This is a genomic window from Mycobacteroides franklinii, from assembly GCF_002013895.1.
GTDB classification, from domain to species: Bacteria; Actinomycetota; Actinomycetes; order Mycobacteriales; family Mycobacteriaceae; genus Mycobacterium; species Mycobacterium franklinii.
Map to the genome: position 1 here is coordinate 1 of NZ_MAFQ01000022.1, position 57,671 is coordinate 57,671.

Consider the following 57,671-nt stretch of genomic DNA (forward strand, 5'->3'; position numbering starts at 1 on the left):
CGGCATTCCTCTCAGGAAATCTCAGCAGGTTGCGCTGAGAACAATGCGCAGCAGATGTTTCAGAGAGAGCGCGCGTGTGTTTCGCGTCTGTTACCGGTTGTTCTCTACCCGAGCAGGGCATCTACGAAGGCGGGCGGCTCAAACGGGGCAAGATCATCGGGCCCCTCCCCCAAGCCAACCAGCTTGACCGGCACCCCGAGCTCACGCTGTACGTGAAAGACGATGCCGCCCTTGGCTGTTCCATCAAGTTTGGTGAGCGCCACCCCGGTGATGTCCACTACCTCAGCGAACACCCGTGCCTGCGCCAAACCGTTCTGCCCGATGGTGGAGTCCAGCACGAGCAGCACCTCGTCAACATCGGCGCGGCGTTCCACGACACGCTTGATCTTGCTCAGTTCGTCCATGAGGCCGGTCTTGGTGTGCAGTCGTCCGGCGGTATCGATGACCACCACATCGGCGCCCTCGCGGATTCCGGCGTCGACGGCATCAAAGGCGACCGAGGCGGGATCGGCACCCTCGGCACCCCGCACCACCTGGGCGCCCACGCGCCGCCCCCAGGCCTGCAGCTGATCGGCCGCGGCGGCGCGGAAGGTGTCCGCAGCCCCCAGCACCACCCGGCGTCCATCGGCGACTAGCACGCGGGCCAGTTTGCCGACGGTGGTGGTCTTGCCGGTGCCGTTGACCCCGACGACAAGCAACACCGACGGTTTGTCGTTGTGCGGCAGCGCCTTGATCGACCGGTCGAGTTCGGGTTGCAGCTCATCGATCAGTACCTCACGCAGCAACGCCCGGGCCTGTGCCTCGGTGCGCACGCTGCGAGCCGCCATCTCGCTACGCAGTCTGTCCACAATCGAGGTGGTGACGGCAGTGCCGAGGTCGGCGATCAGCAGAGTGTCCTCGACCTCCTCCCACGATTCCTCGTCAAGGTCACCGGCTCCCAACAGCCCGAGCAGGCCACGTCCCACCGCGTTCTGCGAACTGGCCAGTCGTCCCCGCAACCGATCGAGTCGTCCGGCCACGGGTGCGATCTCATCGAGCACCGGTGCGGGCGCGGCCTCGGGCTGGGGTTCAGGTTCTGGAGCTGGCTCGGGCTCGGCTTCCGATTCCGGTTCTGCGTCGGGGGCCGCAACCAGTTCGGACACCTCAACGGGCACGGGCTCGGGTTCAGGTTCCGGGGCGGGTTCGGGCAGCTGGACGTTGGAGATGGTGCGCCGCGGCGCGTCCCGCGGGATCTCCGCGTCATCCCCCACGGTGGGCAGCGGAGCCGCTTGCCCGCCCCCCTCGCTGAAGCTGATGGTGGAGCCAGCGGTGTATCCACCGGAACGGTCGGCCGGTGTGGCGCCCTCGGTGATCCCCGTGTTTGTGTCGGAACGTGTCAGGCTGATACGACGGGAGCGGTAACGCACCAGTCCGAAGACCAACGCGGCAACAACCACTACGGCAACGATCGCGACGGCGATCCACACTTCAAGAGGCACCAGGGCATTGTTACAGGAACGCAAGAAGCGCCACATTGACGCCTGCCTGAGCGATCCAGTTCAGTACGTCACCCGAACCACCGGCCTGGAGCGACTCGACCTTCCGTATATGGCCTTGCCCAACTCCAGTCTCGCCGGTGTTGACCTGTCCACCGAGTTTCTGGGCAAGCAGCTGGCAGCACCCGTTCTCATCGGAGCCATGACGGGCGGGGCGAAGCTTTCGGCCACCATCAACCGCAACCTGGCGGCCGCTGCTCAAGAGCTCGGCATCGGCATGATGCTCGGTTCTCAGCGAGTGATGTTGGTCGATCCGGGGAGCGCCGATACCTTCGCGGTACGCGGGCTAGCGCCCGACATCCTGCTGATCGGCAATATCGGGCTCGCACAACTCGGCAACATTGCCCCCGCTGCTCAGCTCAACACGCTGGTGCAGCGAGTGGGCGCCGATGCCCTGGCAGTACACACCAACCCGCTGCAGGAGGCGGTACAGCCCGACGGTGACACCGATTTCACCGGGCAGGTACACCGCCTCGCCGAGTTGACCCATGCGGTCGAATTTCCGGTGCTGCTCAAGGAGGTCGGCCACGGAATCAGTGGCGCCGCCGCGCGCCGTCTTGGCGGATGCCGGCTGGCCGCGATCGATGTCGCCGGTGCGGGCGGCACGTCATGGGCCCGGGTCGAACAGTTCGTCCGGTTCGGCGCGATCACCTCGCCCGAGCTTGCCGAATGGGGCATCCCGACGGCGGAGGCCCTTGTCGAGGTGCATGCCGAGCTGCCGCATATGCCTCTCATCGGTTCGGGCGGCATCCGCACCGGCATGGACGCCGCGAAGGCGATCGCGCTGGGCGCCAGCGTGGTCTCGGTCGCGCTCCCTCTTTTGGCACCGGCGGTGCAATCGCCGCAGGCGGTGATCGCCTGGATTGAGCAGTTCCTCGACGAGCTGCGCATCGCCATGCACTGCGCCGATGTCAACACCGTCGCTGGTCTGCGGCGAATTTCACTACGTCCCCGTTCAAGCCCCCGCTAAACAGGCGAAACCCTCATACACTGCGGGAGTCACATCTCGTCCCAGGAGGTTCTTGGCATGAATATCCAATTCGGGGGACGTAAGAAGTTTCGGGCCGTGTCCAGGCTTGTCCTGGCACTTCTGACTGCTGCCGTACTTTCGGCAGGGATCGTCCGGGCACCGGCTGCGCACGCCGATGACCTGCTCGATTTTGCCGGTACCACCGTCTCGGGCGCCCCCTTCAATGGCGCCAGCCTCAAGGGCAAGCCCGTGGTGCTGTGGTTCTGGGCGGCATACTGCCCGTTCTGCAACGGCGAGGGCCCGCATGTGAGTGCGGTGTCGGCGGCCAATCCCCGGGTCACCTTCGTGGGCATCTCCGGCCGCGGATCAGTCGGAGAAATGGAGGGATTCATCTCGCGCTACAACCTCCACTTCACCAACCTCAATGACGCCGACGGTTCGTTGTGGCGGCAGTTCGGTGTGGCCTGGCAGCCCGCATACCTGTTCATCAACTCCAACGGCACCTCGGACTTTGTGAACAACCCCACATCGTCAATGTCCGAGCAGGAGCTCAGCGACCGGGTGAAGGCACTCACCTGACATCTCTGGCCTTCGCAGCGGGGCTGATCGCCGCGCTCAACCCGTGCGGTTTCGCCTTGCTACCGGTCTACCTCGCGCTCGTGGTGCGTGGACCCGGTGCCGAAATCGGTAAGTCGCAAGCACTGGCCCGCGCGGTCATCGCCACCGTGGTGATGGCCGCAGGGTTCGTTGCGGTATTCACCATCTTCGGACTGCTGACCGTGTCGGTGGCCTCCGTCGTGCAGCGTTACTTACCTTTCGTGACAGTGGTTTTCGGTATAGGTCTGGTAATCCTTGGCCTGTGGCTGCTGGCCGGCCGCGACATCATCGCGCTCATGCCCAAGGTGCTGGATGCGAACGCGCCCACTACCCGGCTGGGTTCGATGTTCGGCTACGGCGTGGGGTACGCGGTGGCCTCGCTGTCCTGCACCATCGGCCCCTTCCTCGCGGTCACCAGCACGACCTTCGAAAGTGGCTCCTTGTTCGACGGTGTGATGGTCTATCTGGCCTATGCCTCCGGCATCACCCTCGTGGTGGGAACACTGGCCGTGTCCACCGCATTGGCCAGCACGGTGTTGCTGACCGCGATGCGCCGCGCGCTGCCCTATCTCAACCGGATCAGCGGGGCGATTCTCCTCGTCGTCGGCGCCTACGTCGGCTATTACGGCAGTTACGAGGTCAGGCTGTTTCATGCCAACGGCAACCCCGATGATCCGATCGTCAACGCGGCCGGGAAGATTCAGCGCACCATCGCTGGCTGGGTCTATCTGCACGGCGCCTGGCCGTGGTTACTCGTGCTTGGACTGGTGGCCGTCGGCGCGGCCATCTGGTGGCGCAATACCGCGAGGGAATAGCGCGGCGGGCGTAGCATCATATGCATGACTAGCAATGAGACCGTCGCATCCGAAACGACCAAGGCCTGCGACAACCCGAACTGCACCTGCACCGACTGTCAGTGCGGCTCCAGCTGTAGCTGCGGCGCCGACAAGTAGCAGCCCTCCAGGGGAATACCAGCGGCGGACAAGTGCGTTCGCCGTAAGGTGACCACACCAGAGTTCGCCCCGTTCGGATTCTTCACTCACTACGACACGGTTGACGCGGAGCTGCTGCGCGCCGTCGAGGGCCTTGGTTTTGATACCGCGTGGCTGGGTGGCTCACCCCCTGCGGATCTGCCGTGGGTCGATCCACTGCTCGCCGCAACGGAGCGGATCCGAATCGTGACGGCGATCGTGAACATCTGGTCGGCGCCCGCACGGGAAGCGGGCCAGTCGTGGCGGCGCATCCACGCCGCACATCCCGGGCGCTTCATTCTCGGCATCGGCGCCGGGCATCCGGAGGTCGACAACGGTGTGGTCTACAAGCCGTACTCCGGGCTCGTCGAGTATCTCGACGTGCTCGACGAGGTCGGGGTTCCGCGAGAAGGCCGCGGCCTTGCCGCACTGGCGGAGAAGTCGCTCAAACTGGCGGCCGAGCGCTCGGCGCTGGCGCACCCCTATCTCACACCGCCGTCGCACACTCGTTGGGCCCGCGAGCTTCTCGGACCGGAGGCGATCATCGTCCCGGAGCAGAAGGTGGTCCTCACCACCGATCCCGACGAGGCACGGGCGATCGGCCGTCAGGCGCTGGACCTGTATCTCGGTCTGACCAACTACCTCACGATGCTGGAGCGGTTCGCCGGCACCAAGGAAGACCTGGTCAAGCCCGGCAGCGACAAGCTACTGGACGCACTTATCGCGTACGGGACGCCGGAACAGATCGCGGCGCGGCTACAGGAACATCGGGAGGCAGGCGCCACCCAGGTAGCCATCCAGGTATTGGGCGATCCCGCCAAACGTGCCGAGTCGCTAAGTGTTTTGGCTCGCGAGCTGGGTCTCTAGGCCACGCATACGCTGCGAGACCACCTGCGTGATGCCGTCATCACGCATGCTGACGCCGTACAGCGCGTCGGCAACCTCCATCGTCGGCTTCTGGTGCGTGATGACGATGAGCTGCGACTTCTCCCGCAGCTGCTCGAACAACCCGATCAGACGCTGCAGGTTGACGTCGTCGAGCGCGGCTTCGACCTCGTCCATCACGTAGAAGGGTGAAGGCCGCGCACGGAAGATAGCCACCAGCATGGCGACAGCCGTCAGCGACTTCTCCCCACCGGACAGCAGCGACAGACGCTTGACCTTCTTACCCGGCGGACGCGCTTCCACCTCGATGCCGGTGGTGAGCATGTCATTGGGGTTGGTCAACACCAGCCGTCCCTCACCACCGGGGAACAGTGACGAGAACACTCCCTTGAACTCACGCTCCACGTCGGCGTAGGCCTCGGTGAACACCTGCAGGATGCGTTCGTCCACGTCGGCGACGACATCGAGCAGATCCTTGCGGGCGCCCTTGACGTCCTCGAGCTGGGTGGACAGGAAGTTGTACCGCTCCTCCAGCGCCGCGAACTCTTCCAGGGCAAGGGGATTCACCTTGCCGAGCTCGCGCAGATCCTTCTCGGCGCGCTTGGCACGGCGTTCCTGAGTGTCCCGATCGAAGGGCATCGGCTGGGGTGCGCTTACCTGCTCCCCGCGCTCACGAGCCTGCTCGTATTCGTCGATCTCCTGCTGCGTGGGCGGCAACTGGACATGCGGACCGTACTCCGCGATGAGATCGTCTGCGGCCATACCGAATTGCTCGAGCACCTGCTCGGAGAGTTGCTCGATGCGCAGGGCCGCCTGAGCTTTGGCGACCTCGTCGCGATGCAGCGCGTCGGTGAGACGAGTCTGTGCCTGGGAAAGTTCGCGGACCTGGTCGCGCACGGCACCGATGGCCGATGTGTGCTGTGCACGGGTGGCACTGAGTTGGTCACGACGCGTGGAGGCGGCGGCGACCACCCGCTCGAGACGGACCGCGACCATACGTCCCGATTCCGCGACGGCAGCGGCGACGGCGGCTGCCCGCATCCGTGCGGCGGCCGCCCGCGCGGCCCTGGCTCGTGCTTCACGCTCGGCCGTAGCAGCACGCCGCAACGAATCAGCCTTACCCCGAACGGAATTCACTCGTTCTTCGGAGGTCCGCACTGCCAGGCGTGCCTCGATCTCGACGGAACGTGCCTCTTCCAGTTCGATGGCCATGTCGTCGCGATCGATGGGCTCGTCGTCAAACAGGTTGGGCGCCTCTTCGGCATTGCGCAGCCGCGACTCAACCTCGGCCAGCTCTTCCATCGTCTTGGAGCGGCCAAGTTCTAGCTGATCACGTTGTAGGGTAAGCTTTTTCACCTCCTCGGCGGCCGCCCGGGCGTCTTGACCGACGCGGCCCAGCTGCTCGTACACCGCCGAGATGGCCGCATCGGATTCGTTGAGGGCGGCCAGCGCCTGCTCGGCGGTGTCCTGACGCGCGGTCTGCTCGGCGAGTGCCCCTGCCAACGCGGCAGAAATCTCACCCACCTGAGTCTCGGTGGCCCGCAGGTCTTCTCCCGCAGCCTCGATGGCGGCCTGGACTTCCAGGGTGCTCTGTTTCTTGTCTGAGCCTCCGGCAACCCAACCGGCACCTACCCGGTCACCGTCGATGGTCACGGCCCGCAGCAGCGGGTTGGCCAACACCACGTCAATGGCGGCACCGAGTTCGTCGACAACGACCACCGAGGACAACATCGCAGCCACGGCCGCGAATAACCGCTCGGGCACCTCCACCAGGTCAATGGCCCAGTGCGCGCCGGACGGGAGGGTGAACGCGGGGTGCGCGTGGGTATGCGCGGGCCAGTCCCCGAAGACGATCGCCGCCCGACCGCCATCCGACGACTTAAGGGCCTTCACCGCTTCATGCGCCGCGGAAGGGTTCTCCGCGGCCACCGCGTCGGCGGCCGGCCCCATCGCGGTGGCGATGGCACCCTGGTAACCAGACCGCACCTTGACCAGCTGCGCAATCGATCCGAAAATCCCGGAGCCGCTGCGATTCTCGGTAAGCCAGGCAGATCCGTCCTTACGTTCCAAACCGATCGCCAGAGCGTCGATGCGCGCCTTGAGCGAGGCAATCTGTCGTTCGGCCTGGCGCTCGGCCGACAGCAGCTCAGCGACGCGCTCGTTGGCGATCGACAATGCCGAGACCGAGCGCTCGTGATGCTCGTCCAGCCCCACCTCACCCTGGTCGAGCTCGGCCACACGCGCCTTGACGGTGTCGAACTCGGTCTGGGCGGCCTCACCGCGCAGCGTCGCCTCCCCGATCGCCTCGGTAAGCCGCTGTGCCTGACCATCGATGGATTCCAGTCGGGTGCGCATGGTGTCAACCTGGCCGGTGAGCCGGGCCAGACCCTCACGGCGATCCGCCTCGGCGGCAACGGCGGCCATATGTTGGCGCTGCGCCGCGGCAACGGCGGATTCCCTGGCCGACAGCATGGCCTTCGCCTCGGTCAGCTGCTCGGTCACCGTTTCCAGCTGCGCGATCAGCAGGCGTTCCTGCTCGGCGACGCGCTCGGCCTGCGCCTCCAGCTCCTCGGGGTCAGGTCCGGTCGGCGTGGCTGCCACCTCGTCGAGGTGACTGGCCCGCTCTCCGGCGATCCGGACGGTGGCGCTGACACGTTCGGCCAGCGCCGAGAGCCGGAACCAGGTCTGCTGGGCCAGCTCGGCCTGCGGCATCAACTCGTTCAGTGCCGTCTCATGCTCGTCGAGCAGTGCGGTCGCCACATCGAGCTTGTCGGTGATCTCGGCGTGTTCCTTGCGCAGTGTCGTCTCGGCATCGTTGGTTCCGTCGAAATCGGCGCGGCGGGCCACCAGGTCATCGGCGGCCAGGCGCAATCGCGCATCGCGCAGATCCGCCTGCACGGTGGCAGCGCGGCGCGCGACTTCCGCCTGGCGGCCAAGGGGTTTGAGCTGGCGTCGAAGTTCGGTAGTGAGGTCCGTCAATCGGGCGAGATTGGCCGCCATCGACTCCAGCTTGCGGACGGCTTTTTCCTTGCGCTTGCGGTGCTTGAGCACACCGGCCGCCTCTTCGACGAAAGCGCGTCGATCCTCCGGGCGAGATTCCAGGATCTGAGAGAGCCGCCCCTGGCCGACGATCACGTGCATTTCCCTGCCGATGCCCGAGTCGGACAGCAGCTCCTGCACATCCATCAGCCGACAGGTCTGACCGTTGATCTCATACTCACCGGCGCCGTCCCGGAACATGCGACGGGTAATCGAAACCTCGGAGTATTCGATCGGCAGCGCGTGATCGGAGTTGTCGATCGTCAGCGTCACCTCAGCGCGCCCCAGCGGGGCGCGGGTGGATGTACCCGCGAAGATGACGTCTTCCATCTTGCCGCCACGTAGCGCCTTGGCGCCTTGCTCACCCATCACCCAGGTCAGGGCGTCCACGACATTGGACTTACCCGATCCATTGGGGCCGACCACGCAGGTAATACCGGGTTCCAGGCGCAGAGTCGTCGGCGAAGCAAAGGACTTGAAGCCCTTCAGCGTCAGACTCTTGAGGTGCACAGCGGGCCAGAATACCTGCCGATGAGTCCCTCGGGCGCCGAGAAACGGCCTGAGTGCGGCTATCGCTCGCTAAACCCGGAGATGGGCTCGCCGGGCTCGTGCCAGCTATCCACCACAACATCCACGCGACCTGGCGTTTCACCACTGTTCAACCTGGCAAGCAGCTGTTCACATACAGCCTTGTCGCCCTGCGCGACCACATGCACCCGGCCATCGCGCGCGTTCGCGGCATATCCGGTCAGACCGAGTTCAAGGGCCCGGGACCGCACCCACCAGCGGAACCCGACCCCCTGGACATGGCCATGCACCCAGGCAGACAAGCGGACACTAGCCACCAGCCTGTTGGCCTTCGCGCGAGCGCTCATCCACCTGTCGGTCTTCGCGCGAGCGCTCATCCACCTGCCGGTCTTCGCGCGAGCGCTCATCCACCTGCCGGTCTTCGCGCGAGCGCTCATCCACGGTGAAATTCACCTCGGCTCCGGCCTTCAGCGTGCGTCCGACGGTGCACACCTGGTCGATCGCCCGTTCCACGACGGTCAATACCCGCTCGCGTTCGGCAGGGGTAAGCGCGCTCAGATCGATGACCATCTTCTCGTCGAGTACCGGGTAGCGTTCCGCCTCCCGATCGGCGGGGCCGCTGACGTCGATGCGCACCTGATAATCGTCGCCGAGGCGGCGCGCAAGAGGCTGGTCGCTGGACATTCCACTGCAGGCCGCGAGGGCGATCTTGAGCAGCTCACCGGGGGTGAAGACCCCGTCGACCGTCTCCGACCCGATCAGCACTTCCGCGCCTCGGGAGCTGTATCCCGTGTAGCGCCGATTGCCCGTACGCTCTACCCATAATGACGTCACGCCCGCAATGCTATGTAATCGCCGCAGTCACGGCCGCGGCGACTTTCTGTGCTTCATTTTTCTGCGTTTCATCTTTCTGGGCGCCAACTGCCGCGGCCGAGCCGGTAGTGACGCTAGAGTCGCTATTGCTGCGTCCGTACAGCGAGGTACGGGCGCAGTTGTTGTCTGGTTCGTGGGCTCCCCGCATCGAAGAGCTGGTGTACATCCCGCCGGGAGATCCCAAGATCGTGCCGACATCGGCGATGCGTCAGACCTTCACGGTGGTCGATACCTGCTTCACCAAGCGGATCACGCCGATGGGGATCTATCTTCTTCTCGCATCACCGGAAAATGTGGAGAAGGTCGGCGCCGACAATTTTCGGGCCACCTACGGGCAACTGGTGCCCAAATACCGCCCGGGTTGCGATCCCGACGTCCAACAGATCGACCTCGGCCGCCCGCCGTTCTGACGGGCTATTCCTGGAAGCGGTACCCCATCCCCGCCTCGGTGAGCAGATGCTTCGGATGAGCCGGATCTATCTCTAGTTTACGGCGCAGCTGCGCGAGATACACACGCAGATAATGAGTTTCGGAGCTGTACGCCGGTCCCCATACCTCGTGCAGTAGCTCCTTCTGGCCCACCAGCTTTCCACGATTGCGCACCAGTACCGCCAGCATCGACCATTCAGTAGGCGTCAGGTGCACTTCTCTGCCGTCACGGATCACCTTGTGTGAGGACAGATCCACATCGAAGGTCTCGGTATGGACTACCGGTTCGGCACTGTCTGGTGTGCCACGCCGCACCGCGGCGCGCAGTCGGGCCAGGAACTCGTCCATGCCAAAGGGTTTGGTCACGTAGTCGTCGGCGCCCGCGTCTAGCGCCTCCACCTTGTCGGCAGAATCGGTACGCGCCGACAACACGATCACGGGCACGTCCGTCCAACCGCGCAGCCCGGCCAGGACCTCGGTGCCGTCCATATCGGGGAGCCCGAGGTCCAGGATCACCACCTCCGGCTGCGTCTCGGCGGCCGCGCGCAGCGCACCCGCACCCGAAGAGGCCGTCACCACGTCGTAGCCCCGTGCCGACAGGTTGATCCGCAAGGCGCGCAGGATCTGCGGCTCGTCGTCCACCACCAGTACCCGTGTCACCGGAGCACCCCGGCGAGGGAAGAACCAGCACTGGGTAGATCGACGATCATGGTCAGACCACCGCCGGCCGTGTCGGTCGCGTTCACCGTGCCCTCCATTGCTTCCACAAAACCTTTGACCACCGAAAGACCAAGTCCCACACCAACAGTGTTGTCGCGGTCGCCGAGTCGCTGGAAGGCATCAAAGGCCGCACCGCGTTTGGACGCCTCCAGGCCCTTCCCGTGATCCGCGACGATCACCAGTGTGCGGTCGTCCACCTCCTCGTGGCTGACCCGCACCTCTCCCTGTGAGTATCGCAGTGCATTGTCGACAAGGTTGGCCAACACACGTTCGAGCAGGCCCGGATCTGCCTGAACCACCGCACCACCCAACTCCAGATGCACCCTTTTGCGGTCGTTCTCGGTGGCACCCAGCAGAGCACGTTGCGCGATCTCATCGACGTACACCGGCACCGCGCGAGGTTTGACGACCCCCGCCGCCAGCCTCGACGAGTCCAGCAAGTTGCCCACCAAGGCGGTGAGCTGGTCGGTCGATTCCTCCACGGTGGCAAGCAGTTCGGCGGTATCGTCCGGCGAGAACTCGATATCGGGGCTGCGCAGGCTCGACACCGCGGCCTTGACCGCGGCCAAGGGTGTGCGCAGATCATGGCTGACTGCCGAAAGCAATGCGCGCCGCAGCCGGTCGGCCTCGGCAAGGGCCGAAGCCTGCGACGCCTCCTCCGCCAGCCGTGCCGACCGCACCAGACCGACCGCGGTCCCGGCGACCACCTGCAGCACCCGCGCATCGCTGGACGGCACCGGTGGCCCGTTGAGCGCCAGCGCGTACGCACCGTCGTCGACCCGGAACACCGAGTCGGCCTCCGATTCACGGGTCGGCGGATCCTCCCCCACGCTGGCGATGGCCGGCCCCTGCGCGCACAGCAGACTGACCGCCGTCTGGTTGTACGTGGCCCGTACTCGTTCCAGCAATGCCGACAGATCCGAATTCACCAGGACGCCGCCCGCGAAGAGTGCCAACAGTTCTGCCTCGCGGGAGGCGCGCCGGGCCTGCCGGGCCCGGGTGGCAGCGGCATCCACCAGGGCCGCGACCGCGACCGCGGCCACCATCATCATCAAGATGGTCAGTGCGTTGTCGGTCTCGCCGATCGTGAAGCTGTACCGCGGTGCGACGAACAGAAAGTTGAGCAGCAAGCCGGAGATGACCGCCGAGACCAGCGCCGTCGAAACGCCGCCGAGCAGTGAAACCGCCAACACCGCAATGAGAAACAGCGCGCTCTTGCTGCCCACCCCGAGCGCGGTGTCGAAGAAATGGATGAACAACGCCGTAGCCGGTGGCACCAGAATCGCCGCCAGCCAGTTGATGATGAGCCGCTTGCGTCCCTCCTGGGGCACCGACCAGCCGCGTATCCGTCCCGAGGTGTGTCCGTGCGTCACCATGTGTACGTCGATCGCCCCGGAATCCCTGATGACGGCCGCCGCCACACCCTCCTCAAGGATCCGTGCCCACCGCGATCGCCGCGAGGTGCCGAGCACCAGCTGCGTCGCGTTGACACCGCGGGCGAAGTCGAGAAGGGTCTGCGGCACGTCGTCGCCGGTGACGGCCTGCACCGAAGCCCCAATGTCGTTGGCCAATCGGCGGACCCGCGTCATGACCGCGGTGGACGCTCCGACCAGACCGTCACCACGTACCACGTGGACAACCAGTAGTTCGGCACTTGACTTGGCCGCGATCCGGCTTGCCCGGCGCACCAGCGTCTCCGATTCGGGTCCGCCGGTGACCGCCACGACCACGCGCTCACGCGCCTCCCAGGTCTTGGTGATCCTGTTGTCGGAGCGATACTTGGCCAGCGCGGCGTCCACCTGGTCAGCAAGCCACAACAGCGCCAGCTCACGCAGCGCGGTGAGGTTGCCGGTCCGGAAGTAATTGCTCAGCGCCGAGCCCACCTTCTCGGCCGCGTAGACATTTCCGTGAACCATTCTGCGCCGCAATGCCTCCGGCGTGATGTCGACAAGCTCGACCTGTTCGGCACGGCGCACCACGGCATCGGGCACGGTTTCGCGCTGCACGATCCCGGTGATCTGCTCGACGACGTCGTTCAGGCTTTCCAAATGCTGCACATTGATGGTGGTCAGCACGTCGATACCGGCGTCCAGGATCTCGTCGATATCTTGCCAACGCTTGGGATTTCGGCTGCCTGGCACGTTGGTGTGCGCCATCTCGTCGATCAGCACCAGAGCCGGCTTGCGCGCGAGCACCGCGTCCACGTCGAGCTCGTACATGACAGTTCCGCGGTAGACCATCTCCTTGGGCGGGATCAGGTCCAGCCCGTCGAGCAGCTCAGCGGTCTTGCTGCGACCGTGGGTCTCCACGACCGCAGCGACCACGTCGGTTCCGCGCCCGGCCCGGCGATGTGCCTCGTTGAGCATGGCAAAGGTCTTGCCTACCCCGGGTGCAGCCCCCAGGTAGATACGCAAGGTCCCCCGCATGCAGTCTCCTTCACGAGCAGTTAGGGGCCGTCAGACCCAGGGCTGCGTTCAACATCGGCACGTTGACGCGCGGCACTCCCAGGATGCCCCATTGACGCGACGCAGTGTGGTCATTGACGAGCTGTGTCACCTTCTCCCGGCTCAGCCCATTCGCGGCGGCCACCCGTGGAATCTGCAGCGCCGCGTACTCGGGACTGATATCGGGGTCAAGACCAGAGCCCGAGCCCGTCAGCGCGTCGACCGGGACGCGCGCGGGATTGACCTTCTCGCGCTTGGCAATCGCGTCGCGCCGATCGTCGACAAAGGACTTCAGCAGATCGCTGTTGGGTCCCTGGTTGGTCGGAGAGCCCGCGGCGGGATCACCCACGGCGAAGGGATCCTTGTCGGACACCGATCCCACGAGCCGGGCGTGGAAGAACGGGTCGGATCCGCCGTCGCCCACCTTGGGATCAACGCCGATGATGCCGGACCCGATGACACAGCCCTTCTTATCCGTGATCGGTGATCCCTCGGCGGACGCCGAGTCGATACGGGACACCAACCACACCGCTGCCGGATAGCCAATGCCCAGAACCACTGTCAGCGCCAGCAGCACCGCCAAACCGGCGACACACTGCCGTAGCCACGCAATCGTGATCTTGCCCATCACACACTCACCCAATTCCCGGGATAAATCGAATCACCAAGTCGATCAGCCAAATTCCGATAAACGGCACGATGACGCCACCCAAGCCGTAAACGAGCAGGTTTCGGCGCAGCAGCTCGCCCGCACCCACCGGTCGGTACTGGACACCCTTGAGCGCCAAGGGAACCAGCGCGATGATGATGAGCGCGTTGAAGATCACGGCGGACAGGATCGCCGATGTCGGCGTGGCCAGCCGCATGATGTTCAGTGCGTCGAGCTGCGGATAGATACCCGTGAACATGGCCGGAAGGATCGCGAAATACTTCGCCAGGTCATTGGCCAGCGAGAACGTCGTCAAGGCCCCACGCGTGATCAGCAGCTGCTTGCCGATGGCCACCACATCGATGAGCTTGGTGGGATCGGAATCCAGATCCACCATGTTGCCGGCTTCTTTGGCCGCGGAGGTCCCGGTGTTCATCGCAACGCCCACGTCCGCCTGCGCCAACGCGGGTGCGTCGTTCGTTCCATCACCGGTCATGGCGACCAATCGACCGGCCTTCTGCTCATTGCGCAAGAGCTCCAGCTTGTCCTCCGGTGTCGCCTCGGCGACAAAGTCGTCAACCCCGGCCTCGGCGGCGATCTGCTTGGCGGTCAAGGGGTTGTCGCCGGTGATCATGATGGTCTTGATACCCATGGCGCGCAGCTGCTCGAACCGCTCGGCCATGCCGGGCTTGACCACATCGGACAGACGGATGACTCCGAGGAGGCGGGCACCGGCGGCGTCCTTCTCTGCCACCACCAACGGGGTACCCCCCTCGCTGGCGATCTGATTGGCCTCCTTGCGGACCGCGACCACCGCCGGATCATCGGCATCTGTCCCGATGGCACCGACGGAATCGCTTGCCACCCAGTTGAACACGGCGTCGGTGGCACCCTTGCGAATCTGCCGTCCGTCGATCGTGTCGATACCGCTCATCCTGGTGGCCGCGGTGAATGCCACGAACTCACCGTGGGCATCCTCACCGGCTCCCGCGAGCTCGACGATGCTGCGTCCCTCGGGTGTCTCGTCCGCGAGGCTCGATGCCCGCGCCGCCGCCGCGATGGTGGCCTGGTCGACGCCGGGGGCCGGCACAAACGCCGTCGCCTGCCGGTTGCCGAAGGTGATGGTGCCGGTCTTGTCCATCAGCAGCGTGTCGATATCACCGGCCGCTTCCACCGCTCGCCCGGACTTGGCGAGCACGTTCTTCTGCACCAGCCGGTCCATGCCCGCTATACCGATCGCCGACATCAGCGCGCCGATGGTGGTCGGGATGAGGCACACCAACAATGCGATCAGGTTGATCGGATCTTGTTGCTTTCCGCCGTAGTTGCCCATTGGCCCCAACGCGACGACCGCCAACAAAAAGATGATGGTCAACGATGCCAGCAGGATGTTGAGCGCGATCTCATTCGGCGTCTTTTGACGTGACGCACCCTCGACAAGCGCGATCATCCGGTCCACAAACGATTCACCGGGAGCGGCCGTGATCTGGACGACGATGCGATCCGATAGCACCGTGGTGCCGCCCGTCACCGCACAGCGGTCACCGCCGGACTCGCGGACTACCGGCGCCGACTCACCCGTGATGGCCGACTCATCCACGGTGGCAATGCCTTCCACGACATCGCCGTCACCGGGGATCACCTGGTTGGCTTCCACGACCACGCGGTCGCCTGGCCGCAGGCTACTGCCGGCCACTTCTTCCTCATGTTCGTTGCCGTTGCCATCGCCAACCAGCTTGCGGGCCATCGTGTCTCGTTTGACCTCGCGCAGGCTTGCCGCCTGGGCCTTGCCCCGGCCCTCGGCGACCGCTTCGGCCAGGTTGGCGAACACCACGGTGAACCACAGCCATGCGGTGACCGACCACGAGAAGACCGAGGAGTGCAAGATCGCCAACACCGTGGTGGCGATCGAACCTACCCAGACCACAAACATGACGGGATTGCGGGCCATATGCCGCGGATCGATCTTGCGCACCGCCAGCGGCAATGCCTTGATCAGCTGCGCCGGGTCGAAGACACCCGATGCGACAACTGTTTTCTTGGCTGACATCTACAGCACCGCCTCGGCGATCGGTCCCAGCGCCAGCGCCGGGAAGAAGGTCAACGCGGCCACCAAAAGAACTGTGCCGGCGTGCAGCCCGGCGAACATGGGGCCATGGGTATGCAGGGTCCCGGCCGAGACCGGGGTCTTTTTCTGGGTGGCCAGCGATCCGGCCAGCGCCAGCGTGAAGATGATCGGCAGGAACCGGCCGAGCACCATCGCCACTCCGAGCGATGACTGGAACCAGTGGCTGGTCACGGTGAGTCCGCCGAACGCACTGCCGTTGTTGTTGGCGGCGGACGCGTAGGCATACAGCACCTCGGCGAACCCGTGGATTGACTGCGGACTGCCCGGATCTCCGCTGTTTCCTTGGTATCCCGGCGTCGTCGAGAGCGCGATGGCGATACCGCTGCCGATGAGCACCAGGGCGGGCATGACGAGTACGGACAGAGCGGCCATCGTCATCTCGCGGCGGCCGATCTTCTTGCCCAGGAACTCCGGGGTACGGCCCACCAGCAGACCGCCGACGAATACGGCGATGATGGCCAGGATCAAGATGCCGTACAGGCCTGTGCCGACACCACCCGGCGCGATCTCGCCGAACAGCATGTTCAGGATAAGCGCACCGCCGCCCGCCGCCGAGAAGCTGTCGTGCGCCGCATTCACTGCGCCCGTTGAGGTTCCGGTCGTGCTCACGGCGAACAGCGTGCTGGCCGGAATACCGAACCGGACCTCCTTGCCCTCCATCATGGCTCCCGCCGCCTGCGCGGCAATACCGCGCGGGCTCGACTCGGCCCACGTCACGAAGGCCAGTAAGCCCGCCCATAGGAACACCATCACCGACAGAATGGTGATGCCCTGCCGCTGATCTCCGACCATCGTCGAGTACGTGCGCGTGAGCGAGACCGGGATGATCAAAATCGCCAGGATCTCCACGATGTTCGACAACGGCGTGGGGTTCTCGAATGGATGCGCCGAGTTGGCCCCCAGAATGCCACCGCCATTGGTGCCGACTTCCTTGATGGCCTCCTGCGAGGCCACCGGGGCCAGGGCCACGTGCTGGCTGGCCCCATCGAGCGCGGTGGCATCGAAGTGGGTGTGTATCGACTGGATGACGCCCTGCGACAACAAAACAAGTGCGACAAGGAAGGAAAGCGGCAGCAGGATGCGCAGACTGCCGCGGACCAGGTCCACCCAGAAGTTGCCCAGCTCGCCGGAAGTACTGACACGCACGATGCCGCGGATGAAGGCGATCGCGACGGCCAAACCCACGCCCGCGGATAGGAAGTTCTGCACCGCCAGACCGACCATCTGAGTCAGGTTGCTCATGGTGGTCTCGGGCACATAGGACTGCCAGTTGGTGTTCGTCACAAACGAGGTAGCGGTATTGAACGCCACCGCGGGGCTTACCCCGTCCAGCTCACCGGAGAGCGGCAATACTCCCTGTGCGCGTTGCAGTACATATAGGAAAAGCACGCTCACGAAGGAGAACCCGAGCAATGACAAGGTGTAGCCGACCCAGGTCTGCTCGGTCTCCGAGCTCACCCGGCCGACGCGGTAGATGACCCGCTCGACGAACGAATGCTTGATGACCGTGAACACGCGCGCCATGTAGTCCCCCAGCGGGACGTATGCGATCGCGAGCACGATAAGAACGAAGCCGATCTGAAGACCGGCTGCCACAGCTGGATTCACCGTTAGAACCTTTCCGGGTCGAGCAGCGCGACAACCAGATAGACCACCAGGAGTGCCGACAAGACGATCAGCACGATGTTTGTCACAGTGCCGGTCATCGGGACTGCAACCCCCGCACGGTGGCAACGCACGCGGCGAACAGCACCACTGTCAGGACGAGGTACCAGAAATCAGTCACGGCCAAGATCATGGTCCCCACCAGGGGCCCTACCTGCGTTCTTTACGACCCTTTGACACACCCATATGGGGCCCTTGACGCGCTATTAACGGGGTTCAACCAGCCGTTGACAGCTCGGGCAGAAGTACGACGAGCGGTTCATGAAGGCTTCCCGGCGCATGGCTCGTCCGCATCGCCGGCACGGCTCGCCCTCGCGCCCGTATGCCTCCAATGAACGCTCGAAGTACCCGGATTCGCCGTTTACGTTGACGTACAAATCGTCGAATGAGGTGCCGCCCTGCTCGAGCGCCAGGCGCATGACACCGGCCGCGCTATCGAGGACCTCCGTCAGTTTGGCGCGGCTCATGCCATCACTCAGGCGCCGTCCGTGTACCCGCGCCTGCCAGAGAGCCTCGTCGGCATAGATGTTCCCTACACCCGACACCAGCGTCTGATCGAGCAGTGCGCGCTTGATCTCGGTGTGCTTACCGCGCAGCCGGGTGACTACGGCCGCCATGTCGAACCGTTCGTCGAGCGGGTCGCGTGCGATATGCGCGACCGGTTCGGGAAGCTCGCTTCCGTCTACGGTGACGACGTCGGTCGCCATCCAACCACCGAAAGTGCGCTGGTCGACAAAGCTCAGCACCGATCCGTCATCGAGCGTTGCGGCAATACGCAGATGCTGAGGCCTGGAGATCGGTCCGATGAGCATCTGGCCGCTCATCCCGAGGTGCACCACCAGAGCCTGCGCGCCAGTCGGTCCTTCCAGGGTCAGCCAGAGATACTTGCCCCGCCGGCCAGTTCCGCTGATCTGTTGTCCGGCAAGCAGTCCCGTCAGTTCGGGGGCCCCGCCGGGCTGCCTGCGCACGGCACGATCATGGCGCACCGAGGTCGATACGATGGTCTTGCCGACGAGGTGATGGTGCAGTCCACGACGAACCACCTCCACCTCGGGAAGCTCAGGCACCCCGTGCACCCTCGGCGCTTCGCCCGAGGGACTCGTCGGCACTGATGGTGTTCCACGCCTCCGAGGCGGCCTTTTGCTCGGCCTCCTTCTTGGACCGGCCGACGCCCACACCGTGCGCGGTGTCGTTGACCATCACGGTGGCGGTGAATTCCTTGTCATGGTCCGGACCCGTGGAGGTCACGACATACGACGGTGCGCCCCAACCTTTTTCCGCGGTCAGTTCCTGCAGGCTGGTCTTCCAGTCCAGACCGGCACCGAGCTTCGGCGCGGTCTCCAGCAGTTCCCCGAACAGCCTCAACACCACTTCGCGAGCGATCTCCAGCCCGTGCTCCAGATAGACCGCACCGAGAATCGACTCCATGCCGTCGGCAAGAATGCTGGATTTGTCGCGGCCACCGGTGTTCTCCTCGCCCTTGCCCAGCAGCAGGTGCGCACCCAGCCCGTCGCCGGTCAGTCCGCGCGCCACCCCGGCAAGTGCCTGGGTGTTGACGATGCTGGCACGCAGCTTGGCCAAATCGCCTTCAGACCGGTCCGGGTGGGTGTGGTAGAGCGTCTCGGTAATCGTCAGCCCCAGCACGGCGTCGCCGAGGAACTCCAGCCTCTCGTTGGTGGGCAGGCCACCATTTTCGTAGGCATAACTGCGGTGCGTGAGAGCCAGGGTGAGCAGGTCGTCGCCCAGCTTCACACCAATCGCAGCACGCAGATCCTCATACCGATGATCTGGGCCAGGGTTCACTGGTCGTCACCGAAGTTGGCGAGCTTGGCCCACCGCGGGTCAATGTTGTCATGGTGATGATCAGGTTCGGCTGTGGCCAAAGCGATTCCGCATTCGGGGCAGAGCCCTGGGCACTCGGGTCTGCACACCGGGGCCAGCTCCAAGTCGGGCACGATGGCATCGACGATGGTCTGCTCGAGGTCGACGAGCCCGTCGACAACCCGATGGACCTCGTCCTCTTCCGTGGTCGCCTCTGTCTGGCTGTCCGGGTACGCGAAGAGTTCGGTGAGGTACGCGTCCGCATGCCCGGCGATCGGCTCCAGGCAGCGTGAGCATTCGCCGGCGAGATCGCCGGCGATGGTACCGGTGACCAGAACGCCCTCGGAGACCGCTTCTACCCGCAGATCCATATCCACGTCCGCGCCCTCGGGAATGGCGATCAGGTCGTTGCCGATGCGAATCGGGCTCGCAACGGTGCGCTCGACTTCCTGCATCGACCCAGGACGGCGCCCAAGCCCAAGGGCCAGGACATCAAGAACGAAGGGGCCCGGCATGAAACTTATGTTAACGCTCTTCCCCCAAGCAGCTCATCGCAAGTTAACGCTGCACGTAGTCGTGGGTACCAGCGCCGGTACGCAGCTGGTGGCGCCCACGGCCCACCGAACGCAGCGTGCCGTTGAGGTAGTCCTCGAACTCGGCCAGCTTGTTGTCGACGTAGATGTCGCATTCACCACGCAGCCGATCGGCCTCGGCGTGCGCCGCGTCGATCAGCCGGGTGGACTCGGCATGGGCAGCCTGGACGACCTCGGTCTGAGCGACCAGGCGCTGCTGCTCCTTGATGCCTTCCTGCACAGCCTTGTCGTAGGACGCGTTACCGGAATCCACCAGGCGATCCGCCTCTGCCTTCGCGCGCGCAACGGTGCTCTCCTGCTCACGCTTGGCGTTGGCGACCGTGCGTGCGGCCTCTTCCCTCGCCTCGCCGACGGTCTGCTCCGCGTGGTTGCGCGCCTCGGCCACCATGCGGTCGGCCTGCGACTTGGCGTCGGCCAGCAGCCGATCAGCCTCGTTGCGGGCATGGCTGAGCGTCTGCTCGGCCTCGGCGTTGGAGCTGCCGATCACCGTCTCGTGATGCTCTTTAGCCTCACGGAGCAGTGAATCGCGGGCATCGAGGACATCCTGAGCGTCATCGAGCTCACCAGGAATTGCATCCTTGATGTCGTCGATCAGTTCGAGGACATCGCCGCGGGGCACGACGCATCCGGCGGTCATCGGAACGCCGCGCGCTTCTTCCACAATGGCGCCCAGTTCGTCGAGCGCTTCAAATACTCGGTACACGGCTACACCCTTCACGCGAGTTTCCACTGTTACCAGTGTGCCTGGTGTGACTGCTGTGACCGTGCTAGCTGACCGGTGTGTCGGCTATTTCTGCGCGGCCTGTTTTCTATTGTGCCTGGCCACGCAGTTTCCCGAGAAGTCGTTGGTGAACGGACGGAGGCAGCAACGCCGAGACATCTCCCCCGTACGTCGCCACCTCCTTGGCGAGCGACGACGAGACGAACGAATATGCCGGTGCCGTAGCGACGAAAAACGTGTCGACCCCGGCAATGTGCTTGTTCATCTGAGCCATCTGGAGCTCGTACTCGAAGTCGGTGCCGGTGCGCAGCCCCTTGACGATGGCATTCAGGCCCCGTTGTCTGACGAAATCAACCAACAGACCCTGCCCCGACTCGACCCGTAGGTTGGGCAGGTCGGCCGTGGACTCGCGGATCATCTCGATGCGCTCATCGATGGTGAACATGCCCGCTTTGTTCGGGTTGATCAGCACGGCGACGATCACCTCGTCGAACTGTGCCGCGGCTCGTTCGAACACATCCAAGTGCCCCAGGGTCACCGGATCGAACGAGCCGGGGCACACCGCTCCCGTCATACGGCCGATTTGGTGGCCGAGCGAATGCCGATACCGCTACCGATCTGCAGCACGCCGATCACGATGAGCCAGATGCCGACCACGAGCGCCAGCGTGAAGATCGAGCTGATCGGATAAACGATGAGCACGATGCCGGCGATCGTCGAGATGACCCCACTGAAGATCTGCCAGCCCCGGCCAGGCAGCTCCTTGTCGCCGACGGCGGTGATGGTGCCGGCAATGCCCTGCGCGATCCAGCCGACACCAATCCAGATGGCCAGCAGCAGAAGCGAATTCAGCTCGCTCTTGAAGCACAGCACACCAAGAACGAAGGAGACCACACCGGTAAGAAACAGCAATACCCGCATCCCGGCCGATGACACCGGCAGCGTGAAGGCGAACACAATCTGCGCAACACCGGATATCAACAGATACGCGCCGAAAGCGTATGCGGCGACGAGCACGGTGATTTGAGGCCATATCAGCACCACGGCGCCAACGATTACCGCCAAAACTCCTGATACCAACGCTGTTTTCCAGAGATGCTTGACGAGGTCCTGCCCGACATTTGTAGTCATGGCCCTAAGGGTATTTCTTCCGGAACACAGATGCGGACTTATAGGGCGTAATTCGCACAGTGCGTTACGCGGTCAAGATGATTCTGTTATCTCCTGGCCGGGCAGGTGAACTCAAGTTCGAAGGTCGCGGGCGTGCTCAGCCCAGCCGTTGCGGTGCCGGAAATCTTGTAGGACTGCCCGGACTTGGTCACCGTCGGCTCGGCCGCACCATGACCCGAGTTGTACATCACCGGGTGACCATCGATGACGCCCAGGGTGAGACTCTGCAGCGTTGGGTTATCGCCCGCTGCCAGCGTGGCGGCAATCGCATCACTATCGCTACCGATGTTCACGAATGTCATATCGGCCGCGGTGACACACTCGACCCGATTCTCGACCGGTCTCACCACCCCGTCGACCACAACGCGGGGACCTGCCGCCGGAGCATCGCTCACCGAACTCGATACCAGACCACTTGTGGGAGCGTCGCGGTGCACGCCCCCACCCGACGAGCAGCCGACCAGACAAGCACCGGCTAACACCGCACTACCCACCACCGCTGCACTGCCGTAACGCATTTGCGCTCTCCCTCCAGCCCCGCACCACTGATCGAGTTCAGACTAATCGGGCCAGAGCCCTAGTCCCACCAGAAACTCCAGGTTCGTGCGCCGGTGATTGCCCGGGCATAGGCGCTGAGCGTGCCCGCGCCCTGATCGATGTTGTCAGGGCAAAACCCGTAGTGCTCGTAGCCCACCGGCACCGAGAGGTCGGCTCCCGGCGGGCGCGTCACCTCCACCTCGATGGCATCGAAATCCACCGTCGTCAGCACCGCCCCGAACCGGTCTTCCCAGGAACGGAGCACGGCCGACAGCTCGGCCTCGGCGAGGTCGTAGTTCACGCCGTGTGTCCAGCCCAGGCCGTTCAGCGCGTCGGCCGGACGTGTCACGGGTACCAGAATCAGCAGCGAGCCCTGCCCCAGGTGATCTGCCGTCACCGGGAGTGCCCGCTGCGGCGGCTGTGTGCGTTGTTCCAGCCCGATGGGCGCGACCGGCACATCGACGGTCGTCGGACTTGCCGATGAAACCTGTTTGGCAAGAAACGATTTGGCGTCGACGGCACCGACATCGCCAGGGTCGCTGAGGTACCGCAGATCGTCGGGATCCGACCACGGCCGGCGCAAATCTCCGCTCAATCCACGGGAGGCCAAGGGCCACAATCCGGTTCGATCGAACCGGGCTGCAAGCCGCAACCAGAGCGACTGGATGTCGACCACCGCGGCATTGCTCACCCAGGCCAACGGACGGCCCGTCGAACTCACGATCAGGTGTCCCTCGGGCAGCTTGATGCCGTCGACGCTCCACTTCGCGGCAGCCTGCGCGCTGGGCAGCTCACCCGCGCGATCGGCCCGCACCGGCACGAGCAGTTCGGCGTAGGCGGGCAGATCATGAGCGGGCTCGGGATTTCCGGCGATGGGGTGCTTACCCCAATAGGCCTGCCCGAACAGATAGGTCAGCCCGAGAACCAGGACGGCAATCATCACGCTCAGCGATGTCCACCCTTTTGTCCCCACCCGGGCAGATTAGCTGAGTGGCTACCCGCCCGGCTGATCGGCGGCCGGGTCCTGGCCGTCCGGCGGCGGTGCCGACGGGCATTTGCTGGTACCGACGGGGTGCTGATTTTGCATGGAGGCCAGTGTGCTGTCGGGGATTACGCCCGAGAACCTATCGGTGACGGTCTTCAGCAGGGAACCGGATCCGCATATCTCGTTGACCGGCGATACCGGGCTGGTTGGCGAGAGCACAGGGCCGTCGGCCGCCAACGGACCGCCCGGCGCCGTCAGGGCCCCGTTGGCCGATAGTGGGCCGGTGGGTGACAACAACGGGCCCTCCGCCGACAGCGGACCACCCGGAGCTCCCAAGCCGGCGACCGGCGCCGGAAGTCCGGCCGAGAGCGCGTCGCTGGCCACCGATGGCCCCACCGCCGTCTTCGCACCTCCCGGCAACAGGCTCGCCACGGGTGACGGTGGCGGCGGCGGGGCCGGCGCATCGCCGTCGTCGGCCAGCGCGACACCGGCGGCGGAGATCGACACCACACCGGAAGCCAGCGCCACCACTACCGCTTTACACCACATAGCCAGCCAGTCTAGGTGCCATTCAGCCAACGTGCTGGCCGAACCACACGGTCAGGCGCTGCCAGGCATCAGCCGCCGCGGTTGCGTTGTAGCGCGGGCCGCCATCGTTGAAGAAGGCGTGGTCGGCCCCCGGTTCGACGACGATCTCATGCACCAGCCCGGCCCGCTGCAAGGCCTCGGCGGCCTGGTCTTTCGACGCGGTGACGCGCTTGTCGAGCTCGCCGTAGAAGGCAAGGACCGCAGCCTTGGATCGTGAAAAGTCGGGATTGTCCGGAAGCGGGCCGTAGAACGGGGCGGCCGCGCCAAGCCTGGGCTCCCCCGAGGCCAGGAGTTGCCACACCAGGCCGCCGCCGAAGCAGAAACCGACCACGCCTGCGGGCTTGTCGGGGACCCGCCGCAGAATCTCGTCCACACCGGACTTCAGGTCGGCAACGAAACGTTCCGATGTGATCTTGCCCAGCGCCCCGGTCGCCTCGGCCGGATCCTTGAACGTCGATGTGCCGCCCTCTTCCGACAACAGGTCGATGGCCAATGACGAATACCCCACGCCGGCAAGCCGCCCCGCGACGGAACGAACCCAATCGGTGAGGCCCTTGTTCTCGTGAATCACCAGCACCGTGCCTCGGGGCTGGGCAGCCGAAGCCCAGGCGCCCTGCACGGTGCCATTGGGACCGTGCCAGGTGATCGGTTCCGTCGAAACCATCTTGTCTATCCCCGGCGGTGGTGACGTGGAGGCCGACGTCGGCGGCGTGGCCGTGGGCGTGCTGTCGGTGCCGCAGGCCGCGATGAGCGCGCTGGCCGCGGCGGCGCCGACGCCCAGCAGCGCGAGCCGCCGAAAGGCCTCCCGCCTGGTCAACAGTCCCTCGACGTGGTCCGTGGCGATTTCTTCGGCGATGTACCGCTGCAGCGGGGTCATGACGAGAAGTCTGCGCCCGACAAGTAAACGGTGGCTGTGGATTGCCTGGACAGTTACAGAGATCCCAGCTCGAGCCGCGTACCGCCGTACTTCCGGGAAATCACTACCCAGCCCTCCGGCCACTGCGCCTCGGGACCCGACGCATCACGCTCGATCACCACGAGGGCATCATCCGTGACCCAATGATCCGTCAGCCGCGACAACAGAGCCGAAACCTCCTCAGCGGAAACCGAATACGGCGGGTCCGCCAAGACGAGGTCGTACGCACGGTTGGGTGATGTCGAGAGGAAAGCCGCCACCGGAGACTGCCGCAGGTCGGCACCCGGCAGCCCTACTGTCGCGATGTTGGCCGAGATCACCTGGCACGCGGCGGCACTGGACTCGACCAACGTCACGTGCTGCGCACCGCGTGATAGCGCCTCCAGCCCCAGCGCGCCGGAACCGGCGAACAGATCGAGGGCTGCGATCCCCTCGAAGTCCAGGCGCGCCTCGAGCATGCTGAACAACGCTTCCCGCACCCGATCCGTGGTGGGCCGGGTTCCTTTCGGTGGCACCGCGATCCGGCGTCCTCCCGCGGCGCCTGCGATGATGCGGGTCAGCTGATCACCACCAGCAGATCTCCGCCCTCAACCTGAGCCGTCTCGGTCAACGCCACCCGTGCGACGGTGCCCGCCTTGGGCGAGGTGATGGAGGCCTCCATCTTCATGGCTTCGATGGTTCCGATCGTCTCCCCGGCCGAAACCTCTTGGCCGGAAACCACGTTGAGCGTCACCACACCGGCGAAGGGCGCGGGCACATGATCGGCATTCGCCCGGTCGGCCTTCTCCGCGCTGGCCACCGCGCTCTCGATGCTCCTGTCACGTACCTGTACCGGACGCAGCTGCCCATTGAGGATGCACATCACCGTGCGCATCCCGTGCTCGTCGGCGTCGGAGATCGCCTCCAGCCCAATGAGTAGCTCGACGCCCTTCTCCAGCTTGACGCGGTGCTCCTCGCCATAACGCAGACCGTAGAAGAACTGGTTCGCCGAAAGCCGTGAGGTATCGCCGTACTGCTCCCGGTGCGCCAGGAATTCCTTGGTGGGCCCCGGGAACAGCAGCCGGTTCAAGGCCGCACGCCGGGTCGCGCTGTCGCCGTCGAGCGCCGCCTCATCCTCAGCGGTGAGCGCGACCTCGGCACGAGCCGGTCCACGCCCTTCCAGGGCACGGGTACGGAACGGCTCAGGCCAGCCACCCGGCGGATCGCCGAGTTCGCCGCGCAGGAATCCGATGACCGACTCGGGGATATCGAAGCGTCCCGGATCGGAGGCGAACTCGTCGGCGCTCACACCGGTGCCCACCAACGCCAGTGCCAGATCGCCCACCACCTTCGACGACGGCGTCACCTTGACCAAACGACCCAGCATCCGGTCGGCGGCGGCGTACCGCGCCTCGATCTCTTCGAACTGGTCCCCCAGGCCCAGCGCGATGGCCTGCTGGCGCAGGTTCGACAGCTGCCCACCCGGAATCTCGTGCGTGTACACCCGGCCGGTCGGCGAGGGAAGCCCAGACTCGAACGGGGCGTACACCTTTCGCAGCGCCTCCCAGTACGGCTCCAGATCGCATACGGCGGTCAGCGACACCCCGGTGTCGTATTCGCTATGCGCGGCCGCTGCCACGATCGCGGACAACGAGGGCTGGCTGGTGGTTCCCGCCATGGGTGCCGCGGCACCGTCCACCGCGTCGGCGCCGGCCTGCCACGCAGCCAGATATGTGGCCAACTGCCCACCCGCGGTGTCATGCGTGTGAACGTGCACCGGCAGGTCGAACCGCGAGCGCAGCGCCGTCACCAGAGTCGCAGCCGCCGGCGGGCGCAGTAGACCTGCCATGTCCTTGATCGCCAGCACATGCGCGCCCGCTTCGACGATCTGCTCGGCGAGCTTGAGGTAATAGTCCAGCGTGTACAGGTTTTCACCGGGGTTCGACAGGTCGCCGGTGTAGCACATCGCCACCTCGGCCACCGACGTGCCAACCTCACGCACCGCGTCAATTGCGGGGCGCATGGCCTCGATGTTGTTGAGCGCGTCGAAGATTCGGTAGATGTCCACCCCGGTGGCACTCGCCTCGCGGATGAACGCCCTGGTCACCGTCTCCGGATACGGCGTGTACCCCACCGTATTTCGCCCGCGCAACAACATCTGCAGACAGATGTTCGGAACCGCCTCGCGCAGGTCAGCGAGCCGCTCCCACGGATCTTCCTTCAGGAACCGAAGCGCCACATCGTAGGTGGCCCCACCCCAGGCCTCGATCGAGAGCAGTTCTGGAGTCAGCCGCGCCACGTACGGTGCGACCGCCAGCAGGCCGGTGGTGCGCACCCGGGTGGCCAGCAGCGACTGATGCGCGTCGCGGAAGGTGGTGTCGGTCAGGCCGACCGCCTTCTGCTCGCGCAGTGCCTTGGCGAAACCCTCTGGCCCCAAGGCCAACAGCCGCTGACGCGAGCCGTCCGGCGGGGGTGCCGACAGATCGACCGCGGGCAGCTTGTCATGCGGGTACACCTTGGACGGCTTGGCCCCATGAGGCTTGTTGACGGTGACATCGGCCAGGTAGCTCAGGATCTTCGTGCCACGGTCGGCCGAGGACCGCGCCGTCAGCAGCTGCGGGCGCTCCTCGATAAAGGAGGTCGTGACGTGCCCGGCACGGAAGTCCGGGTCGTCCAGAACCGCTTGCAGGAAGGGAATATTGGTGGCAACACCGCGGATACGGAACTCGGCGACGGCGCGGCGGGCACGAGCCACCGCGGTCTGGAAGTCCCGTCCACGACAGGTCAGCTTCACCAGCATCGAGTCGAAGTGAGCACCTACCTCGGCACCCAGCGTTGTGCCGCCGTCGAGCCGGATGCCGGCGCCACCGGGACTGCGGTAGGCGGTGATCCGGCCGGTGTCGGGGCGGAAACCATTGGCCGGGTCCTCGGTGGTGATCCGGCACTGTAGCGCCGCACCACGTGGCTTGATCGAATCCTGATGCAGGCCAAGGTCGTCGAGTGTTTCACCGGAGGCGATGCGCAGCTGACTCGCCACCAGGTCCACATCGGTGATCTCCTCGGTCACCGTGTGTTCCACCTGAATGCGCGGATTCATCTCGATGAAGACGTGGTGACCGCGCTCGTCGAGCAGGAATTCGACGGTCCCGGCGCAGCTGTAGCCGATGTGTCGGGCGAAAGCCACTGCGTCCAAACAGATCTTCGCCCGCAGGTCGGCGGGCAGGTTGGGTGCGGGGGCGAGCTCGATGACCTTCTGGTGGCGCCGCTGCACGCTACAGTCGCGCTCATAGAGGTGTATGACGTTTCCCGCGGTATCCGCGAGAATCTGCACCTCGATATGCCGGGGATTGATGACGGCCTGCTCCAGGAAGACCGTCGGGTCGCCGAATGCCGACTCCGCCTCACGGCTGGCCGCCTCGATCGCCTCGCGCAGCTGCTCGCGCTCGGCGACCCGGCGCATGCCGCGGCCACCGCCTCCGGCGACTGCCTTGACGAATACCGGAAACTCCATGGACTCGGCGGCGGTCAGTAGCTCCTCGACCGATGCCGAAGGCTGCGAAGACGCCAACACCGGCAGCCCCGCCTCACGCGCGGCAGCAATGGCACGTGCCTTGTTGCCGGTGAGCTCCAGGACGTCGGCCGGCGGCCCGACGAAGGTGATACCGGCCTTGGCACACGCGGCGGCCAGATCGGGATTCTCGGAGAGAAACCCGTAACCGGGATAGATGGCGTCGGCACCGGCGTTCTTGGCCGCGTTGACGACCTCGGATACCGACAGGTAGGCCCGGACCGGGTGGCCCTTCTCCCCAATCTGGTACGCCTCATCGGCCTTCAGTCGATGACCCGAGTTGCGGTCTTCATATGGGTAGACAGCGACTGTTTCGGCACCTAATTCATAGGCGGCACGAAATGCACGGATCGCGATCTCACCGCGGTTGGCGACAAGAACCTTCGAGAACATAGTCACTGACCGTACCGTGAGGATTGAGCGAACGCGCGTCCGCTCAATTTCACAAATCAACTCAGACGAGTGTGATCCAGTAATCCCAGAATCGTTCGAGGATCGCCAGCACCACGCCGGTGAACCACAGGGCCACCAGCGACCACCGCCATTGATACAGCACCCTGGCCCAGCGCTGAGATCCCAATGGCCGCAGGGCAATCGACGTGCTCACCACGAACAGCGGAATCGTGACCGACCAGACCACCATGCAGTACGGGCACAACGCACCGATCCGGTACAGGCTCTGGAAGATCAGCCAGTGGACGAAGACCGCCCCCAACAGGCTGCCGATGGCCAGACCACCCCAATACCAGCGCGGCAGCTTTACCTTGGCAACCGACAGCACTCCCGTCACCAACACCACGGTGAAGGCCACGATGCCGATGAGCGAATTGGGGAACCCGAAGGCCGAGGCCTGCTCGGTCGTCATCACCGAGCCACAGGAAATGATCGGGTTCAGGCTGCACGACGGGACATACGTCGGGTCGAGCAGAATCTCGATCTTCTCGATGGTCAGGGCCAGCGCGGCAGCCAGCCCGGCCACCCCGGCAACGAGGACGTACCAGGCGGTCGCGGGGCGAAGCGTCACTTCAGGCCCGGAACAGGTCCGGTGATATCCGTGACGGCCTTGATCAGGTCATCCGGGGTGGTGCCCTTGCCGATTTCCCAGTCCTTGCCATTGATCCGGATGGTGGGTGTGGCCTGGATGTTCAGCTTCGGACCGAGCTCCTTGACCATGTTGAGGTACTTCTTGTCCTTGATGCACGTGGAAACCGCATCGGACGCACCCACGCTCTTGGCTTGATCGATCAACCACTTGTCGTCGTGCCAGGTCTTGGCATTGACCTCGTCGGGCTGCTTACTGGGGTCGTACAGCAGCGAGTGGAACTTGAGGAACAGGTCATTGGACTGGTCTGCCACGCAGTAGGCCGCCGCGGATGCCCGCGACGAGTAGTCACGCTTGAGCCTGGGCACATCCAGGATGCCGACCATGTCATAGTCGGCCCGCACCGCGCCGGCATCGATGAGCTTCCTGACGGTGGGCCCGAATTCCTGCTCGAACATGGCGCAGGCGGGGCAGATCGGATCCTCGATGAGGGTCAGCACCACCTTGGGTTCGGTGGTTCCCTCTTTGGTGATGAGCTTGGCCGGGCCCGGAGTGACCACCTGGATCGCCTTGACCTCGCCTGCGGGCGGAGCGGGCGGGCCCGGGTCCTTCTTGTTACTGAGGACGATGAACCCGACCAATCCCACGGCGAACAGCACGACAATCGCCGTGAGCCCGATCTGAATCAGCTGGCTTCGGCGCTGCTCTGCCTTCTTGAGGTCGTAGCTAGGTGGTTGCTTCGGTTTGGCCACGCGAACAGCCTACCGGGCAGAATTAGCGGGACAGGTGAGCGCGTAGCGCCGACGTCAGCTCATCCATGGCGTCCGATGGCGCCCCACCCAACCCGGCCATGTTGTAGAAGCCGTGAATCAACGGACCCTGTACCCGCAGGTCCACCGGCACTCCGGCGGCCCGTAGCTTCTCGGCGTATTCGTTGCCCTCATCGCGCAGCGGATCAAATCCCGCTGTCGTGATCAGCGCCGGGGGCAATCCCGCGAAGTCCGCGGCCAAAATCGGTGACACTTGGGGGTCTGACTTGTCGACCTCGGACCCGTCCAGATAGTGACTTTCGAATCCATCCATGGCCGCCTTGGTGAGGAAGAAGCCCTCGGCGAACAGGTTTCGTGACGGCCTGCGCACGGTGAAGTCGACGGCCGGGTAGATCAAGAACTGCAGCAGTGGCAGCTGCGCGCCGCTGTCGCGCGCCTGCTGTGCGACGACCGCCGCCAGGTTGCCGCCCGCGCTGTCGCCGCCCACCGCGATCCTGTCGGGTGCGACACCCAGATCGGCGGCATGCTCGACCGCCCACAGGTACGCGGCAAGGCAGTCCTGCGCGGCGGCGGGCGCCTTGTGTTCGGGAGCCAACCGGTAGTCCACCGACAACACCGAGACGCCGGCGTCACGGCAGGTCTGCCGACACGGCTGATCGTGGGTGTCCAGGTCACCGATCACCCAACCGCCGCCGTGGAAGAACACCAGCAGTGCCTGCGTGTGGTCGGTCACCGGCTTGTAGTGCCGGACCGGAATGGACCCGGCAGGCCCGGGAATGGAGAAGTTGCGCACCTGCCCCACCGGGGTGCTGAACTGCAACAGGCCGGCCTGCTTGCGCATGCCGGCCCGGTTCGCCGCGACGTCCTCACCGCGGGATATCTCCCCCTCGCCCATGAGCTCCATACCGCGCAGCAAGAGCTGGGTCGTCGGGTCGAGGATGTTGCCGTCGATAATCACCTGACGACCGGCCATAGCCCGTCGAACGGGAGTCGGGATGTGCGGTGTCACGGCGGTGCTGGCACGCAAGGCGAAGTCGCGGAAAGGGCTCACGACACAACCGTAGCGAGAACTCCTAGGCTGCCGGTATGGATATCGGCATTGCCCTGCCTTTCATGTGCCGGGAGTACACCCGTGAGTCGACGATCACCTGGGCCCGCCTCGCCGACGAGGGACCGTTCTCCACGATTTCCTCGGGTGAACGCATCTCCTATCACAACCAGGACATGTGGGTAACGCTCGCGGCGGCTGCCGCAGTCACCGAGCGGGTCCGGATACTCGCGAATGTTTCTGTGCTGCCAGCACATCCGGTGCCACTGGTCGCCAAGCAGGCGACGACGCTGGACGTGTTGTCCGAGGGGAGGTTCACCCTCGGGGTGGGGGTCGGCGGCCGCGAACACGACTACCGCTCATTGGATGCGTCCTTCGAGCGCCGCCATCAGCGCCTCGATGACCAGGTGGCCGAGCTGCGCCGGTTGTGGCGTGGTGAACCCCCGTTCGAGGGTGCCGACCCGGTGGGCCCGGCGCCCGTTCAAGCCGGTGGACCGCCCATCGTGGCCGCCGCGATCGGCCCGAAATCCCTGGCTCGCGCGGCGCGCTGGGCCGACGGCATCACCGGATTCAGCGTCTCCGGAGCGCCTGCCGAGCTTGCGTACTCCGCTGGGGCTGCGCGCGCGGCCTGGCAAGACGCGGGGCACGCCGAACCGCCGCTGCTGTCAAGCGGATGCTTCTACACATTGGGCATTCCCGACGCCGAGTCCGAGCTCAAGCAGTTCACCCGCGACTACCTCGCGATATTCGGAGCTCAGATAGCCGAGAACGTCCCGAAGACGTTGACCAACTTCGACGCTGACGCACTGAGCCGCACCCTCGACGGCGCCGAAGAAGCCGGGCTGGATGAATTCATCCTCGCGCCGGGAGCCTCCGACGTCGCTGTGATCGAGGCGACGATCGAACTCATCCAGCGGCGTTAGTCTGTGTATCCGGCGAATTGATCTCCCGCGCCGCGAAATCCGCGGCCTGGTTGGTCATTCCGTTGTCTCCGTACGAACCGTGGGCGGCGTTGTCGGTGCCGTCCACAGAGCAGATCGGATCCTCGGGGGCGCACATATCGACGGTCTTGCTCGCGTAAAGGTGCCCGATGTTGATCGGCGGGGCCGTGTTGTCGATGCGTTGCAAAAACCCACTGGAGGGCTTGCCGAACAGCGCCACCGCCGCGACGTGGTCAGCCACCTCGGGCGGCATCGGTCCGGTGATCCCCTCCGGCAGCTCGAAGCCCGGAGGCACTACATCGGCGGTGGTGTAGGCGACAACGGCCGCACCCTGGGAGAACCCGCCCATCACGATCTTGGTATTGGGGCACCGTGCGGCAACGTCTTTGACGCGGTTACTGGCATCGATGACACCGTCGGCAGCAGTGGCAAAGGCCAAGGATGCCGGGTACTCGACGGGATAGACCTCAACCGACTTGCCCTTCGTCCGCGCACGCAGGGCATTGACGAATGCCTCCCCGGTGCCGCCGACGCCTGGCGGCTCAAAAGTTCCGCGCGCGAACACGACCTCGACATCGGGACACGCAGCAGCAACTGCGGACGGAATGCCAATGGGCGAACCAATGAGGGCAGACATCACCACAATGGCAAGTAACCAGCCCCACCGAACTCTCTTCATTAACGACCACCACCTGTCCGGGCTTCCGTCCCTGTTTACCACAGATTCAACGGTTGTGGACAGGTGTGCGCCGTCTCACGGATGACTTTCGCCAACCGCCCATCGAGCGAAAGATATTATCTACGAACCACTTCCACGAGAGCCGGCCGAGACGGGCCACGTTCAGAGTGGGTGGCGTTCCGGCTAATCCGTGACCGCGCGCGCCGCCGTCAGCACAGGCAGGAAATAGGTGACGGCGAGATTCCTCGCCTCGTCGTCCGTGCCCGCACGAAGGACCGTCGACGGAGCCAAGAGCAGAGTCGCCGTGATCCGCATGATGAGCTCGGCAGCCTGCTTGGCGCCCGCTTCCGGATACCCGTCCCCCATCAAGCGCATGGCAAGAACGGAAAGCGCCAGCTGGTAGTTGCCGTGTTCAGTCTCGAATAGCCTCAGCGACATTGATTCGGCCTCGTATTCCTTGAGCGCCGCAACGACCGGATTCACCCGGCATTCACGCATTCCAGTAACGAATACCTCAACAACCTGATCCTCAACCTTGTCGCCCGGATCCAGTAACGGCGCCAATTGGAGAAAGAACTGGAGTACCTCACGACCGACGACCGAGGACACCATGTCGTCCTTATCGCCGCATCGGCGGTTCAGCGTCTGCCGAGAAACCTTGGCTCGCTTCGCTATATCGGCGACCGCAGCCCGCCGGAAACCATGCGCCACGAACTCTGCGCGCGCGGCGTCGAGAAGCCGCTCCCGCTCCTCATCCTCCGGGGCGGCCTGACCCGAAGACCACTGCGACCACACCGCACCTAGATCCACGACGAATCATGTTACCTCTTGACGTAGAGACACTGTTACATCTACAGTCCAATGTCTCATGCAGGAACATTCTTTCTCCATCACCGTCGACGGGGACATCTGCATGGGAGCCGGTTACTGCTACGGCTCCTACCCGCAGTTGTTCACCGAGAACCCGGATGGCACAAGCCTCGCAGCGGACACAACCAGCATCGAATCACTTGATGACGCAGTGAAAGCCAGTCAGATCTGCCCGTCCGGGGCAATCGAGATCCACCGCAGAAAGGACTGATGTTGACCACGGCTGCAACCCAGTGCCCAGCGCACGGTCAAGATGGCGATGCTGGAAGGACCGGCCGTGAACTTCCAGCGGTCACGTCGCCTCGATGGAACACCGGCCGTCGGGCAGTAATCGCATCGTTGAAGGACGACCCGTTCTGGCCCACCCGTAAGCCATTGCGCGCCGCATTCAGCCTGGCGACAGGGTGGGGCCGCGACCGACCTATCCCACCGGGTCCGATGGGATTGCCTTTTATCGGCTCAGCGATTCCCATGGCGCGCAACCCCTACAAGTTCCTCCAGGACTGCCATCGCAGATTCGGGGACATCTATCGGGTACCGCTGCCGATTCATCCCTTGGTTCTGGCCAATCACCCCGATCTGGTCAGCGAGTTCATGGAGAACACCGAACTCAAATACAGCATGTCCGCCCCGATCCAAGGTAAGCGAATTCAAAGGGCAGTAACGAGTGTGGGCTGCCCGGTCCAGGTTCTCGAAGGTCAGGCCCTGCGCGACAGACGCAAGAAGCTCATGCCCCTGTTCGGTAAGAGGCACCTCGCAGTGGTGTCAGACAAGTTCGTTGAGGTGTTTACCGATCGAATCGACCGGTGGCTCTCAGTCGCCGGCACCGGCCAAGAGGTGAATCTTCAAGCGGAGCTGCCGAAGGTCGTGCTGCCCGCATTCATGTATGCCATGTTCTCGACGAAACTGTCCGATGACGAGGTCCTGCATGCCGACACGGCGACTCGATCCGTGATGCGTGCCATTGCATCTGGACTCTTTCTGGCGACTCCACCGAATATTTTCCCGCTACGCGGCAAGGAGAACCTCACCGTCTCGGGCGTTCATCTCCTGCGAACGATCCGCCGGACAGTTCAGGAGCGACGTCTGAATCCAACCGACGATGCGGACCTACTCAACATCTTGCTCGCGGCGCGTAACGACAACAGCAGTCCTCTCACCGAAATCGACGTGTACTCGGAAATCATGTCCGCGATTGGCGGCGGCTACGAAACGATTGTCGCGTCGATGTCGTGGACGCTGGCACTACTGCTACAACATCCGCAACATCTGGAACGCCTCTACGACGAGATCGCAATCCTTGGCGGAAACATGCCCACTCCCGACGATCTTCCCAGGTTGCCCTGGGCACGAGCATGTTTCGACGAGGGACAACGACTCCAGGGCGCACCCATCAACCCGAGATACGCGATGGAGGACACCGAACTCGGTGGCTACCCCATCCCGAAGTACACGATGGTCGCCAGCTCGTTGTATGTGGTGCACCGAGATCCTCGGTGGTGGGGCGAGAACTCCGACGTCTACGACCCGATGCAATTCTTCGATCAGGACCGTGTCACTGCGCGCCCCCGTCTGGCATTTCAGGCCTTTGGCGCGGGACCGCACCACTGCATGGGTACCGGCATGGCCTACATGATGGCCCAATATCTGTTGACGATCATCTTCCAGCGCTACCGCTTGCACCTGCGGCCAGGCTGGCAACCCCAACAATTCTTCAGCTTGTCAACCTTGGTCAAGGGCGGCGTGCCCGCCACCATTACCAAAGCTTGAAATTCCTCTCACACAAGCCATCTCGAGAAAGGAACCACATGACCAACACCGAGACGAGGAATCAGGAATCGCGTCAGTCGGATTGGGGTAAGAAGGCCCCGCCCGGACGGGTACACGCCCCGGTCAGCGAATCCGAAGCACTTATCGAGCCCTTCCTGCGACGCTGCAAGGAACAAGAAGACATGTACGTCGCAGCCGGTTTCCCGCTGGAAGGCATCGCGGACTTCTGGCGCAAATGGTTCGCAGCCTGGAACGACGACTCCCCCGAGGCGCTCGAAGACTGCTGGACTGAAGACCTGGTATGGACCATGTCCAACACCGGCCAGCTAGAGTTCCACGGACGCAGCTATACCGGCGACTTTGCGCGATTCGGATACCTGTTCGCACGGGAACTCGGCTTCTACCCATGGGACGGGACAGACACCCATCTGCCCTATTACGACTTCTTCAACGGTCGGATACGGGCAGCGTTCCCCTACTCGGGATCTACACGATTCTTCTGGAGCAACACGATCCCGTGGCCTCGTAAGCCGGTTCGCGGCTGTGGTGTGGACAGGTACGTCCTCCGCAAGGAGGACGGAGAATGGCGGATCGCGCGAATCGATACCGATCAGGACTTCCTGGCCGCCCTCATGCAGATGCTGCCATTCGCCAACGGCACCACAAAGCTCATAGCGTGGCTTACCCGCACCCTCCCGGTCGCAGCGCGCCGATTCGGTATTTATGACCGAGAATCTCTCTACAGCCGAGAGTACGCAGCAAGCCGACAGGTCAGAGATCTGCCACGCAGAACCACATGAATAAATTCAAGCATTGGTCACCCGACGAAATTGCACTCCTCAGTGACGAAACACTGACTGATGATGATGTCTCCACTCGCACAAGTAGATCCAATCGAGCGGTAGTGGCCAAGCGCCACCGCCTTGCCCAAAAGCGTGCAATGAGGCTCGGGCTGTATCCCTTCCATCGTGGAACACTTGAGCTGGAGAGACACCCATTCGTTGTTCTACCGCACTTGCCAGAGCCGACCTAGCCCGCACAAGTCACTGTGGACAGGTGTGTGCCGCCTCACGGATCGTGTTGGCTGACCGTTCGTCTATCGAAAGATGATATCCACGAACCACTTCCGCGAACTGCATGGAGTACTGACACCAAAACGCCTTGTTCGGCGGCATCCAGCTCGCGGGCGCCTGATCGCCCTTGTCCTTGTTGGCCTGCCCTTGTACCGCGATAAGGTTGGCGGGATCGTTGGCAAAGCGCCAACGCATCGACGGTTGCCAGTCTCGTGCACCCATATCCCATGCATAGGCCAACGGCACGATGTGGTCGATCTGCACGGCTTCACCGCTTTTCGGCCCACGCGTAAAAGCCACGTGCACTCCCGTGTACGGATCGAGCAGGGTGCCAGTACGTACCGCTTGAGGGCATCTGCGCGTGTACACAAAACTCTTGTCACCCAGGTCGCGACTCAGGATGTCGTTGCGGGTGTCGCAGCCGTTGTGCCCGCCCGGCGCGTCGGTGTCATCGGACCAGGCATCACCGAACACGCTGCGTTGGTAATCCTTGCTCCGCACCCGTTTGGGCACTACGGCCACACCTGTCAACGGATCCTGGCCAGGGGCGAGAGTCGGCATGTTTGACTGTCCGGCAATGGCATTGGCACGTTGTAGCCGGTAACGAGTCGATACCTGATATGCCACCACCATCGCGATCGCCGCGGCGATGGCGACGATGAGAAGGGTGCGACTCTTCACGACTTGTCCAGGTACTCGATCTGATCGGTGATCAGGAAACGGCGCGCCATCGCGGCCAGCGCCGGTTGCTTCGTCAGCGTGGGATCGTCGGCACAGGCCCGCGCTGCCATGTCCCGGGCGGTCTCGATCATGTCGCGGTGATCAATAAGCGACAGCAGCCGCAAATTGACCGCGCGGCCGGACTGGTCACGTCCCAGCACATCGCCCTCACGGCGCTCCTGCAGGTCCAACTCGGCCAGGGTGAACCCATCCAGTGTGTCCTGCACCGCCCGCAGTCGGCGCCCCGCCGAACCAGCCGGGCTGCAGGGACTTACCAGCAGGCACAGGCCCTTGTTGCCGCCACGACCCACACGACCGCGTAGCTGGTGCAGCTGGCTGATGCCGAACCGATCGGCATCCATGATCAACATCACGGTGGCGTTCGGAACATCCACACCGACCTCAATCACGGTGGTGCACACCAAAACATCGATCTCACCGGCGTTGAACGCCGTCATCACGGCATCCTTCTGCTCCGACGGCAGCCGTCCGTGCAGTAGTCCGATCCGCAGCCCCGGCAGCAATGAGCCACGAATCGTCTCGTACAACTCGGTGACGGGAACCGGGGGCGGACGCTTCTCCTCCGCCTCCTCCGGTCCCGAATCTTTGTCGTCGGCGTCGATCCTGGAGGCAACCACATAGGCCTGCCTGCCCGCGGCCACCTCTTCGGCGATCCGCTCCCAGCCCCGGGCAAGCCACCCCGGTTTTTCGCGCGTGAACACCGCCGTCGTGGTGATGGGCTGGCGCCCCCGGGGCAGCTCCCGCAGCGTCGAGGTCTCCAGGTCGCCGAACACCGTAAGCGCGACCGTACGCGGGATCGGAGTAGCCGTCATCACCAACAAGTGCGGCACGATGCCTTCCGGAGCCTTGGCCCGCAACCGATCTCGCTGCTCGACACCGAAACGGTGCTGCTCGTCCACGACCACCAGGCCCAACTTGTGGAAGTCCACCGAGTCTTGCAGCAACGCGTGGGTGCCGATGACGATGCCCGCCAGTCCGGTCGCCACATCGGCCTTGATCTGTTTCTTGACCGCCGGCGACATCGAACCGGTGAGCAGCGCGATGCTGGTCGCATCGTCGGGAGCACCCAATTCGCCTGCGGTGGCCAAAGATCCGAGCATCGCTCGCAACGATCGGGCATGCTGAACCGCGAGAACCTCGGTGGGAGCCAGCAGAGCACACTGATATCCGGCGTCGATCGCCTGCATCATCGCCAGCAGCGCGACGATCGTCTTACCCGAACCCACCTCACCCTGCAGCAGCCGGTTCATCGGCTTGACCCCGGAAAGGTCATCGCCGATTTCGGCAACAACCTGATGCTGCCCCTCGGTGAGCTCGAAGGGCAGCTGACCGAGCAGATCCGCGCGCAGTCCCGCATCGGTGATCGGCATAGGCGGACCAGCGGAGGCGATATCGCTGCCGCGCCGCATGGCCAACGCCAGTTGCAGACCCAGCGCCTCATCGAATGCCAGGCGCCTACGTGCCCGCTTTTGTTCGGACGCATCCTCCGACGTGTGGATCTTGCGCAGTGCCTCGTCGAGGGACATCAGGTTGTGCTCTTCCAGCACGGCTTCCGGCAGCGCCTCGGGCACCGCGTCCAGCTGAGCGAGTACCTGGTCAATACAACGGTAGATATCCCAGCTTTCCAGGTTCTTGGTTGCCGGGTAGATAGGAAACACATTGCGCTGGAAGGCCGAAATGGCGGCGGACGCGTCGTGTGCCCCACCGGCGATACCGCGTAGCGCAGTGCTGCCCCGCGTCTCGGTGCTCTCCCCCAGCGCCGTTTCGAGCACCAGATAGTCGGGGTGGGTCAACTGGGGTTTACCCCGAAACTCCCCGACCGCACCCGAAAGCATCACCCGATTGCCCACCTCCAGGTCGCGTTTCACCTTGTGCGGGTGGAAGAACGTGGCCTGCACGGCATGTGGCGCGCTACCCAACATGACGGAGAGGAACTGGCCCTTGCGATTGCGCATGCTCTTCAGTTCCGCCGAGGTGATGAAACCCACCAGCGTGGTGTGCTCCCCCGGCTTGGCGCGTTCCCCGTCCTGCTCGTCACGCAGGCTGAAGTCAGTGCTGTATCGGCGTGGGTAGTGGTGAAGGAGGTCTTCGACCGTCAGCAGACCGAATTCGGCATCGAGGACGTCGGAGGCCTTGTGGCCCAACACATGATCCAGGCGGTCGGAAAGTTTTACCACTGTGCCCCGTCACTCAACACCGATGTGGACAATGTCGGTGTGCTGCCCGGTGCGATAGATCATCACCTCGACACCGCCGTGGTGCGATCGAGTGTGCTCGATCAATGACTCGGCAAGGGACTCATCCACCTTGTCCGACAGCAGCACCGTCACCAGCTCACCACCGGAGGACAACATGATGCTCACCAAAGCCTTTGTGGCATTGGCGACGTCATGGTTGAGCACCAGCACCTCGTCACCGATGATGCCCATCGCGTCACCCGGCTCACAGGTGCCGGACCAGGTGAGAGCCCGCTCGGTAGCGACCCGCACCAACCCGAATCGGGTGGCACCCGCGGCGCGCGCCATGGTGTAACTGTCGTCGACGGCCATCCGTTCCGGGTCGTGCACCGCCAACGCCGCCAGCCCCTGCGCCATGGACGCCGACGGCAGCGGGATCACCGTGATTCCCCAGCCGCGCGCCGCCGCACAGACCGCCACCAATTCCTCGGCTGCCATCAAACCGTTGGGCAACACCATGATCTGGTGTGCCCCACTGTCAACCACCGCATCCAGCAGACGTTTCGCACTCGCCGGAGGTTCATCGACGCGCAATACCTGGGCACCCTCGCTGGAGAAGAGCGTGGCTGCGCCGTCGCCTTCCGCCAGCGCCAGCACCCGGCGGTGTCGATGCCGCCCATCGTGATGTCCCCCACCCACGTCACCGCGCAACGAGGAGATCTGGATCGACTGCGGAACGCCGAATTTCATCCCGGCCTCGATGGCCGCCCCGGCGTCATTGACGTGCGCATGTACGGAGTACCCCATCGAGCCGTCACCGGCGATGGCAATCGAATCCCCCATCGCGTCCAGCTGCGTGCGCAGATCGGCGATCTGCAGCTCGTCGCATCCGCACAGCAAGTACATGACTTCGAACTCGGGTGGCAGTTCACGCGGCGGATCCAGGTTCAGGCCGCCCGAGCCACGCGCCGGGCCGGACACCCACACCTGTGAGGGTGCGCTCTTCGGAGGTGACGGGCTGTACTCGCGGCGGGTCGGTAACTCCCCCGCCACCACCGACACCAGGGCATCGAGGATGACGACAAGACCCCGCGCCCCGGCATCGACGACACCGTTGTCGGCAAGCACATCGAGCTGCTTGGGCGTCTTCTCCAGCGCGGACACCGCGGCATCGGCGGCGATGGTGACGAGCACGGGCAGATCGTCCGCTTGGGCGCCATCGGCGACCCGGTCAGCCGCCTCGGCCGCAGCAGCGAGTACCGACACGATGGTGCCCTCGACGGGCGTGCTCATCGAGGCGATGACGAACTGCGACGCCTGACGCAGCGCGCGGCGCACCACCTCGGCCCCAATGAAGTCCTGATCGTCGGCGGCATCGGCGATGCCACGCACGATCTGCGACAGGATGACCCCGGAGTTGCCGCGCGCGCCATGAACTGCGCCTCGGGCCAGCGCCGCGGCGACCTGCGCAACCGTGGCGCCCTCGCCCAGCGCCTCGGCAGCGTTGACCGCCGAGCGCATGGTGAACAGCATGTTCGTGCCGGTATCGGCATCGGCGACCGGAAACACATTCAGTCGGTTGATCTCGTCGCTGCGAGAGATCAGTCCCTCGACAGAGGCGCGCGCCCAATCGAGCAGCGCAGCGCTATCCAATACCGAGAGCCGCATGTGGGAAAGCCTATCTACCGGAGCTGACAGAGTTGAATGGTCTCGCCGAAGCTGGGGATCCCCCCTCCGCCGGAGGCCTCATCTTTACCCACATGGTCGTCGTCTCAGCGGCTCCTCTACACCCATTTTGGTGTTCACGGGCCGGTCAAGCTATCCTTGCAGGGTTGTGGGCCACCCTGACTGAACAGGTCGTTGGCCGGAATCGCGAGTTTGAGGAGTTTCACTATGGCTGCCGTCTGCGACGTGTGCGGCAAGGGACCCGGCTTCGGCAAGTCGGTTTCGCACTCGCATCGGCGTACCAACCGTCGCTGGAACCCGAACATCCAGACGGTTCACGCCGTCACCTCCCCCGGTGGCAACAAGCAGCGCGTCAACGCCTGCACCTCCTGCATCAAGGCCGGCAAGGTCGTCCGCGGCGCGTAAGCGGCGTGAACCACTGTGTCTTCGCAGTCTGCTGATTACGTCGCCGTTCACAACGGCGTTCTGCACATCACCGTCGCTACTGCGGCCGCTGGCACGTCGCTGGACTTCGCCGGTGTAGATGCGGCAGTACCGCTGCTGCGCGATCTGCCTGCCGAGGTCGGTGCGATCCTGCTGAACAGCAGTGGAGCCAACTTTTGCGCGGGCGGCAATGTGCGCGACTTCGCGTCTGCCGAAGATCGGGCAGCCAAGCTCGACGACCTCGCCGGTCGACTGCATGACTTCGTCCGCGCGGTGGATGCCGCCGATCGCCCCGTGGTGGCCTCCGTGCATGGATGGGCAGCCGGAGGCGGGTTGAGCCTGGTGCTACTCGCCGATATCGCGATCGGTGGCGAATCAACCAAGTTGCGCGCCGCCTACCCGGGAATCGGGTACTCCTCTGACGGTGGCATGTCCTGGGCGCTGCCCCGAGTTGTCGGCAAGGCCCGCGCCGCCGACATTCTGCTCACAGACCGGGTTGTCGAGGCTTCCGAGGCACTGTCCATCGGGCTGCTGAGCCGCGTGGTCGCCGACGACGAAGTTCAGGCCACCGCCGTGGCCACCGCCGAGAAGCTAGCCACCGGTCCCCGCGAGGCGCAGAACCGTATCCGCCGGCTGCTGCGTCTGAGCGCCAACAACACCCTCGACGCCCAACTGGACCTGGAGCAGGCCAGCATCGCCGAGGCGTCGGTCAGCCCGACGGGTATCGAGGGCGTCGACGCCTTCGTCGGCAAGCGCAAACCCGTCTGGCCCTGATCGAGCCGACTCCACGGTCTTCGCGCAAGCGCTCATCCCCGTTCGACAGTCTTCGCGCAAGCGCTCATCCCCGTTCGACGGTCTTCGCGCAAGCGCTCATCCCCGCAGCTTCTTGCGAATCCAGTTCACGACCCACGGGATCGCGACCATATCCGCGGTGACATGCTCGCCGGGCAGCGCCCAATAGTCGACCTCAGCGCCATTGGCACGCCATGTATCGCGCAACGCCAAGGCTCCCTCTTCGGGAATGAACAAATCACCGATCGCCTTGCTGCGTGAGCCGTGATACAGCAGCACCGGCATGGTCGGTGTGAGGGAACCCGGCCGGTTGGCGGAGATAACGTGTTGCCCCAGCTCCGATTCGAACGGCTTTGTTATCGCCGAGAGCAGGTCCAGGTCGAACCGCAGTAGACCCGCGGCTGCCAGTGGAGGCTGCGGCATGTCCCTGGCCAGGATTGCGCAGTAGAGCGCGAAGTCGCCGAAAATCTGCACCAATTCGGGGAACTCGCGGGCCTGGCCGATGGTGGCGGCAGCGAAAAGTCCCGCCCCCAAACCTCGGTTCATGCTGCCGTACAGCAGGGCGTAATCGGTGGGCGTTCCTCCGGCGGCTGCGGCAGCGATGCGCAGCTCCGGTGCGTACGTCGGCTGCAGCTGCGCCGCCCACGCCGTGGCGATTGCTCCACCGCTGTATCCATGCATCACGATCGGCGAGTCCGCGAGATCTGGTCTTTCGGAAAGCATTCCGCGTACCGAGTCCAGTACCGCATGGCCCGCCATCTTCCCGGCCGCATACGACATACGCGGGCCTTCGTGATCCGGGAACAGCACCGCGTAGTTCTGTGCCGACAGAAACGGGAACATCGGCGGGTTGTCCCGGTACCACAGGTGGGCCAAGCGATAGGACGGCGTGAATTTCAGTCCCAGAGAGTTGATCGCCTGGTTGCGCACCACCACCGGACGCGAACCCGGACCATGCCACGGACGCTCCGGCTCGATCAGCGCCGCAGTCACGGGAACGGCATTGCCCGCAGTATCGGTGGAGCGCACCATGATCCGCTGCATGGTCGCCCTGCGTAGCGGAAGACGCGGCGACACCTGGTCGGTACGGATGACCTCCCCCGGCTGCAGCAGACTCAGATCACCTGGATCACTGTAGAAGTCGTCGCCGGTGATCGGCGTCGGAAGAATCGCCGAGTAGGGGTCGGCGAGTTGTTCGGCTGAGAGCCGACGCGCAGCCCAGTCGTTGAGCCGATCCACCACGGCCGGACTGCGCAGCGCAGTGCCGCCTGTCGCCAGGGCGGCCGTCGCACCGCCGAGGGCCGCCAATGCTCCTGTCGACCAACGCATTACGGTAACCGCCAATCGATCGGCTGGGCACCCAACCCGACGAGCAGCTCGTTGGCCCGGCTGAAGGGCTTGGAGCCGAAGAATCCGCGTGAGGCCGACAATGGCGACGGATGCACCGATTCGATCGTGGGCACCCCCGCCCCCAGCATCGGCTTGAGTGTGGCCGCATCGCGTCCCCACAGAATGGCGACCAACGGCGTGCCCCGCTCGACGAGCGCCCGGATGGCACATTCGGTCACCATCTCCCAGCCCTTGCCGCGGTGCGAGGCCGGGCTGCTTGGTTGCACCGTCAGCACCCTGTTCAACAGCATCACCCCCTGCTGCGACCACGGCGTGAGGTCGCCGTTGGCGGGCTTGGACAGACCAAGATCGCTCTGGTACTCGTCGAAGATGTTGGCCAGGCTGCGCGGCACCGGCCGCACATCGGCCGCCACCGAGAAACTCAGCCCCATGGCGTGCCCGGGCGTCGGATAGGGATCTTGCCCGACGATGAGCACCCGAACGTCTGCCAACGGATAGGTGAAGGCGCGCAGCACGTTTGCCCCGGCGGGTAGATATCCGCGACCGGAGGAATTCTCCTCGCGGAGGAACTCTCCCATCTTGGTCACCTGATCGGCTACGGGGCGCAGCGCGTCGGCCCAGCCCGGATCAATCAGCTCGGCGAGAGGTCGGGCGGTCACGAAGAGTCAACTTAGCTCACGGATGAGCCGCGTGCGCGAAGACCTCTGGTCCGGATGAGCCGCATGCGCGAAGACCTCTGGTCCGGATGAGCCGCATGCGCGAAGACCTCTGGTCCGGATGAGCCGCATGCGCGAAGACATCAAGCGAACGAGTCCCACCCGGTTGCGCGAGTCCAGGCGGCACCGTCGACCGTCACACCCACATCCCCCGCCGTCACCTGGCCGATGGCAACCCAGCCTGCCGGGACGGTCCACGGAAACGTCGCGACAAGGGCGTGGTCCTCGCCGCCGGTCAAGATCCATTCCCAGGGATCGGCGCCGAGCAGCCCCGCGGCACCGGCCAACGGCGCCAAATACGGCTCCATGCTCGGTGAGCTCAGGTCGATATGGACCGCGCTCAACTCCGCGATATGTGCCAGATCCGCCAACAGACCGTCGGAGACATCCGTCATCGCCGTCGCTCCGGCCAGCGCGGCGGCCGGCCCCTGTCCATACGGCGGCTCAGGCACCAGATGCACCCTTCGCAGCTCGGAGAATTCGTCAATCCCGTCCTGCCACAACTGGAATCCGGCCGCCGAGGTGCCCAGCACGCCACAGACCGCAACGGTATCCCCTACCGTGGCTCCGCTGCGTGTCACCGGTGTGCGCCCCTGAAGGTCGCCGAGCACCGTCACCGAGACCACCAGTTCACGCGAGCTCACCAAATCTCCGCCCGCGATCGATGCCCCCACCCGGGTCGCCTCGGCCCAGACTCCCTCATTGAGCTGGTCAAGGAACTCGATATCGGTCTGGGCGGGTGCACCCACCGCGACCACGAAGGCTGTGACCCGCCCGCCCATCGCCTCGATATCCGCGGCGTTCTGTGCCACCGCTTTTCGGCCGATATCCGAAGGGGACGACCATTCGAGCCGAAAATGCCTGTCCTGCACCAACATATCTGTGGAAACCACCACTCGACCGTCGGGCGCGGCAACCACCGCGGCGTCGTCCCCCGGGCCGAGTAACACGTCGGCACCGAGATCACGGCCCGCGGTGAGACGGCTGATCACGCCGAACTCGCCGGTATCGCCCAGATTTGGCACTCGGTTAGTGTAGGCCCGTGCAATCCGACGACGGCCCACCACGCAAGCTCCTCATCGGCATCGCGGTGTTCGGCGCCGTCGCGGCCCTGGCCGTGCTCTTCGGTGTGCTGAAGTTCGCACAGTTCCAGGACGACAAGAAACCCCTGGCGGTCACCAACATCCCAGCACCACAAGCCAATTCACCGCTCTGCATCGACATGACCAAGGCGTACCCCGGCAACATGGCGGGCGATTGGAAGCGGGCGCAGATCCTCGAACCCAAGCCACCGGCCACGGCCGCATGGCGCCGGGGCAAAGATTCCCTGGTTGCACGCTGCGGCGTCGACCGACCTGCCGAGTTCGCCGTCGGCACCTCTGTAGAGCAGGTCAACTCCGTGCAATGGTTTCGGGTAACCGATGCCGCGATCGCAACCACAACCTGGTTCGCAGTGGACCGCGGCGTCTATATCGCGCTGACCATGCCCGATGGTTCGGGTTCGGAGCCGGTGGTCGAGATGTCCGACGCCATCGCCAAAGCGCTGCCCGCCGTCAAACCCGAACCGAATCCCCTGCCTCGCTGAATCAGGCGCGGCACCCCACCGCGAACATGCCCAAATATCCGGAAATCGGACCATTCCACGCACTTTTGAGCATGCTCACGGGGTGAATTACCGCAAGCCGGTGCCGCGCGCCAGCGCGGTGCGCACCATCGCATCCAGCAGTGTCGGATAGTCCACGCCGGTGGCCGCCCACATCCGGGGATACATAGAGATGGTGGTGAATCCGGGCATGGTGTTGATCTCATTGATCAACGGGCCGTCCTCGGTGAGGAAGAAGTCCACCCGGGCCAACCCCTGGCAATCAATCGCGCGGAACGCCGCCACCGCCAGCTCACGGATCTGATCGCTTACGTCGTCGTCGACCTTGGCCGGCACATCCAATTCGGCGGTGTCGTCCAGGTACTTGGTCTCAAAGTCGTAAAAGGCGCCCGCAGCCGTCTCACCCTGATCCACGCCCTCGACCCGAATCTCACCAAGCACGCTGGCACGAATGTCGCCGTCGGGGAACTCCAACACCCCGCACTCCAGTTCCCTACCGATGATGGCGGCCTCGACAATCACCTTCGGATCGAACTGACGTGCGTGTGCAATCGCGGCAGGCAGTTCCGCCCAGGTGCTCACCCGAGAAACACCGAACGACGAGCCCGCCCGAGCGGGCTTGACGAACACCGGCAGCCCCAGTTCCTCCCGCTGATCCAGAGTCAAGGTGGTGTCGCGCGGGCGGATCACGATGTACTTGCCGATGGGAAGTCCCTCGGCGGCCAGCAGTTTCTTGGTGAACTCTTTGTCCATACCGGCCGCACTCGCGAGCACACCCGCGCCCACATAGGGCACCCCGGCCAGTTCCAACAGTCCCTGAATGGTGCCGTCCTCGCCGTAGGGACCGTGCAGGACCGGGAACACCACATCCACCGAGGCCAGCACCTGGCCGGCGGCACTCGAATCGACGTTGACCAACTGACCCGCACGACGCGGATCGGTGGCGAGCACCAGCTCGGTACCGGATGCGTCGGTGACCTGCGGCAGCCTCCGGTCGCTGATCGCCAACTGTGACGGGTCGCCATCGGTCAGCACCCAGCCGCCCTCGGGCGTAACTCCCACCGCGACCACCTCGTACGCGAGCTGGTCCAGATTGCGCAGGATGCTGCCGGCGGACACGCACGAAATCGCGTGCTCACTGCTGCGTCCGCCAAAGACGAGCGCGACCTTGATCCGCTGCTGTTGGTCTTCGCGCGCGCGGCTCCCCGAGGAATTCACAGTGTCAGACCGTACCGGCTGTGAGCGCAGACTCAATGTCGGCCAGCAGATCGTCGGTGTCCTCGATGCCCAGGGAGATCCGCGCGAACCCCTCGGGAACCGCATCTCCCCAGCGGGCTCGGCGATCGACCGAGGTGTGGACACCGCCGAAACTCGTCGAGGACGCCAGCAGTTCGCTGCGCTGGATCAGCGTGTGCACCGACTCCGCACTGGCCAGTTCAATCGAGACCAGTGAACCGAACCGGCTCATCTGCGCGGCCGCCACAGGATGTGATGGGTCGCTCGCGAGACCGGGGTACCGCACCGAGGCCACCGCGGGATGTTCACGCAGCATCGTCGCCAGCGCGAGTGCGTTCTGGCATTGGCGCTCGAATCGCAACCCGGCGGTGGCGAGGCTGCGCGCACCCAGCCAGGCTTCGAACGGACCCAGGATGGCACCGGCCCGGGAGCGCTCCTGCGCGACGGCCGATACCAAATCCTCACGCGATCCCGCGACATATCCGGCGATGAGGTCGCTGTGCCCGGAGAGTGCCTTCGTCGCGCTGGCGACCACCAGATCGGCGCCCAATTCGAGCGGCCGCTGACCCATCGGGGTGGCCGTGGTGTTATCGACCACCAGCACCCCACCGCGCGCATGGGTCTGGCGGGCCAGCAGTGCCAAGTCGACGACATCGAGCCGAGGGTTCGAGGGTGTCTCCGCCACCACCACGTCGGCCTGTGCGGCCGCGGCCACGATCTGATCCGAACGTGCCGCGATCACGTTGATCCCCATAGCAGCAAGGTTTTCCGTGGCGTATCGCCGGGTTTGGTAATAGCCGTCCTCCGGGACCACCAGGGTCTGCCCGGGACGGACCAATGCCCGCAATGTCGAGGCGATCGCGCCCATTCCGGAGCCGAACACCAGCGCATTGTCCGCACGCTCGAGTGCCGCCAGACCCGATTCCCATTGTCTCCAAGAGGGATTCGATGCGCGCCCGTAGGTGTCCAAGGAGTCATCCTCGGGCACCGGCAGATGATAAGCAGAGGCGAATACCGGCCCCGCAAGGAAGGGTTGTCCGGCAACGGGTTCGGCGGTGGCGGCCACTACGGCCCGGGTAGATATCCCTGGCTCTGGCATGTTCTTACTCCGGTTTGGTACTGCGCCCCAACAGCTGGGCGACGGCATCGGTGACGCTCAGTCCGCGATGACAGACGCCATGAACAGCCTCGGTGAGCGGCATCTCGACGTCATAGCTCGATGCCAGCGCCAAGATGGACTCACACGAGGTAACTCCTTCCGCGACCCTACCGCCGGCCGCGTTGCGCGCCTCCTGCAACGTCTCACCGTTGCCTAGCCGCATGCCGAAAGTCCGGTTCCTGGAATGTACCGACGTGCACGTGGCCACCAGATCTCCGACACCCGCCAGCCCCGCCAGGGTGGTGTGGCTGGCTCCCAGCGCCAGTCCCAGCCGTGTGATTTCAGCCAATCCCCGGGTAATGATGGTCGCTATCGTGTTCTCCCCCAAGCCAACTCCGGCGGCCATGCCACAGCTGAGGGCGATCACGTTCTTGCACGCGCCACCTACCTCGCAGCCCACGACATCGGAATTGGTGTAAGGACGGAAGTATCGCGTGGAGAACGCGCGCTGCAGGGCGACGGCCCTTGTCGAATCGGTGCATCCGATGACGGTGGCGGCGGGCTGGCCCACGGCGATCTCACTGGCCAGATTCGGACCGGTCAGCACCGCGACCCGGCTGGGGTCGGTACCCAGCACCTGCGTCACTACCTGGCTCATCCGCATGAGCGTGCCCACCTCGATGCCCTTGGCGAGGCTCACCACCGAGGACCCGGGCTCGATGAGGTCGGCCCACGGGGTCAGATTCGCGCGCAGCGACTGCGACGGCACCGCCAGCAGCACCAGCTCGGCGCCCTGCAGAGCCTGTTCGGCGACCCCGGTGGCCACTATCGAGGGCGGCAGATCCACATCACTGAGGTACACGGAGTTCCGGTGCGTCGCATTGATCTCATCGGCCAATTCGGATCGGCGTGCCCATAAACGGACATCGTGGCCCGCGTCGGCAAGCACCTTGCCTAACGCGGTCCCCCAGGAACCCGCACCCATCACCGCAGCTTTGACTGATCGTCTTCCCGCAAGCGGCTCATCCGTGGCCATGGCAGACACCCTAGCCGGGGCTGGCACCATGGAGTACGTGGGCAGACAGGCTGACGCGGACTTCGGCGTGATCATCGCGGTCAAGAACCTGGCGACCGCGAAGAGCCGGCTGGCAGAGTCCCTGACCGGACCCGAGCGCGAGCGGTTGGTACTGGGCATGCTGACGCACGCCATCTCGGTGGCGTTCAGCGCCGCCGGCACCGTCGCGGTGATCAGCCCCGATCCTGCCGCCAAGGCGGCTGCCGGCAGAGCCGGAGCGCGGTTCATCTTCGATGACACCCCCGAGGGCCACCGCGATCCGCTGAACAACGCGTTGCGCAGCGCGGCGACACAGCTACGTGCATCGTCACCGAATCTTGTTGTGTTGCAAGCTGACCTTCCGGTGGTCACGAACGAAGAATTCGCGACGGCCATGGCCTCCGCACGCCGATATCCACGCAGTTTCGTCGCCGATCGGCACGGCACCGGCACAGCGGCACTTTTCAGCACCGACGGCGACCTGAACCCGCTGTTCGGAATCGATTCAGCACGGCGGCACCGAGATTCGGGGGCTGTGGAGCTCACCGGAGACTGGCCGGGATTGCGCTGCGATGTGGACACCCCGGAAGATCTGGCCGTGGCGCGCGAGCTGGGCGCCGCACTACCACTCTGAGCCGGTCCGATAACTCTATGATCACAAGGGTGACCACACCGAGTGTCCCCCCGGCCGCAACCACGATCACCTCCGGTGAGGAGCTGCCCGAAGACCGGTACCTCAATCGGGAACTCTCGTGGCTGGATTTCAACTCGCGCGTGCTCGCACTTGCCGCAGATGAATCACTGCCCATCCTGGAACGCGCCAAATTCCTGGCAATCTTCGCGTCCAACCTTGACGAGTTCTACATGGTTCGCGTCGCGGGCCTGAAACGTCGCGACGAGACGGGGCTGTCGGTGCGTTCAGCCGATGGCCTGTCGCCGCGCGAGCAGTTGAAGCTGATCGGCGAGCGCACGCAGGAGATCTCGATCCAGCACGCGCGGGTGTTCAGTGACTCGGTACGCCCCGAGCTGGCCGAGAACGGCATCTTCGTCGTCACCTGGGCCGACCTGTCCGAAGACGAGCGGAGCTATCTCTCCTCGTACTTCACCGACCAGGTCTTCCCGGTGCTGACCCCGCTGGCCGTCGACCCCGCGCACCCGTTCCCTTACATATCCGGTCTGAGTCTGAATCTGGCCATCACCGTTCAGGTCCCCGAGACGGGCGGTCAGCATTTCGCCCGAATCAAGGTGCCTGACAACGTGGATCGTTTTGTCCGGCTGCGCAGCCCCGACGGAACCGGGACGACCCAGACCGCGCGCTTCCTGCCCATGGAAGAGCTCATCTCCGCGCACCTCTCGGCGCTGTTCCCCGGCCTGGTCATCATCGAGCACCACGCGTTTCGCATCACCCGGAACGCCGATTTCGAGGTCGAGGAAGATCGGGACGAGGACCTTCTCCAGGCACTCGAACGGGAATTGGCCCGCCGACGGTTCGGATCGCCGGTACGCCTCGAGGTCGCCGACGACATGACCGAGCACATGTTGGAACTGCTGCTACGCGAGCTGGATGTGGATCCTGGTGACGTGGTGCAGGTTCCGGGGCTGCTGGACCTGTCGTGCTTGTGGCAGGTCTACGGGGTGGATCGCCCCGCACTCAAGGATCCGACATTCGTGCCGGCGACCCATCCGGCGTTCGGGCAGGGCGAGACCCCGAAGAGCATCTTCTCGACGCTCCGGGACGGGGACGTCCTCGTCCATCACCCTTACGACTCGTTCTCCACCAGTGTGCAACGGTTTATCGAGCAGGCCGCCGCCGATCCACAGGTGCTGGCCATCAAACAAACGCTGTATCGCACCTCCGGCGACTCCCCCATCGTGAACTCGCTCATCGATGCCGCCGAGGCCGGTAAGCAGGTAGTCGCCCTGGTGGAGATCAAGGCCCGCTTCGACGAACAGGCCAATATCAAGTGGGCACGCGCATTGGAAGACGCCGGCGTGCACGTGGTCTACGGCTTGATCGGCCTCAAGACACATTGCAAGACCGCCCTGGTGGTGCGCCGCGAGGGATCTGCCATCCGCCGGTACTGCCACATCGGTACCGGGAACTACAACCCGAAGACCGCCCGGCTCTACGAAGATGTGGGCTTGCTGACGAGCGCACCTGAAATCGGCGCGGACCTCACCGACCTGTTCAACTCCCTGACCGGGTACTCGCGAAAGGTCTCCTACCGCAACCTGTTAGTGGCGCCGCACGGGATACGCGCCGGAATCGTCGACCGCATCGACCGCGAGATCGCCGCGCACCGAGCCGGCCAGGACGCCCGAATTCGGCTGAAGATGAATGCGTTGGTCGACGAGCAGGTGATCGATGCGCTCTACCGAGCCTCCCGGGCCGGAGTCCCCATCGAGGTGGTGGTGCGTGGGATCTGCGCACTGCGCCCCGGGGTTCCCGAGTACTCCGACAGCATCACCGTACGATCCATTCTCGGCCGGTTCCTTGAACATTCGCGCATCATTCACTTCAACGCCATCAACGAATTCTGGATCGGCAGCGCCGACATGATGCATCGTAATCTGGACAGACGGGTCGAGGTCCTCGCGCGCGTCACCGACCCGAAGCTCACCGCACAGCTCGACGATATGTTCACCTCCGCGTTGGACTCCCGGACCCGCTGCTGGGAGCTGCAGCCCGATGGCCAGTGGTTGGCCTCGCCTGCGGACGGCGAGGAAGTGCGCGACCATCAGGTCGAAATGATGAAACGGCACCGCTCACAAAACGTGACATAACCCAGGTTCTCCCGGCTGAACAACTCTCCCCCGAAGGAGCTTTCGTGCCCGATCCGACCACGCGGACCGGTGCAGCGGTCCTTGCCGCCGGAGCCGCCCTCTGGCGGTACCAGGACAGCCCTGGCCAGGAGGACACTGCCGGCGCCATCGAAGTGGCCCTGGTGCACCGACCACGATACGACGATTGGTCACTGCCCAAGGGGAAACTCGACCCCGGTGAAACGGCGGCGATCGCGGCGGTCCGGGAGATCGCCGAGGAGACCGGATTTACCGCTCGACTCGGCCGTCGACTGCCGTCGGTGAGTTATCCGGTGAGCCAGGGAACCAAGCGCGTCAGGTATTGGGCGGCGCAGGCCATAGACGGCAAGTTCGAGGCCAATCTCGAAGTCGACGAGATCAAGTGGCTTCCCGTGGCAACTGCGATCAAAACGGTCAGCTATGCGGTAGACCGGAAAGTACTGCGAAACTTCGCAAAGCATGAAATTGACACCCGGACATTGATTATCGTGCGCCACGCAAAGGCGGGGAGAAAGGAACGCTATTCGGGGGACGACACCCTGCGGCCACTGGATAAAAAGGGCCGGGCCCAAGCCGAGGCGCTTACCGGCCAATTGCTTGCATTCGGGGCCAGTGCGATTCATGCCGCCGATCGGCTGCGCTGCCGCCAGACCGTGGAACCGCTTGCCGAGGAGCTGAACACGGTGATCTTCAGCGAGCCGGCGCTCAGTGAAGAGGCCTATTGGGCAGACCGCAAGCGGGCACATCGCAGAATTCTCGAAATCGCGGGATTGGACGGTGTGCGGGTGTTATGCACACAAGGCCGGGTCATCCCCGACCTCATCGAGTGGTGGGCGCAGCGTGACGGTGTCCGCCCCGATAAGTCACGTAACCGCAAGGGCAGCATGTGGGTGCTGTCGATGGGCGGTCAGAAGCTGCTGGCCGCAGACCATCTGGATAGCCCGCTGCCCGCCGTCGGCTGGCAGCAGCACTAGCCCACAAAGCAACATCGGGCCCCACCTACACGGTGGGACCCGATGTTATCTTGTGAAACTACTTGCGGCCCTTCTTGGCCGGGGCCTTCTTGGCCGGGGCCTTCTTGGCGGGAGCCTTGGCCACAACCTTCTTGGCGGGAGCCTTGGCGACAACCTTCTTGGCGGGAGCCTTGGTCACGGCCTTCTTGACCGGAGCCTTCTTCGCGGGAGCAGCCTTCTTGACGACTGCCTTCTTGACCGGAGCAGCAGCCTTCTTGACGACTGCCTTCTTGACCGGAGCAGCAGCCTTCTTGGCAGGCGCGGCCTTCTTGGCCGGAGCCTTCTTGGCCGGGGCGGCCTTCTTGGCGGCGGCACGCTTAGCCGGGGCGGCGGTGGAACCACGCTTCACAGCGGGACCGTCGGCCGGAAGCTTCTGCGAGCCAGAGACAACCGCCTTGAACTGTGCACCGGGACGGAACGTCGGTACCGACGTCGGCTTCACCTTGACAGTCTCACCGGTACGCGGGTTGCGGGCGACACGAGCGGCGCGGCGGCGCTGCTCGAAAACGCCAAAACCGGTGATTGTCACGCTCTCACCCTTGTGCACGGTGCGAACGATGGTGTCGACGACGTGCTCCACCGCAGCGGTGGCTTGCCGGCGATCCGAGCCCAACTTCTGTGTCAGAACGTCGATGAGCTCTGCTTTGTTCATGTAAAACCCTCCGAAGCCAGTGGTCCACTTTGAACCGACTTCGAACACGGTAAACCCAACTGCACGTGATTTCCAAGTGCCACGCGTAATTTCGGCAAAATTCTCTGAGCTCTTTTCGGAGCTATTCGCCGACCAAAAGCAATGCCCTTGCCCCCCAAGGGCACCCAATCAGCTACTCAGAAGGCTCCAAAGTGCGGGGTTTGAACTCCGGTCGCGAGGCCTCAAAAGCCGCAATTTCATCGACTTTTCGCAGCGTAAGGCCTATATCGTCCAATCCTTCGAGCAGCCGCCACCGGGTGTAGTCGTCAATCTCAAACGGCACCACCACCGTTCCGGCGGTCACTGTCCGATCCTCAAGATTCACAGTGAGTTCCAAACCTGGATTCTGCTCGATCAGTTTCCACAGCAGCTCGATGTTGGACTGATCCACCAGCCCCGCAACCAGACCGGCCTTACCGGCGTTGCCCCGGAAGATGTCTCCGAAACGGGACGACAGTACTACTCGAAATCCGTAGTCCATCAAGGCCCACACGGCGTGCTCACGGGATGATCCGGTGCCGAAATCAGGCCCGGCGACCAGCACGCTGCCTCGGTTGAACGGTTCCAGATTGAGAATGAACGAGGGATCGGCACGCCACCCGGCGAAGAGTCCGTCCTCGAAACCCGTTCGGGTGACACGCTTGAGGTACACCGCCGGGATGATCTGATCGGTATCGACGTTGGAACGACGCAGCGGCACACCAATTCCGGTGTGAGTGTCGAATGCCTCCACTATTTCCTCTCCCTGCTGGTCTAGAGCGCGGATTTTGCCAAATCAGCTGGCGATGAGAGCTTTCCCCGCACCGCCGTGGCCGCGGCGACGGCCGGTGATACCAAGTGAGTCCGGCCGCCCTTACCCTGGCGCCCTTCGAAGTTTCGGTTCGATGTCGAGGCGCACCGTTGCCCTGGTGAGAGCTGATCGGGATTCATGCCCAGACACATCGAGCAGCCTGCCTGGCGCCATTGAGCGCCCGCGGCGGTGAAAATCTCACCCAGCCCCTCGGATTCGGCCTGCGCGCGCACCCGCATCGAGCCGGGAACGATGAGCATGGTGACCCCATCGGCCACCTTCCGCTCTCGTAGCACGTCCGCCACCGCCCGCAGATCCTCGATCCGCCCGTTGGTGCAGGACCCGACGAACACGGTGTCCACCGGGATCTCACGCATCGGGGTACCCGGCGTGAGATCCATATAGGTCAGCGCCTTCTCGGCCGCCGACCGCTCCTCTTCGTCAGCCATCTGCTCCGGATCGGGCACCTCGGCACTCAGGGGCACCCCCTGACCCGGATTGGTGCCCCAGGTGACGAAGGGCGTCAAAGTACTGGCATCGATGTGCACTTCGGCGTCGAACTGAGCGCCCTCGTCGGTGCGCAGCGAGTCCCATTCAGCGACAGCGGCATCCCACAGCTCACCCTTGGGCGCGTGCGAGCGGTCCTTCAGATAGGCATACGTCGTCTCGTCGGGAGCGACCATCCCCGCCCGCGCGCCTGCCTCAATAGACATATTGCACATGGTCATTCGGGCCTCCATCGACATCTCCTCGACGGCCTGCCCTCGGTACTCCAGGACGTATCCCTGACCGCCACCGGTGCCGATCTTTGCGATGACCGCCAAAATGACGTCCTTGCTGGTGACGCCGACCGGGAGGGCGCCATCGATGTTGATGGCCATGGTCCGAAATGGCCTCAGCGGCAAGGTCTGCGTGGCCAGCACGTGTTCGACCTCGGAGGTCCCGATGCCCATCGCCAGCGCTCCGAAGGCTCCGTGCGTGGAGGTGTGACTGTCACCGCATACGACGGTGGTACCCGGCTGGGTCAGGCCCAGCTGCGGCCCGACCACGTGCACGATGCCCTGTTCCGCGTCTCCCATCGGGTGCAGGCGGATACCGAATTCTTTACAGTTCTTCCGGAGGGTCTCGACCTGAGTGCGGGACACCGGATCGGCGATCGGCTTGTCGATATCGATCGTCGGCACATTGTGATCCTCGGTCGCGATCGTCAGATCCGGCCGGCGCACCGGCCGTCCGGCAAGACGCAGACCGTCGAACGCCTGCGGACTGGTCACCTCGTGGACCAAGTGCAGGTCGATGTAGATGAGGTCGGGCTCGCGCGCCTCGCCCTCACCGGTTCCGCGTACCACTACGTGGGAGTCCCAGACCTTCTCTGCCAGGGTCCTGGGCTGTTGGACACTAGTCATCATTGGCTCCGTGCTCATTGCGTCTCAATATTTGGAACGTTAGTATCGTTCTGTGAGACAGCATAGCGGCATCGGCGTCCTCGACAAAGCGGTGCAGGTCCTGACCGCCATAGGCGACTCGCCCTGCGGGCTCGCCGAATTGTGCGACCGCACGGGACTGCCCCGCGCCACCGCCCACCGACTCGCGGCGGGATTGGAAGTGCACCGACTCCTGTCCCGCGACGGCGACGGACAGTGGCAGCTCGGGGCCGGACTGACCGAACTCGCGGCCCATGTCAACGATCCGCTGCTGAGCGCCAGCGCCCAAGTGCTGCCCAAGCTGCGCGAAATCACCGGCGAGAGCGTGCAGCTGTACCGGCGAGAAGGCACCGTACGGATATGCGTGGCGGCACTCGAACCACCAGCGGGGCTTCGCGATACTGTCCCGGTCGGTTCGCGGCTACCCATGTCCGCCGGGTCGGGCGCCAAAGTGTTGCTTGCCCACAGTGATCCGGCCACGCAGGCGGCGGTGCTCCCCGGTGCGACGTTCACCGAACGCGCGCTTGCCGATGTGCGCAAGCGGGGTTGGGCCCAGAGTGCGGCCGAACGCGAGGCCGGAGTCGCCAGCGTATCGGCGCCCGTTCGCGATCGACACGGCAATGTCATTGCCGCGATATCGGTTTCCGGTCCGATCGATCGGATGGGCCGGCGGCCGGGGGCACGCTGGGCGGCCGATCTCGTTGCCGCCTCCGAGGCGATAACAGCCCGGCTTTAAGCTCCGAATATGGGAAGCAATCAGCGCTCGCAGATCGTCATGTCCGACGAAGAGATCACCGAGTTCATCAACAACTCACGCACCACGACCATGGCCACCATCGGTGCCGACGGGCAGCCGCATTTGGTCGCCATGTGGTACGCGGTGCTCGACGGCGAGGTGTGGTTCGAAACCAAGGCCAAGTCGCAGAAGGTGGTCAATCTCAAGCGCAACCCCACCATCACCTGCCTTATCGAGGACGGACTCACCTACGACACCCTGCGCGGGGTCTCCATTGAGGGCCAGGCCGAGATCGTCGAGGATCCGGACGTGCTGTTCCAGGTAGGCATCAGCGTCTTCGAGCGCTACACCGCGCCGTACACAGAAGAGATGAAGCCCATCGTCGAGACGATGCTCAACAAGCGCATCGCGGTCCGGGTCCGCCCCGCCCGCATCCGGTCTTGGGATCACCGCAAGCTCGGCCTGCCCGCGATGCCGCTCGGCGGCTCCACCGCCCCGCAGCAGTAGGTGCGACGGTGGGCCAGCTTGCGCGCGACGCGTTCGACTCCTTCCGCGAGGGTCTGCGGCATAAGAAGATCAAACGGCCATTGAGCGACGCGCTGGTCCACCACCTGGGCACCGGTGCGGCGGCCGGACAACATGACGATCGGGTCCGCGAGCTGTGCACCGAGACCCTCGACATCGACGTGGACGTCGAGAAGGCCGGCACGACTCAGGCGCGCCAGTTTGTGATCTGGACCCTGCGCGAGCGTCATCCCGAATTGACCGAGGAAGCGCTACGCGCATTGGGTGATTATCGCGCCAAGAGCTGGCTATAGGTTCCGCATGAAGAGC

56 protein-coding genes and 1 pseudogene are annotated in these 57,671 nt (G+C 64.5%); 18 read left to right on the forward strand and 39 right to left on the reverse strand.

Features of this window, described 5'->3' with window-relative positions:
- Window positions 1-104 precede the first annotated feature (104 nt).
- Window positions 105-1,514 (reverse strand): signal recognition particle-docking protein FtsY, encoded by a 1,410-nt coding sequence (gene ftsY / locus B4393_RS25830; protein WP_191987076.1) that lies wholly within the window; start codon window positions 1,512-1,514, stop codon window positions 105-107.
- On the opposite strand from ftsY, the gene fni reads away from it, so the two are divergent.
- The 4 genes from fni (at window position 1,486) to B4393_RS25855 (ending at window position 4,940) form a co-directional block, all read left to right on the forward strand.
- A complete protein-coding gene (fni, locus tag B4393_RS25835; protein ID WP_078336564.1) occupies window positions 1,486-2,505 on the forward strand; it encodes a type 2 isopentenyl-diphosphate Delta-isomerase in 1,020 nt (339 codons plus the stop codon). The two genes, ftsY and fni, sit on opposite strands and share 29 nt — an antisense overlap.
- 57 nt (window positions 2,506-2,562) lie before the next feature.
- Window positions 2,563-3,084: a protein disulfide oxidoreductase gene (locus B4393_RS25840; protein ID WP_078336607.1), complete on the forward strand. Its 522-nt coding sequence runs from the start codon at window positions 2,563-2,565 to the stop codon at window positions 3,082-3,084.
- Window positions 3,081-3,917 carry a cytochrome c biogenesis CcdA family protein gene (locus tag B4393_RS25845; RefSeq protein ID WP_191987168.1) on the forward strand — a complete coding sequence of 279 codons (837 nt, stop codon included), beginning with the start codon at window positions 3,081-3,083 and terminating at the stop codon, window positions 3,915-3,917. Before B4393_RS25840 ends, B4393_RS25845 begins: the two co-directional genes overlap by 4 nt.
- Window positions 3,918-4,103: 186 nt before the next feature.
- Window positions 4,104-4,940, forward strand: coding sequence for a TIGR03620 family F420-dependent LLM class oxidoreductase (locus tag B4393_RS25855; protein WP_078336565.1), 837 nt, complete (start codon window positions 4,104-4,106; stop codon window positions 4,938-4,940).
- Here the strand turns inward: B4393_RS25855 and smc are convergent.
- The 3 genes and pseudogenes from smc to B4393_RS25870 all read right to left on the reverse strand — a co-directional run.
- Window positions 4,908-8,507 (reverse strand): chromosome segregation protein SMC, encoded by a 3,600-nt coding sequence (gene smc, locus B4393_RS25860; protein WP_078336566.1) that lies wholly within the window; start codon window positions 8,505-8,507, stop codon window positions 4,908-4,910. The genes B4393_RS25855 and smc overlap by 33 nt on opposite strands.
- 59 nt (window positions 8,508-8,566) lie before the next feature.
- A complete protein-coding gene (locus tag B4393_RS25865; RefSeq protein ID WP_078336567.1) occupies window positions 8,567-8,872 on the reverse strand; it encodes an acylphosphatase in 306 nt (101 codons plus the stop codon).
- An 85-nt stretch (window positions 8,873-8,957) separates the two neighbouring features.
- Window positions 8,958-9,359 (reverse strand): annotated as a pseudogene (locus B4393_RS25870) (OsmC family protein); the annotation flags it as partial.
- Between B4393_RS25870 and B4393_RS25875 the strand changes: the two are divergent.
- Window positions 9,350-9,808 carry a hypothetical protein gene (locus B4393_RS25875; protein WP_070939031.1) on the forward strand — a complete coding sequence of 153 codons (459 nt, stop codon included), beginning with the start codon at window positions 9,350-9,352 and terminating at the stop codon, window positions 9,806-9,808. The pseudogene B4393_RS25870 and the gene B4393_RS25875 overlap by 10 nt on opposite strands.
- A gap of 4 nt (window positions 9,809-9,812) precedes the next feature.
- Here the strand turns inward: B4393_RS25875 and B4393_RS25880 are convergent, their stop codons facing one another.
- From B4393_RS25880 to B4393_RS25980, 21 genes are all read right to left on the reverse strand, one after another.
- Complete coding sequence (locus B4393_RS25880) at window positions 9,813-10,487, reverse strand: response regulator (RefSeq protein ID WP_070939030.1); 675 nt, start codon at window positions 10,485-10,487, stop codon at window positions 9,813-9,815.
- Window positions 10,484-12,973 (reverse strand): sensor histidine kinase, encoded by a 2,490-nt coding sequence (locus B4393_RS25885; RefSeq protein WP_078282719.1) that lies wholly within the window; start codon window positions 12,971-12,973, stop codon window positions 10,484-10,486. The genes B4393_RS25880 and B4393_RS25885 overlap by 4 nt, the downstream gene beginning before the upstream one ends.
- Window positions 12,974-12,983: 10 nt before the next feature.
- Window positions 12,984-13,619: a potassium-transporting ATPase subunit C gene (locus B4393_RS25890; RefSeq protein WP_078336568.1), complete on the reverse strand. Its 636-nt coding sequence runs from the start codon at window positions 13,617-13,619 to the stop codon at window positions 12,984-12,986.
- 7 nt (window positions 13,620-13,626) lie between these two features.
- The gene (kdpB, locus tag B4393_RS25895; protein ID WP_078336569.1) at window positions 13,627-15,690 is read right to left on the reverse strand and encodes a potassium-transporting ATPase subunit KdpB; all 2,064 of its coding nucleotides are present in this window, start codon (window positions 15,688-15,690) and stop codon (window positions 13,627-13,629) included.
- Window positions 15,691-17,376 (reverse strand): potassium-transporting ATPase subunit KdpA, encoded by a 1,686-nt coding sequence (kdpA, locus tag B4393_RS25900; protein WP_078336570.1) that lies wholly within the window; start codon window positions 17,374-17,376, stop codon window positions 15,691-15,693.
- A 2-nt stretch (window positions 17,377-17,378) separates the two neighbouring features.
- Window positions 17,379-17,474 (reverse strand): K(+)-transporting ATPase subunit F, encoded by a 96-nt coding sequence (gene kdpF, locus B4393_RS25905; RefSeq protein WP_070939025.1) that lies wholly within the window; start codon window positions 17,472-17,474, stop codon window positions 17,379-17,381.
- A gap of 165 nt (window positions 17,475-17,639) precedes the next feature.
- Window positions 17,640-18,500: a bifunctional DNA-formamidopyrimidine glycosylase/DNA-(apurinic or apyrimidinic site) lyase gene (mutM, locus tag B4393_RS25910; RefSeq protein WP_078336609.1), complete on the reverse strand. Its 861-nt coding sequence runs from the start codon at window positions 18,498-18,500 to the stop codon at window positions 17,640-17,642.
- Window positions 18,493-19,236, reverse strand: coding sequence for a ribonuclease III (gene rnc / locus B4393_RS25915; protein ID WP_078336571.1), 744 nt, complete (start codon window positions 19,234-19,236; stop codon window positions 18,493-18,495). Before rnc ends, mutM begins: the two co-directional genes overlap by 8 nt.
- Window positions 19,233-19,769 (reverse strand): YceD family protein, encoded by a 537-nt coding sequence (locus tag B4393_RS25920; protein ID WP_109558628.1) that lies wholly within the window; start codon window positions 19,767-19,769, stop codon window positions 19,233-19,235. Before B4393_RS25920 ends, rnc begins: the two co-directional genes overlap by 4 nt.
- Before the next feature lie 43 nt (window positions 19,770-19,812).
- Window positions 19,813-20,550: a cell division protein SepIVA gene (sepIVA, locus tag B4393_RS25925; protein ID WP_078282866.1), complete on the reverse strand. Its 738-nt coding sequence runs from the start codon at window positions 20,548-20,550 to the stop codon at window positions 19,813-19,815.
- A 106-nt stretch (window positions 20,551-20,656) separates the two neighbouring features.
- Complete coding sequence (coaD, locus tag B4393_RS25930; protein WP_070939021.1) at window positions 20,657-21,142, reverse strand: pantetheine-phosphate adenylyltransferase; 486 nt, start codon at window positions 21,140-21,142, stop codon at window positions 20,657-20,659.
- A complete protein-coding gene (locus tag B4393_RS25935; protein ID WP_070939020.1) occupies window positions 21,139-21,699 on the reverse strand; it encodes an HdeD family acid-resistance protein in 561 nt (186 codons plus the stop codon). Before B4393_RS25935 ends, coaD begins: the two co-directional genes overlap by 4 nt.
- An 86-nt stretch (window positions 21,700-21,785) precedes the next feature.
- Window positions 21,786-22,256, reverse strand: a complete 471-nt coding sequence (locus tag B4393_RS25940) for a lipoprotein LpqH (RefSeq protein ID WP_078336573.1) — start codon at window positions 22,254-22,256, stop codon at window positions 21,786-21,788.
- A 59-nt stretch (window positions 22,257-22,315) separates the two neighbouring features.
- Entirely contained in the window at window positions 22,316-23,215 is a 900-nt protein-coding gene (locus tag B4393_RS25945; protein WP_078336574.1) for a DUF4253 domain-containing protein, read from the reverse strand.
- A 54-nt stretch (window positions 23,216-23,269) separates the two neighbouring features.
- Window positions 23,270-23,791: a hypothetical protein gene (locus tag B4393_RS25950; RefSeq protein WP_078336575.1), complete on the reverse strand. Its 522-nt coding sequence runs from the start codon at window positions 23,789-23,791 to the stop codon at window positions 23,270-23,272.
- A gap of 40 nt (window positions 23,792-23,831) precedes the next feature.
- Window positions 23,832-24,725, reverse strand: coding sequence for a dienelactone hydrolase family protein (locus B4393_RS25955; protein WP_078336576.1), 894 nt, complete (start codon window positions 24,723-24,725; stop codon window positions 23,832-23,834).
- Window positions 24,726-24,778: 53 nt separating this feature from the next.
- The gene (gene rsmD, locus B4393_RS25960) at window positions 24,779-25,324 is read right to left on the reverse strand and encodes a 16S rRNA (guanine(966)-N(2))-methyltransferase RsmD (protein ID WP_078336577.1); all 546 of its coding nucleotides are present in this window, start codon (window positions 25,322-25,324) and stop codon (window positions 24,779-24,781) included.
- The gene (locus tag B4393_RS25965; protein ID WP_078336578.1) at window positions 25,321-28,704 is read right to left on the reverse strand and encodes a pyruvate carboxylase; all 3,384 of its coding nucleotides are present in this window, start codon (window positions 28,702-28,704) and stop codon (window positions 25,321-25,323) included. Before B4393_RS25965 ends, rsmD begins: the two co-directional genes overlap by 4 nt.
- 61 nt (window positions 28,705-28,765) lie before the next feature.
- Entirely contained in the window at window positions 28,766-29,335 is a 570-nt protein-coding gene (locus tag B4393_RS25970) for a vitamin K epoxide reductase family protein (protein ID WP_078336579.1), read from the reverse strand.
- On the reverse strand, window positions 29,332-30,105 hold the full coding sequence (locus B4393_RS25975; RefSeq protein WP_070939011.1) for a DsbA family protein: 774 nt from the start codon (window positions 30,103-30,105) through the stop codon (window positions 29,332-29,334). The genes B4393_RS25970 and B4393_RS25975 overlap by 4 nt, the downstream gene beginning before the upstream one ends.
- Window positions 30,106-30,127: 22 nt before the next feature.
- Window positions 30,128-31,174: an alpha/beta hydrolase gene (locus tag B4393_RS25980; RefSeq protein ID WP_078336580.1), complete on the reverse strand. Its 1,047-nt coding sequence runs from the start codon at window positions 31,172-31,174 to the stop codon at window positions 30,128-30,130.
- Between the two features lie 35 nt (window positions 31,175-31,209).
- Here B4393_RS25980 and B4393_RS25985 point away from each other — a divergent pair, with 35 nt between their 5' ends.
- Window positions 31,210-32,094: an LLM class flavin-dependent oxidoreductase gene (locus B4393_RS25985; RefSeq protein WP_078336581.1), complete on the forward strand. Its 885-nt coding sequence runs from the start codon at window positions 31,210-31,212 to the stop codon at window positions 32,092-32,094.
- Here the strand turns inward: B4393_RS25985 and B4393_RS25990 are convergent.
- Both B4393_RS25990 and B4393_RS25995 read right to left on the reverse strand, forming a co-directional pair.
- Window positions 32,078-32,791, reverse strand: a complete 714-nt coding sequence (locus B4393_RS25990) for a cutinase family protein (protein ID WP_078282733.1) — start codon at window positions 32,789-32,791, stop codon at window positions 32,078-32,080. The genes B4393_RS25985 and B4393_RS25990 overlap by 17 nt on opposite strands.
- Before the next feature lie 183 nt (window positions 32,792-32,974).
- Window positions 32,975-33,601, reverse strand: a complete 627-nt coding sequence (locus B4393_RS25995; protein ID WP_078336582.1) for a TetR/AcrR family transcriptional regulator — start codon at window positions 33,599-33,601, stop codon at window positions 32,975-32,977.
- 58 nt (window positions 33,602-33,659) lie between these two features.
- On the opposite strand from B4393_RS25995, the gene B4393_RS26000 reads away from it, so the two are divergent.
- The 3 genes from B4393_RS26000 (at window position 33,660) to B4393_RS26010 (ending at window position 36,231) form a co-directional block, all read left to right on the forward strand.
- Complete coding sequence (locus B4393_RS26000; RefSeq protein WP_078336583.1) at window positions 33,660-33,872, forward strand: ferredoxin; 213 nt, start codon at window positions 33,660-33,662, stop codon at window positions 33,870-33,872.
- A 227-nt stretch (window positions 33,873-34,099) separates the two neighbouring features.
- Window positions 34,100-35,431 carry a cytochrome P450 gene (locus tag B4393_RS26005; RefSeq protein ID WP_078336584.1) on the forward strand — a complete coding sequence of 444 codons (1,332 nt, stop codon included), beginning with the start codon at window positions 34,100-34,102 and terminating at the stop codon, window positions 35,429-35,431.
- A 38-nt stretch (window positions 35,432-35,469) separates the two neighbouring features.
- On the forward strand, window positions 35,470-36,231 hold the full coding sequence (locus tag B4393_RS26010) for a nuclear transport factor 2 family protein (protein WP_078336585.1): 762 nt from the start codon (window positions 35,470-35,472) through the stop codon (window positions 36,229-36,231).
- 243 nt (window positions 36,232-36,474) lie between these two features.
- Here the strand turns inward: B4393_RS26010 and B4393_RS26015 are convergent, their stop codons facing one another.
- From B4393_RS26015 to B4393_RS26025, 3 genes are read right to left on the reverse strand one after another with little or no spacing between them, the layout of a single operon-like run.
- Window positions 36,475-37,185: an HNH endonuclease family protein gene (locus tag B4393_RS26015; RefSeq protein WP_078336586.1), complete on the reverse strand. Its 711-nt coding sequence runs from the start codon at window positions 37,183-37,185 to the stop codon at window positions 36,475-36,477.
- Window positions 37,182-39,422, reverse strand: coding sequence for an ATP-dependent DNA helicase RecG (recG, locus tag B4393_RS26020; protein ID WP_078336587.1), 2,241 nt, complete (start codon window positions 39,420-39,422; stop codon window positions 37,182-37,184). Before recG ends, B4393_RS26015 begins: the two co-directional genes overlap by 4 nt.
- Before the next feature lie 9 nt (window positions 39,423-39,431).
- Entirely contained in the window at window positions 39,432-41,090 is a 1,659-nt protein-coding gene (locus B4393_RS26025) for a DAK2 domain-containing protein (protein ID WP_078336588.1), read from the reverse strand.
- Between the two features lie 225 nt (window positions 41,091-41,315).
- Here B4393_RS26025 and rpmB point away from each other — a divergent pair, with 225 nt between their 5' ends.
- Together rpmB and B4393_RS26035 are read left to right on the forward strand one after the other, a co-directional pair.
- Window positions 41,316-41,513: a 50S ribosomal protein L28 gene (gene rpmB, locus B4393_RS26030; protein ID WP_005056915.1), complete on the forward strand. Its 198-nt coding sequence runs from the start codon at window positions 41,316-41,318 to the stop codon at window positions 41,511-41,513.
- Between the two features lie 15 nt (window positions 41,514-41,528).
- Window positions 41,529-42,305 (forward strand): enoyl-CoA hydratase/isomerase family protein, encoded by a 777-nt coding sequence (locus B4393_RS26035; protein WP_078336589.1) that lies wholly within the window; start codon window positions 41,529-41,531, stop codon window positions 42,303-42,305.
- Between the two features lie 96 nt (window positions 42,306-42,401).
- On the opposite strand, the gene B4393_RS26040 is transcribed toward B4393_RS26035, so the two are convergent.
- The 3 genes from B4393_RS26040 to B4393_RS26050 all read right to left on the reverse strand — a co-directional run bounded on the left by B4393_RS26040 (window position 42,402) and on the right by B4393_RS26050 (window position 45,414).
- A complete protein-coding gene (locus tag B4393_RS26040; protein WP_078336590.1) occupies window positions 42,402-43,652 on the reverse strand; it encodes a lipase family protein in 1,251 nt (416 codons plus the stop codon).
- Entirely contained in the window at window positions 43,652-44,332 is a 681-nt protein-coding gene (locus tag B4393_RS26045) for a uracil-DNA glycosylase (protein WP_078336591.1), read from the reverse strand. The genes B4393_RS26040 and B4393_RS26045 overlap by 1 nt, the downstream gene beginning before the upstream one ends.
- Before the next feature lie 140 nt (window positions 44,333-44,472).
- On the reverse strand, window positions 44,473-45,414 hold the full coding sequence (locus tag B4393_RS26050; RefSeq protein WP_078336592.1) for a thiamine-phosphate kinase: 942 nt from the start codon (window positions 45,412-45,414) through the stop codon (window positions 44,473-44,475).
- Window positions 45,415-45,431: 17 nt separating this feature from the next.
- Here B4393_RS26050 and B4393_RS26055 point away from each other — a divergent pair, with 17 nt between their 5' ends.
- Complete coding sequence (locus B4393_RS26055) at window positions 45,432-45,974, forward strand: DUF3515 domain-containing protein (RefSeq protein WP_078336593.1); 543 nt, start codon at window positions 45,432-45,434, stop codon at window positions 45,972-45,974.
- A gap of 87 nt (window positions 45,975-46,061) precedes the next feature.
- Here B4393_RS26055 and B4393_RS26060 read toward each other — a convergent pair whose 3' ends face one another.
- Genes B4393_RS26060 through B4393_RS26070 form a run of 3 tightly spaced genes read right to left on the reverse strand, consistent with a single transcriptional unit; the run spans window position 46,062 to window position 49,363 of the window.
- On the reverse strand, window positions 46,062-47,210 hold the full coding sequence (locus B4393_RS26060; protein ID WP_078336594.1) for a D-alanine--D-alanine ligase family protein: 1,149 nt from the start codon (window positions 47,208-47,210) through the stop codon (window positions 46,062-46,064).
- Between the two features lie 4 nt (window positions 47,211-47,214).
- Entirely contained in the window at window positions 47,215-48,327 is a 1,113-nt protein-coding gene (locus B4393_RS26065; protein WP_078336595.1) for a cystathionine gamma-lyase, read from the reverse strand.
- A gap of 4 nt (window positions 48,328-48,331) precedes the next feature.
- Window positions 48,332-49,363, reverse strand: coding sequence for an NAD(P)H-dependent glycerol-3-phosphate dehydrogenase (locus tag B4393_RS26070; RefSeq protein WP_109558627.1), 1,032 nt, complete (start codon window positions 49,361-49,363; stop codon window positions 48,332-48,334).
- Window positions 49,364-49,391: 28 nt separating this feature from the next.
- Here B4393_RS26070 and cofC point away from each other — a divergent pair, with 28 nt between their 5' ends.
- From cofC to mutT1, 3 genes are read left to right on the forward strand one after another with little or no spacing between them, the layout of a single operon-like run.
- Window positions 49,392-50,015 carry a 2-phospho-L-lactate guanylyltransferase gene (gene cofC, locus B4393_RS26075; RefSeq protein ID WP_078336611.1) on the forward strand — a complete coding sequence of 208 codons (624 nt, stop codon included), beginning with the start codon at window positions 49,392-49,394 and terminating at the stop codon, window positions 50,013-50,015.
- A 17-nt stretch (window positions 50,016-50,032) separates the two neighbouring features.
- The gene (locus tag B4393_RS26080) at window positions 50,033-52,165 is read left to right on the forward strand and encodes an RNA degradosome polyphosphate kinase (protein ID WP_109558626.1); all 2,133 of its coding nucleotides are present in this window, start codon (window positions 50,033-50,035) and stop codon (window positions 52,163-52,165) included.
- A 44-nt stretch (window positions 52,166-52,209) separates the two neighbouring features.
- Window positions 52,210-53,157 carry an 8-oxo-(d)GTP phosphatase MutT1 gene (gene mutT1, locus B4393_RS26085; protein WP_078336597.1) on the forward strand — a complete coding sequence of 316 codons (948 nt, stop codon included), beginning with the start codon at window positions 52,210-52,212 and terminating at the stop codon, window positions 53,155-53,157.
- 58 nt (window positions 53,158-53,215) lie between these two features.
- On the opposite strand, the gene B4393_RS26090 is transcribed toward mutT1, so the two are convergent.
- The 3 genes from B4393_RS26090 to leuC form a co-directional block, all read right to left on the reverse strand.
- Window positions 53,216-53,848, reverse strand: coding sequence for an HU family DNA-binding protein (locus B4393_RS26090; protein WP_078336598.1), 633 nt, complete (start codon window positions 53,846-53,848; stop codon window positions 53,216-53,218).
- Between the two features lie 172 nt (window positions 53,849-54,020).
- Entirely contained in the window at window positions 54,021-54,620 is a 600-nt protein-coding gene (gene leuD, locus B4393_RS26095; RefSeq protein WP_078336599.1) for a 3-isopropylmalate dehydratase small subunit, read from the reverse strand.
- Between the two features lie 20 nt (window positions 54,621-54,640).
- Entirely contained in the window at window positions 54,641-56,086 is a 1,446-nt protein-coding gene (gene leuC / locus B4393_RS26100) for a 3-isopropylmalate dehydratase large subunit (RefSeq protein WP_191988883.1), read from the reverse strand.
- Between the two features lie 49 nt (window positions 56,087-56,135).
- Here leuC and B4393_RS26105 point away from each other — a divergent pair, with 49 nt between their 5' ends.
- From B4393_RS26105 to B4393_RS26115, 3 genes are read left to right on the forward strand one after another with little or no spacing between them, the layout of a single operon-like run.
- Entirely contained in the window at window positions 56,136-56,837 is a 702-nt protein-coding gene (locus tag B4393_RS26105; RefSeq protein ID WP_070938986.1) for an IclR family transcriptional regulator, read from the forward strand.
- A 9-nt stretch (window positions 56,838-56,846) separates the two neighbouring features.
- A complete protein-coding gene (locus B4393_RS26110) occupies window positions 56,847-57,344 on the forward strand; it encodes a pyridoxamine 5'-phosphate oxidase family protein (RefSeq protein ID WP_070938985.1) in 498 nt (165 codons plus the stop codon).
- Window positions 57,345-57,352: 8 nt separating this feature from the next.
- Window positions 57,353-57,655 carry a hypothetical protein gene (locus B4393_RS26115; RefSeq protein WP_078336600.1) on the forward strand — a complete coding sequence of 101 codons (303 nt, stop codon included), beginning with the start codon at window positions 57,353-57,355 and terminating at the stop codon, window positions 57,653-57,655.
- Window positions 57,656-57,671: the final 16 nt, after the last annotated feature.

Coding starts and splice junctions, on each gene's coding strand:
- ftsY (WP_191987076.1), bottom strand. CDS start 1,514: ATGTGGCGCTTCTTGCGTTCCTGTAACAATGCCCTGGTGCCTCTTGAA.
- B4393_RS25840 (WP_078336607.1), top strand. CDS start 2,563: ATGAATATCCAATTCGGGGGACGTAAGAAGTTTCGGGCCGTGTCCAGG.
- B4393_RS25865 (WP_078336567.1), bottom strand. CDS start 8,872: ATGAGCGCTCGCGCGAAGGCCAACAGGCTGGTGGCTAGTGTCCGCTTG.
- B4393_RS25875 (WP_070939031.1), top strand. CDS start 9,350: ATGACGTCACGCCCGCAATGCTATGTAATCGCCGCAGTCACGGCCGCG.
- B4393_RS25885 (WP_078282719.1), bottom strand. CDS start 12,973: ATGCGGGGGACCTTGCGTATCTACCTGGGGGCTGCACCCGGGGTAGGC.
- B4393_RS25890 (WP_078336568.1), bottom strand. CDS start 13,619: ATGGGCAAGATCACGATTGCGTGGCTACGGCAGTGTGTCGCCGGTTTG.
- kdpB (WP_078336569.1), bottom strand. CDS start 15,690: ATGTCAGCCAAGAAAACAGTTGTCGCATCGGGTGTCTTCGACCCGGCG.
- kdpF (WP_070939025.1), bottom strand. CDS start 17,474: ATGACCGGCACTGTGACAAACATCGTGCTGATCGTCTTGTCGGCACTC.
- B4393_RS25920 (WP_109558628.1), bottom strand. CDS start 19,769: ATGCCGGGCCCCTTCGTTCTTGATGTCCTGGCCCTTGGGCTTGGGCGC.
- coaD (WP_070939021.1), bottom strand. CDS start 21,142: ATGACGGGAGCGGTGTGCCCCGGCTCGTTCGATCCGGTGACCCTGGGG.
- B4393_RS25935 (WP_070939020.1), bottom strand. CDS start 21,699: ATGACTACAAATGTCGGGCAGGACCTCGTCAAGCATCTCTGGAAAACA.
- B4393_RS25940 (WP_078336573.1), bottom strand. CDS start 22,256: ATGCGTTACGGCAGTGCAGCGGTGGTGGGTAGTGCGGTGTTAGCCGGT.
- B4393_RS25945 (WP_078336574.1), bottom strand. CDS start 23,215: ATGATTGCCGTCCTGGTTCTCGGGCTGACCTATCTGTTCGGGCAGGCC.
- B4393_RS25955 (WP_078336576.1), bottom strand. CDS start 24,725: ATGACCCCGCTGCAGCGGTACATCGCCGAAGAAATCGCCACGGACCAC.
- B4393_RS25965 (WP_078336578.1), bottom strand. CDS start 28,704: ATGTTCTCGAAGGTTCTTGTCGCCAACCGCGGTGAGATCGCGATCCGT.
- B4393_RS25985 (WP_078336581.1), top strand. CDS start 31,210: ATGGATATCGGCATTGCCCTGCCTTTCATGTGCCGGGAGTACACCCGT.
- B4393_RS25990 (WP_078282733.1), bottom strand. CDS start 32,791: ATGAAGAGAGTTCGGTGGGGCTGGTTACTTGCCATTGTGGTGATGTCT.
- B4393_RS26000 (WP_078336583.1), top strand. CDS start 33,660: ATGCAGGAACATTCTTTCTCCATCACCGTCGACGGGGACATCTGCATG.
- B4393_RS26005 (WP_078336584.1), top strand. CDS start 34,100: ATGGGATTGCCTTTTATCGGCTCAGCGATTCCCATGGCGCGCAACCCC.
- B4393_RS26010 (WP_078336585.1), top strand. CDS start 35,470: ATGACCAACACCGAGACGAGGAATCAGGAATCGCGTCAGTCGGATTGG.
- B4393_RS26025 (WP_078336588.1), bottom strand. CDS start 41,090: ATGCGGCTCTCGGTATTGGATAGCGCTGCGCTGCTCGATTGGGCGCGC.
- rpmB (WP_005056915.1), top strand. CDS start 41,316: ATGGCTGCCGTCTGCGACGTGTGCGGCAAGGGACCCGGCTTCGGCAAG.
- B4393_RS26040 (WP_078336590.1), bottom strand. CDS start 43,652: ATGCGTTGGTCGACAGGAGCATTGGCGGCCCTCGGCGGTGCGACGGCC.
- B4393_RS26065 (WP_078336595.1), bottom strand. CDS start 48,327: ATGCCAGAGCCAGGGATATCTACCCGGGCCGTAGTGGCCGCCACCGCC.
- B4393_RS26070 (WP_109558627.1), bottom strand. CDS start 49,363: ATGGCCACGGATGAGCCGCTTGCGGGAAGACGATCAGTCAAAGCTGCG.
- cofC (WP_078336611.1), top strand. CDS start 49,392: ATGGAGTACGTGGGCAGACAGGCTGACGCGGACTTCGGCGTGATCATC.
- B4393_RS26080 (WP_109558626.1), top strand. CDS start 50,033: ATGATCACAAGGGTGACCACACCGAGTGTCCCCCCGGCCGCAACCACG.
- B4393_RS26090 (WP_078336598.1), bottom strand. CDS start 53,848: ATGAACAAAGCAGAGCTCATCGACGTTCTGACACAGAAGTTGGGCTCG.
- leuC (WP_191988883.1), bottom strand. CDS start 56,086: ATGATGACTAGTGTCCAACAGCCCAGGACCCTGGCAGAGAAGGTCTGG.
- B4393_RS26110 (WP_070938985.1), top strand. CDS start 56,847: ATGGGAAGCAATCAGCGCTCGCAGATCGTCATGTCCGACGAAGAGATC.